Source organism: Streptomyces sp. NPDC003943 (assembly GCF_053605265.1).
The window spans coordinates 1-43,215 of record NZ_JBSGIW010000072.1 but is presented as its reverse complement, the minus strand read 5'-3'; the positions used below and the strand labels follow the sequence as shown (position 1 = coordinate 43,215).

Here is a 43,215-nt window from a genome sequence, read left to right as displayed (position 1 = left end):
GCTGGCCTGGGAGGCGCCGCCCGCCGCACTCGCCGGGCGGCTGTGCCTCGCGCCCGGCGAGCCCACTCTCGTGCACCGCCACGCGGTGCTGACCCCGACGGGCACCTCGCTTCAGCGCTCGGTCTCGTGGTTCTCGCGGGCGGCGCTCATCGAGATCCCGCAGCTCGGCCGCTACCGGCGGAGCTCCGAGCGACACCGGCAGCCCGATCTGCGGCTGCTCTACCACTGGATGCACCAGGCGGGGCTGCGCACCACCCACCGTGAGTCGGTCGGCGTGCCGGCCCTGTCCGCGGCCCCGGACAGGGTGGCCGGGGGCGCGGCGGGCGGTGCTGCCCGGCTGAGCGTGCACCGGGTGGTGAGCGACCAGCACGGGCACGCCCTGGAGATCACCGACATCGACGTCGCGGCCCGTACCGGAGCCTGGACCTACGAGTTCGCGGGCTGACCCGGCACCCGCGCCGGCGCGGGCCTCCGCCAGGGCCCGCGGACCGGACACCCGGCCGGACACCCGGTCGGACGCCCGGCCGGACGCCCGGCCGACGGCCCGGACGCGCGGCCGGCCCCGCGTCCGTAACGCCGTCAGACGATTCCCTCGGCGATCTCCGCCTCCTCGCGCGCCGTGCCGTACGACTGCGGGGTGCCGTACGAGCGGCGCGCGACGTACCACCAGACGCTGGCCAGGACGAGGACCACGACGAGGGCGATCACCGCGTAGTTCATGGTGTCCACGGTGACCGGCGAGCGCTGGGGCAGGCAGAACAGCACGGTGACGAGGGCGACCCAGATCACCGCGATCCAGCCGATCGGGCGGCTCCAGCGGCCCAGGTTCCACGGACCGGGGACGAAGTCCTTGCCGGCGCGCAGGCGCAGCAGGATCGGGATGGCGTAGGCCGGCGTGATGCCGATGACGTTGATCGCGGTGACGGCACCGTACGCCGTGGCCGAGTAGAGCGAGGGCACGGCGAGCAGGCCCGCGACGACCACGGAGAGCCAGACGGCCGGCACCGGGGTGTGCGTGCTGCTGCTGACGCGACGCCAGATCGCCGAGCCCGGCAGGGCGTTGTCGCGGCTGAACGCGAAGACCATGCGGCTGGCGGCGGCGACCTCGGCGTTGCCGCAGAAGAGCTGGGCGACGATCACCACGAGCAGCAGGGCCTTGGCACCGCCCTCGCCGAGCGCGTCGAGGAAGATCTGGGCGGGCGGCACGCCGGTCGGGGTGTTCTGGGTGGCCGCGTAGTCCTTGATGGCGAAGGTGAGTCCGGCGAGCAGCGCGAAGCCGGCGATCCAGGAGGCCCAGATGGAGCGGACGATGCCCTTGGCGGCGGCCACGGAGGCGTTGGCGGTCTCCTCCGAGAGGTGGGCGGAGGCGTCGTAGCCGGAGAACGTGTACTGGGCGAGGAGCAGGCCGATCGCGGCCACGTAGAGCGGGTTGGCCCAGCCGGTGTCGTCGACGAACTTCGTGAAGACGAAGGTCGCGGACTGGTGGTGGTCGGGGACGAACGCGAGCGCGCCGACGATGAGGGCGACGCCGCCGAGGTGCCACCACACGCTGATCGAGTTGAGGACGCTGACCAGCCGGACGCCGTAGAGGTTGAGCACGGCGTGCACGAGGAGGATCACCAGGAAGGTGACGAAGGTGGACTCGGGGGTGGGGACGACGCCCCACTGGAGGTTGAGGAAGGCGCCGGTGAAGAGCGCGGCGCCGTAGTCGATGCCCGCGATGGCGCCGAGCAGACCGAGCAGGTTCAGCCACCCGGTGTACCAGCCCCAGCGGCGGCCGCCGAGCCGGTCGGCCATGTAGTAGAGCGCGCCGGACGTCGGGTAGGCGCTGGTGACCTCGGCCAGCGCGAGGCCGACGCAGAGCACGAACAGGCCGACGCCGGCCCAGCCCCACAGCATCACGGAGGGTCCACCGGTGCCCAGGCCGAAACCGTAGAGGGTCATGCAGCCGGAGAGCACGGAGATGACCGAGAAGCTGATGGCGAAGTTGCCGAAGCCGCCCATCCGGCGGGCCAGGACGGGCTGGTAGCCGAGCTCTCTGAGCCGGGCCTCCTCGTCCCGGTGGGCCGGTGGCGGCTTGCGTATCGCGTCGGTGGGAGCGGGGCGGGACATGCGTTCCTCCGGGGGAAGAGGGGGTTGGGGACGGGGGAGATGCGGTGGGGGGAGTGTCAGGGGCCGGTGCGGCCTTCGGAGGCACCCAGGCAGCGGGCCCGGGCGCGCAGGAAGACCTCTTCGCCGGGCCCGCGCTCGTCGGGCCGGTCGGTGCGGTACGACCAGGGCTGCGGGGTCCAGTACGGGCCGAGCGACTCGAACACGCGGGCCGCGTCGGGGAACCGCAGCGCTCCGTAGAGGGCGTGCGCCAGGTGGTTGAGGTCGAGGAGGCTGGCCTCCTCGGTGGCGCAGAAGAGGAACCAGGTGTCCATGGCCCGGCGGGTGTCGCGGACCGCGTCCTCGGTCACCCAGTGCAGGTCCAGGGCGCGTTCGTGGCCGCGTTCGCGGCGGTAGCGCTCGACCCGGACGTAGAGCGGCAGGGCGTGCAGGGCCGAGCCGACGGGGGCCATCGAGGCGGCCCACTGGGCGTAGTTGACGGCCTCGGAGAGCGGCCCGGAGCGGCGCGCGTACACGAACTGCAGCATCCGGTGGTGCGCCTCGCGGTTGTACGGGTCGCGCTTCTCGGCCTCGGCGAGCAGTCCCCAGGGGCCGGGCGGCAGCATCGGGGCGGGCGGGGAGAGGCGGTGCTCCTCCATGCGCTGCTGCGCGTCGAGTACGGAGAGGGCGAGGCGGCACACCCAGGGCACCGGGTCGGCGGGGGCGCGTTCGGCGGCGGCCAGGCAGGCGGTCCACGCCTCCTGCCACAGCTCGCGGGTGCGGGGGTGGGCGGTGCGGTGGGCGCGTACGGCCCGCTCGACGACGACGCGGGAGTGCATCACGGTCGCGGCGGCGGAGTCGGGCTGCTCGGCGCGCCAGGTCTCGACGACGTCGGTGCCGGCCGCGACGGCGGCGAGCACCTGGGTGCGACGGGTCCAGCCGGACCAGCCGGAGGTCTCGTCGAGTAATCGGGCCATGGCCACCCAGCGGCCCGTCCGCAGGTCCTGGACGGCGCCGCGCAGGGCGTGGTCGTGGCCCGCCGGGTGATAGACGGGCCGGAAGCCTTGCGCCGCCATCAGGCGGCGCGGCGGAAGGTGGGCGACATGGTTCCTCGTGGGGTCGGGGTCGGTGAAGGGGGTGGTCAGTCCCCTGGGAAGGAGGGCGTGTCCGTCCCGGCCGTTGAACGGCGATCACTATAAGGGTTGCCGGACGTGACCGATCCACTTTTCTCCGTGACCGTAACTAATCAGCCAGCGACCGGATTTGACTCGATGTCAGTGAAGCCGGTGAACCTGACGCCCTCGCGCCCGAAGTCTTGACGGAGCGTCCCGGCTGCATCAGGCTGACCGGTTCCACGATCAAGGAACCCGGGCGGTGCCCGGTGGAACAACGACGACAGATCGACGACAGGGAGTCGCACACATGACGGGCCCGGTACTCGCCGTCGACCAGGGCACGTCGGGCACCAAAGCGCTCGTCGTCTGTCCCGAACGCGGTGTCCTCGGCACCGGTTTCGCCCCGGTGCACCCGCGGGCCCTGCCCGGCGGGCTCGTCGAGGTCGACCCCCGTGAGCTGTACGACTCCGTGGTCGCGGCCGGGCGGGCGGCGCTCGCCGCGGCCGGGGAGCCCGCCGTCGCCGTGGGCCTGGCCAACCAGGGCGAGACGGTGCTCGCCTGGGACCAGGCGACCGGCGAACCGCTCGGCGACGCGCTGGTCTGGCAGGACCGCCGGGCGGCTTCCGTGTGCGAGGAACTCGCCGCTCACGCAGCGGAGTTGACACGGATCACCGGTCTGCCGCTCGATCCGTACTTCGCCGCTCCGAAGATGGCCTGGATCCGTCGCAGCCTCACGGGCGCGGGCGTGGTCACGACGAGCGACGCCTGGCTGGTGCACCGGCTCACGGGCGCCTTCGTCACCGACGCCGCCACGGCCGGCCGCACCGGACTGCTCGACCTGGACGCCGTCGCCTGGTCCGACACCGCGCTCGACGTCTACGGACTCGGCGCGGAGCGGCTGCCGCGCGTCGTCGACTGCGACACGCCCGTCGGCACCACCACCGCCTTCGGCCCGCCGCTCCCCCTCACCGGGCTCCTCGTCGACCAGCAGGCCGCCCTGCTCGCCCAGGACGTGACCGCGCCCGGCACCGCCAAGTGCACCTACGGCACCGGGGCGTTCCTGCTCGCCCAGACCGGGCCCGCACCGCGCCGCGGCGACTCCGGCCTGGTCGCCTGCGTCGCCTGGCGGCTCGCCGGGCGCACCAGCTACTGCCTGGACGGGCAGGTCTACACGGCCGCCTCCGCCGTCCGCTGGCTCACCGAGCTCGGGGTGATCACCGGCGCCCGGGACCTCGACCCGGTCGGCGGCGCCGTCCCCGACTCCGGCGGCGTCACCTTCGTCCCCGCCCTCGCCGGTCTCGCCGCCCCGTGGTGGCGCGGCGACGTCCGCGGCTCGCTCACCGGCCTCGGCCTCGACACCCGGCCCGGCCATCTGGTCCGTGCCCTCTGCGAGGGCATCGCCGCCCAGGTCGCGGAGCTGGCCACGGCCGCGGGCGGCGACCTCGGCACCCCGCTCAACACCCTGCGCGTCGACGGCGGCCTCACCCGCTCGGCCCTGCTCATGCAGACCCAGGCCGACCTCCTCCAGCGGCCCGTCGAGGTCTCCGCACTCCCCGACGCGACCGCGCTCGGCGTCGCGGCCGTCGCCCGCCTCGGCCACTCGCCCGGCCTCCCCGTCCACGAGGCCGTCCCGGAGTGGAAGCCGTCGGCGGTCTACGAGCCGCGGATCACCGCCGACGAGGCGGCGGACCGCCGGGGCAGGTTCCGCACGGCCGTGGCGGCGCTGCTCGCCGACGCCGGCCACCGCGAAGGACCAGCGGCATGACCGTCACCCGGCGCGGCATGCTGCCCGACGGGTCGGCGCCCGCAGCCGCGTACGACGTCACCGTCGTCGGCGCGGGCGTGGTGGGCTGCGCCATCGCCCGCGAGCTGGCCCGCCACTCGCTGCGGGTCGCGCTCGTGGAGGCGAGCGGGGACATCGGCGAGGGCAGTTCGAAGGCCAACACGGCCATCCTGCACACCGGTTTCGACGCGGTGCCCGGCTCCCTGGAGGCCCGCCTCGTCCGCGAGGGCGCCGGGCTGCTCGCCGCGTACGCCGAGGAGACCGGCATCCCCGTCGAACCCGTCGGCGCGCTGCTCGTCGCCTGGGACGAGGAACAGCTCGCCGCGCTGCCCCGCCTCGCCGACAAGGCCGTGCGCAACGGCCACCACGGCACCCGGCCGCTGACCGCCGCCGAACTGTACGCCCGCGAGCCCCACTTGGGGCCGGGAGCGCTCGGCGCGCTCGACGTGCCGGGCGAGGCGGTCGTCTGCCCGTGGACGACCCCGCTCGCGTACGCCACCCAGGCCGTGCGCTCCGGCGTCGACCTGCACCTGGAGTGCCCGGTGGAGAAGGTCCACCCGGGCGACGCCAGGACGCCGCACCGGCTGGTCACCCGGCGCGGGGTGCTGCGCACCCGCTTCCTGGTCAACGCCTGCGGGCTGCACGCGGACGCCTTCGACGCGCTGATGGGACGGTACGACTTCACGGTCACCCCGCGGCGCGGACAGCTCGTGGTCTTCGACAAGTTCGCGCGCGGCCTGGTCCGGCACATCCTGCTGCCGGTGCCGGGCGCGCTCGGCAAGGGCGTGCTCATCGCGCCGACCGTGTACGGCAACGTGCTGCTCGGGCCGACCGCCGAGGACCTGGACGACAGGACGGCGACCGGTTCGACCGCCGAAGGGCTCGCCTCGCTGCGCGCGCAGGGCGGCCGGATCCTGCCCGCGCTGCTCGACGAGGAGGTCACCGCCGTCTACGCGGGCCTGCGCGCCGCCACCGGCGCCGAGGACTACCGGATCGCCGCCCACCCCGAGCTGCGGTACGTGACCGTAGGCGGCATCCGCTCCACCGGCCTGACGGCCTCGATGGCCCTCGGCCGGCACACCGTGGAGCTGCTCGCCGGCGCGGGCCTGGAGCTCGGCGCCGAGCGGCCGCTCGCGCCCGTCCGGATGCCGAACCTCGGCGAGGCGTTCCCCAGGCCGTACCGGGACGCCGGGCTGATCGCCCGGGACCCCGCCTACGGCACCATCGTCTGCCACTGCGAGCGGGTGACCCGCGGCGAGATCCGCGACGCGCTCGCCTCCACCGTGCCGCCCGCGTCCCTGGACGGACTGCGGCGCCGCACCCGGGCCCGGGCGGGCCGCTGCCAGGGCTTCTCCTGCGGGGCGGCGGTACGCGCGCTGTTCGAGGAGGGCGTGCGGTGAACCGTACGGTGGACGTGGTGATCGTGGGCGCGGGCCCGGCGGGGCTCGCCGCGGCGGCCCGGCTCGCGGCGGCGGGCGCGGGCCGGGTGGAGGTCCTGGAGCGGGAGGCGGCACCCGGCGGGGTGCCCCGGCACTGCGCGCGCCCCGGCTTCGGCGCGTGGCCGGGGCCGGTCTACGCCCGCCGGGCGGTGCGTGCGGCGGTACGGGCCGGAGCTGTCGTACGGACCGGGGTGAGCGCGACCGGCTGGGCGGGCCCGCTCACGCTGGAGGTCACGGCGCCCACCGGACCGGAGCGGATCTCGGCCCGGGCGGTGCTCCTCGCCACGGGCGCGCGGGAGCGGCCGCGCAGCGCGCGCCTGGTGCCGGGATCCCGGCCCGCCGGGGTGCTGAGCACGGGCGAACTCCAGCAGTCCGTCGAGCTGTTCGGGCTGCGCGGCGAGCGCATCGGGCAGCGCGCGGTCGTCGTCGGCTCCGACCCGGTCGCCCGGCACGCGGTCCGTACCCTGCGCCGGGCCGGGGTGACGGTGGCGGCCGTCGTCGCGGACCGGCCCGGGGGCCCGCGGGTGCCGGGGACGCCCGTCCTGCAGGGGACGACGGTGGCCGAACTCGTGGGCCGCGGGCGGCTCGCGGGCGTCCGGGTGTGCGGCGCCGACGGCCGTACGGGGCTGCTGCGCTGCGACACGGTGGTGTTCACGGGCGACTGGCTGCCGGACCACGAACTGGCCCGGTCGGGCGGGGTCCCGCTGGACCGGGCCACCCGGGGCCCGTCCGTCGACTCCGCCTTCCGCACGCCGGTGCCGGGCGTCTTCGCGGCCGGCAATCTGCTCCGCGGCGTCGAACCGGCCACGGCGGCAGCGGCGGAGGGCCGCGCCGCGGCGGCGTCGGTCCTGGCGTATCTGGCGGGCGCGCCGTGGCCCCCGCCGGGTGTGCCGCTGGTGGCCGCGGGCGAGCTGCGCTGGCTGTCGCCGGGCCGGCTCACGGCACCGGCGTCGGCCGTTCCGGCGTTGCTGCTCCGCCCCGCGACCCGGCTGGTCCGGCCGGTACTGACCATCACCCAGGACGAGCGGGTGGTGGAGGAACGACGGCTGCCGGCCCTGCTGGTTCCGCACCGCTCGCTGCGGCACGCGGCCGGCTGGGCGGCGGACGTGGACCCGCGGGGCGGTCCGGTGACCGTGACCCTCCAGGGCCCTCGGAGGCGCGACCCCGGCCCTGATCCGCGGGTCAGGCCCTAGCCGGCTGCGACCGGTCCGATGGTCAGCGAGTGCACGGTCGGGCCCGCGCAGTGCTCCGTCTTCCACGGGACGAAGAGCGCGGCCTTCTGGTCCGGCGGGTAGATCCGCAGGCCCTCGGCGGGAGAGAGCTTGCACTGCGCCGGGTCGTAACCGCTGATGCCGTTCGCGTCGCGCAGCTTGGCGTTCGCCCGTCCGCCGGGCTTGAGGGTGACGGTGGTGACCGTCCCCGGCTCGCGCACGGCGGCGTTGCCGGACTGCACGCCGTTCTCCGCCACGTAGGACACGCCCGGGTAGCCGGTCATCGTGCACGTGACGGTGGATTTGTTGGTGAAGACCAGGGTCGCGTAGATCGAACCGGCGGCGGGTTCGGGGCTCGTGAGGGCGGCCGAGAGCTGGCTGCTCCTGCACTCATGGGGAGCGCTGCTCGGGTGGCTCGTGCGGGTGCTCCCGGACGAGGAGGGCGGGGCCTTCGGGGTCGACGGGGAGTGCGTGCTGCCGGACGGCGCGTTCGGCGCCGACGGAGTCGACGGGTTCGCGGGGGCCGACGTGGGCGACGGGGCCGACGGATTCGGGGCGGGGGCGCTCGGGGTGGAGGAGGACGAACAAGCCGTCAGCGCCAGCGCTGCGGCGGCGAGGGCGACGACCGGAAGCGCGGCCCTACCCGCCTTGGGACGTGGCGGCTTCGGGACGGCCGCGTCCCGTCCGCTCCGGGCCGGCCACGACGGCATCCCGCGTCGTCCGCGCCCACGCGGTTCCGCTTCGCCCGTCCCGGCGCTGCCGGGGTGGCTCGAACGTGCCTCGGTCATGCCCTCACGGTACGCCCGCGCGGGCACTCGGCACCAGAGCCCTGGGCTCGTCCGGGCCGGCGGTCCCGAAGCTCGCAGGACCGCCCCGACCAGGCGTCGTTGCCGTGCTAGACCGTCTCCTCCAGGAGACCGCCGAGGCGGTCGAGGACGTGCGGCCAGCCGTGGCCCATGCCCTCGAACGCCTGGCGGCCGAGCGGCGAGTCGAGGTCGAAGCCGGCGTGGGTGAGGAAGAGGCGGGTGCCCGTGCCCTCCGGTTCGAGGCGCCAGGTGATCGTGGTGTCGAGGGAGCCCTCGGCGAAGCGGTAGGCGAGCAGGCGCTCGGGGACGGCCTCGGTCACCTCGCAGGGCTGGCTGCCGAAGTTGCCCATGTCGAGGGTGAAGCGGTGGCCGACGACCGCCTTGACGTCCCCGGCTGCCCACCAGCGGGCGTGCAGCTCGGGGTCGGTGAGCGCGGCCCAGACGGCGGCCGGCGGGTGGGGCAGGAATCGGGCGAGGCGGATGGTGTCGCTCTCCGGCGTGTCGCTCACGTGTCGTTCTCCTCGTTCTTGTCGTGCTCGTCGTTCTCGTCGTGCTCCCTGTGCTGGTCCCGCTGCTCGTCGAGCAGGTCGGCCAGGGCGTCGAGGCGCTGCTTCCAGTAGTGCTCGAAGGGATGCAGCCACTCGCTCACCTCGGCGAGCGGGGCCGGCTTCAGGTGGTAGTAGCGGTGCCGGCCGCGCGGCTCCTCCTTCACCAGCCCGGCGGACTTGAGGACGGCCAGGTGCTCGGAGACCGCGGGCCGGCCGAGCGCGAACAGGCCGGCCAGCTCGCCGGTGGAGCGCGGTCCGTCCCGCAGCGTTTCGAGCAGTTTGCGGCGCACCGGATTGGCCAGCACGCCGAACACATCGGTGGGCATGCCGCCACCATACGTCGGAATTCTCCGACGCGTCAAAGATTTCCGACGGATCGGTCCGAGCGGTGAGCGGCGGGACGCGGCGGACCCCGGTCCGCCACACTGGGCCGTATGCCAAAGAAGCGCAGCGCCGGTCTCCTCCTCTTCCGCCGCACGGCGGACGGTGGCACGGAGGTCCTGATCGCCCACATGGGCGGCCCGTTCTGGGCCTCGCGGTCCGAGGCCGCCTGGTCGGTCCCCAAGGGCGAGTACGAGCCCGACGAGCCGCCCGAGGCCGCGGCGCGCCGGGAGTTCGAGGAGGAACTGGGGCTTCCGGCACCGGACGGGGAGTGGATCGCGCTCGGCGAGGCGCGGCAGCGCAACGGGAAGACCGTGACCGTCTGGGCCGTGCAGGCGGATCTCGACCCGGCGGCGGTCGTGCCGGGGACATTCACGATGGAGTGGCCGCGCGGTTCGGGCGTGCAGCGCGAGTTCCCGGAGATCGACCGGGTCGGCTGGTACGGACTCCCGGCGGCCGAACCCCTTCTGGTGGCGGGTCAGCGGGTCTTCCTGGCACGGCTCGCGGCGCACCTGGACGCCGCCGGGGCCTGATTGTCAGACCCGTACGAGAGGGTGGGACGCGTCAGTCTCGAACCAACCGACAGGGAGCCCGACATGACGACCCTCACCGGCCGCGAGCGCGCCGCCGCCCAGGCTTATCTGCGGCTGCTCGAATCCACTCAGGCCGTGCTCTCCGACCCGCGCCTCGAGCCGTACGCGGCGGCGATGCTCACCCATCCGATGGCGGAGGCCGACGCGGCGCTGCGAGAAGCGGGGCTTTCCGGGAACGAGGCACGACTGCTCGGCCTGGTGGCCGCTCTGCGGGCCTCCCCCGCGCCAGAACGGGGGAGGGCCGGGTGAGGAGGATCGTCGTCGGCTCGGGTCGCAGTGCTCTGAGCGTCAGTTCCTCGGTTCAACCGCTCGTTCTGCGTGAGCGGTTGTACGCCGGGGCGGGCCGCCGGCTGGCGGCCGCCGCTCAGCCGACGCTCTCCCCCACCGGCTCGGTGGGCTCGTCCTCCCCTGCCCGCCGCGGGTGGCGGCCGTGGAGTTCGGCCAGGCCGCGGCGGGTGGTGGCGAGGACGACGCGGTCGCCGGCGCCGAGGACCGTGCCGGCCGGGAGCTCCCAGGCCGGGACGTAGCCGGAGCGGTCGTGCGGGACGCCGGCGTCGCCGCGGGCGATGACGCGCCAGGCGCCCGGGCGGAACGCCTCGGTGACCGTGCGGCCGTTCAGGAGGGGGTGGTCGGCGACGTCGAGGGCGGCGAAGAGGAGCACCCGGCGCTCGACGGGGAGCGCGCCGAGGATCTGGCGGCCGATCATCGACCCGGCGAACGCGGGCGCCGCCAGGTGCGAGACGCTGCGGCTGCGGGTGACGGCGTGCGGGTAGGCGGTGCGCAGGGTGCGGTAGACGGCGGTGGCGAAGTCGTCGTCGTACAGCCGCAGCGCCACCCGCAGCTCGGGGCTGAGCGAGCGGGCGTGCAGCGCGGCCTCCAGGTTGGTGATGTCGACGCTGGTGAGGGCGAGCAGGGCACGGGCGCGGTGGATGCGGGCGGCCTCCAGGACGCCCTCCTCCGTGACGTCGCCGATGACGGTCGGCACCCGCAGCCGCCGGGCGAGCGCGAGGCCGCGGGCCTCGGGGTCGGCCTCGACGCACACCACGGGGATGTTCATGCGGCGCAGCCGGGCGAGGACGCGGGTGCCGACCTTCCCCAGGCCGAGGAGCACGACGTGCCCGGAGAGGCCGCGCGGCGGGCGGCGCAGCGTGGTCGCGCTGCGGAAGGTGCCGAAGGCCTCCAGGAGCGCGGCGATCACCACGGGCAGCAGGAGGAGTCCGACGAATCCGGCGAGGATCTGCAGCACCTGACGGCTGGTCGGCTCGCCGACGGCCGGGTCGCCGATGGCGAAGATGTCGAGCAGGATCAGATAGGCCGCGTGCAGCGGATGGTCGCCGGTGGTGAGCCAGGACGCCAGGGCGAGGCCGACCACGGCGGCCGCGACCCCGGCGAGCGACCAGCGCAGCCGCCGCGAGAACAGCGAGCCGACGGGCAGCGCGGAGGCACCGAGCCAGCCGGGGGTCTGCGCCGGTCCCTCGTACCGGACCGTCTCGAGCGCGACGATCCCCCGCCCGGTCGCGGCGGCCACCTCGGCGTCGCCGGGCAGCAGCCGCGGCCGCTGGTCGCCGCTGCGCTCGGAGCCCTCGCAGCCGGCCGGGTCGCCGGCGGTCGCGGAGAGCAGGGCGAGCGGGCACAGGCCAGGGTCGGCCACCTCGCCCGGCGCGGACGGAGTGCGGTCCACGGCGTGCAGCAGCAGACCGCCCGCCTGGATGACCTTCTTGCTGCCGGCGACGGCGGTGGCCGCGAGAGCGGGCGCGGCGGTGTCGGCGTCCGAGAGCACGGTCACGGCGGCGTCCAGCTTTCCGGGGTCGAGGCCCGGTTCGACGACGGCCGCGGCCTGGTCGAGGAGGGTGGCCAGGTGCTGGCCGAGCCTGCGGTTGTAGAGCCGGATGACCAGCCGGAGGCGCGGGTTGAGCCGGCGGGCGGCGAGCGCGGTACGGATGTTGCGCTCGTCGTCCTCGTGGACGAGGGCGAGCGCGGCGGCCCGCTCGACGCCCGCGTCGAGCAGCGTGGCGTCGTCGACCTCCGCGGTCTCGACGACCCGGACCGCCGGTCGGTCCTCGGCGCTCCCGGCCCCGGCCCCGGCCGCGGTCCCGGTGGTGCGGGTGACGGCGGCCGTCACCCGCCCGAAGAGCGCCATGGCCCGGCCGGTGCGCGGTGCGGGGCGCCCGGCGCGGTCGGTGCGCCCGGACCGCTCGCCGGGCGGCGGGACGAGCAGGGTGACCCGCTCCCCGTACATCTCGTGGAGTTCGGCCGAGAGCCGGTGGGCGAGGACGTCGTCGCCGCAGACGATCATGTGCTCGGACGGCGGCGGTGCGCCCGTCGGGGCAACGGGCCTGCTCTGGTACGGGAGTGAGGACACGTCACCAGGATGCCTTGCCGCACGGACAGCCGGGGCGGGCCGGGTGCCTCCCCGGGTGGCGAGGGCCGGCCGGGCGACGCGGAGGGCGGACTCACCGGGCTCGCCGCGCACCGACCTCATGGCAACCCGAAGCCGGCGCGGCGGCGCCCTGTGGCCACTGGGCACTGCCCCACCCTGCGCCCGGCGCCGACGTCATGGCGACCGGCGTCGCCGCCCCGCCGGCGTGACCGCCTACGCCGGTCGGCGCAGTCCGATCTGCGCGGCGCGGGCGGCGTTCCTACGGTGGCTGAATGATCGTCATGCCAGCTCTCCGCCATGCCGCCGCCGGTGCCGCGGCGTTGCTGCTCGCCCTGCCGGTCCCGGCGGCGTCGGCCGCCGCCGTCGCGGAGCCCACCCCGCCCGCGCGCCCGTTCGTCGATCCCGCCCGGCTGGACCGCTCCGGCACACAGGTGCAGCCGCTGCGCGGCGCCCCGGAGCTGCCGTCCGTGTCCGCCTTGTCCTGGCTGGTGGCCGACGCGGGGACGGGCGAGGTGCTCGCGGCGCGCAACGCGCACCGGCCGCTGCCGCCGGCCAGCACCCTGAAGACGCTGTTCGCGCTCACGGCGCTGCCCCATCACGCGCCGGACGAGCGCCACACCGTCCGCGACGAGGAGCTGGAGGGCATCGGCGAGGGCAGCAGCATGGTGGGCGTGAAGGAGGGCTTCACCTACAAGGTGTCGGACCTGTGGAACGGGGTCTTCCTCAGCTCGGGCAACGACGCCGTGCACGTGCTCGCCGCCATGAACGGCGGCTGGAAGTCGATGTCGAAGCAGATGCAGGAGAAGGCCCGCTCGCTCGGCGCCCGGGACACCCGGGTGGTCTCGCCGGACGGCTACGACGCGCCGGGCCAGGTGTCCTCCGCGTACGACCTGGCGGTGTTCGGGCGCGCGGGGCTCCAGGACCCGCAGTTCACCCGCTACTGCTCGACCGCGTACGCCGACTTCCCGGCCGGCGGGTGGTCGTACGGCATCGCCAACACCAACCGGCTGCTCACGGGCGCGGACGGGGTGGCGCGCTACCCCGGGCTCATCGGCGTGAAGAACGGCTACACGAGCAACGCGGGGAACACCCTGGTCGCCGCTGCCAAGCGCGGCGGGCGGACTCTGGTGGTGTCGGTGATGAACCCCCAGGGCGGCGGGTTCTCCGTGTACGAGGAGGCGCGGGAGCTGCTCGACTGGGGCTTCGACGCGTGGGGCCGGGTGCAGCCGGTGGGCTCCCTGAAGCCCGCGGAGGACCTGCGCAAGGCACGCGGCACGGCCCCCGCGCCCGAGTCGGTGCGGGCCCAGGCACAGGCCCGGGCGCAGACCCAGGCGCAGGCCCAGGCCCAGGCCCAGGCCCAGGCGAAGGCGGGCCCCGAGACCGGTGCCGGCGTACAGGCCGCGGCGGCGGCCGGCGGCCACGGCGCCGCCAAGAACGCCGCCCCGTCCGGCGGCACCTCCGGACTGCCGCTCGCTCTGGTGGGCTCGGCGCTCGGCGCGGCGCTCTCGCTGTGGCTGTGGCGCCGCTTCGGCGCCCGCGGCAACTGACGCGCAGGGCCAGGGCGCGCACGGTTCGGCGGGCGCCGAAACGCGGGGCGCCTAGCGTCGTCCGGACGCCGCCCGGGAGGTGCCGGGGCGGTCTGCCGGAAGGAACGGGCGATGCGGACGGGCAGGACGACGGACAGGACGAGGGAGGAGACGTACGCGGCGGAGGGGGCGTACGTGGCGGAGGTCGCGCGGCGGTTTCGCGAGGTGAACGGCGAGCATCCGATGACGGCCGAGGACGACGCGTACGTGAGCGCGCAGTTCACGCCCCTGGAGACGCTGTGCGACGCGCTCGGCCGGGACGCGGCCGAGGCCAGGCGGCAGATGCTGGCGGGGCTGCTGCCGCTGCCCGGGTATCTGCGTTCGGACGGCGCGCAGATGGTCCCGCGCGATCTCTTCGCGCTCGCCGACGCGGCGGGCGGGCCGGAGCGGCTGCGCGACTGGTTCACGGCGCACTGGGCGGATCCGGTGGCGGGCGCGGCCGAATGGGAGGCGTATCGGAGCGGGCAGTACGTGTGTCTGCACCGGGTCGCGCCGGACACCATCATGCGCAAGGAGGAGCTGACGGCCGCGATCACGGACGCCGTCCGTTCGCCGCGGCCGGAGTCCCCGCTGTGGTCGGCCGCGCTGCACGCCCTGGTGGACGAGCTGGACGCGCTGGAACCCGCCTTCGCGCCCTACGACCGGCTCCGTTTCGGCGGGCCGACCTCCCGGGACACCTGCGTCGACGCCGTACGGGACCGCTTCCCACGCCCGTGACGGACCGGCAGGGGACGGACCGGCCCGTGGCGAAGTGGCTCTGGCGGAGCGGCCGTTCAGGTGGGGTCCTTCTGCTCGGGGCAGGGGCGTTCGTCACCCGTAAGATGGCGGCGCGACCAGCGGAGCAGCAGCCGCAGCAGGCACGCCAGCGTGAGCACCCAGACAACGGCGAAGCCCCACATGAGCACCGGGGTGCCGGTGGCGACGGCCGCTACGAAGAGGACGACCGACGCCGCGCCGAAAACGGCGGCGGCCGGGCCCACGAGCCGGGCGGTGCGGAACCGGACCCGCAGCCGGCGGGTGCCGACGGCCCGGGCGAAGGAGGCGTCCGTGCCCAGGTCCTGTTCGATCTCGTCGAGGATCCGCCGCTCGCGCGGCGAGAGCCGTGAACCCGGTCCGTCCATCGTCGGCACCTCCCGCCCGTGCCCGTTCGAGCTAGTCGGCGGTTACCCCGCTCACGCTCGTCGAACCGCACACGCCGAGGCCGGGCGCGGTCTCCGCCACGTAGCGCTCGGCGGCGTGGACCGCCTGGCGTGCGCTGCGCTCTCCCATCAGGACGCACAGGGTGTACGCGGTGTCCTCGAACCGCCGCCGGGCGGCCAGGTCGTAGGGCGTGGTCAGGACCAGCCGCTCCTGGGCGCGGAAGGTGCGCAGCAGGCGGTCGATCGTGGTTCTGTCGGGGAGCAGCATTCGGTCCTCCGGTCCTTCTGAGACGGCCGTACGATCACGCGGTCGTGCGGTCACACAGTCACGCGGTCACGCGGTCGTGCGGCCGCGCGCTGATGCGGCCGTACGGCCCACTGGTCCCCCGGCCCGTCCATCGTGGGGTCAGCCGCTCACGCGCGCGACCGATGGCGTCACGATGTGTCACCGGTGACGCACCGGCGGGTTTCCCCCGCATGCGCGGGCGCCCACGATGGCGGAAGGTCGAGACATGAACTCGAGCGAGCGACTGCGCGTGGTGGTCACCGGCGCCACCGGGAACGTCGGGACGAGTCTGCTGCGGGCCCTGGAACGGGAGCCGCGGGTCGCGTCCGTCCTCGGCCTGGCCCGCCGCCGGCCCCAGCTGGAGCTGGAGCGTACCGAGTGGGCGGAGGTGGACCTGTCCCAGGACGGGGACGCGCCCCGGCTCGCCCAGTACGTGGCGGACGCGGACGCCGTGGTCCACCTGGCCTGGCGTTTCCAGCCGACGCACGACCCGGTGGAGACCTGGCGGGCCAACGTGCTCGGCTCGGTACGGGTCTTCGACGCGGTCGCCGCCGCGCGCGTCCCGGTCCTGGTGCACGCCTCCTCGATCGGCGCCTACTCCCCCGGTCCCGAGAGCGGCGCGCCGGTGTCCGAGGAGTGGCCGACGCACGGCTGGCCGGGGGCCGCGTACACCCGGGAGAAGGCGTATCTGGAGCGGGTCCTGGACACCTTCGAACGCGACCATCCGCAGACGCGGGTGGTGCGGATGCGGCCCTGCTTCCTGTTCAAGGAGGAGTCGGCGAGCGAGCAGCGGAGGATCTTCGCCGGGCGGTGGCTGCCGGGGCAGCTGTTCCGGCCGGAGTTCGTTCCGTTCGTGCCGGAACTGTCCGGCCTGAGCTTCCAGGCCCTGCACACCGACGACGCCGCCGACGCCTACCGGCGGGCGCTGCTGCGGGACGTGCGGGGCCCGTTCAATCTCGCGGCCGAGCCGGTCGTGGACGTGGAGGTGCTCGCCGGGATGCTCGGCGCGCGGCCGGTGAAGGTACCGAACGCGGCGGTCCGCGGCGTCCTTTCGGCGGCCTGGCGGATGCGCCTGGCGCCCGCCTCGCCCGATCTCTTCGACGCGGTGCTGCGGCTGCCGCTGCTCGCCACCGACCGGGCGCGGCACGAGCTGGGCTGGGAGCCGTCCAGGACCTCGGTCGAGGCCCTGGAGGCCTTTCTGCGCGGCGCCCGCACGGGCGGCGGCGACGCCACCGAACCACTGGCAGGCCGTGCCTTCGGCTGACCGGCCGCAGCTCCGGCCGACCGGCCGGAGGCGGGGCCCCGCTGATCACGCGCCGGGACCTGCGGCGGAAGCCGGGCCCCGCATCCGGCCCCGTCCCGATCCCGCTCAGCCCCGCGCGGCGTCCCAGTCCACGATGCGCATCGCGGCTCCCGCCGCCTCCTGTCCGCGGCAGTGGGCCCGGTGCCGGGCGAGCAGCCCCTCCACGTCGAGGTGCCGCCCGAACTCCGGCCGGGCGGCGAGCCGCCCCGCGTAGGCCCACAGGGCGGTGTGCCCGGCGACCCGTTCCATGGCGGCGGCGTCGAGGTGCCAGCGGTGCACGGTGTCGAGCTGCACGAGCGTGACCCAGACGGTGACGTCGGCGGCGGTGGGCGTGTCGCCGAGGACGTACGGGTGGCGGGCGAGGCGCCGTTCGAGTGAGCCGAGCGCGGCGAACAGCACGGTGAGCGGATCACGGTGGGCCGCCGTGTCGTCGAGGCCGAGTTCCCCGGCGCGCTGGGCCGCGGCCTGCACGCTGTGCTCGCACAGGTCGGCCACGGCCCGGATCTCGTCCTGCCGCTCCTCGGGCAGCAGTTCGGGGCCTTCGCCGCGGAAGCGCAGGGCGAGGTCGCGCAGGATGTCGGGCACGTGGGTGGACACGATCCTTCCGGTCCAGCCGTCGCTGAGCACGGGCGCGGCCGCGGGGCCGGTGTAGAGGTGCGCGCTGGCCTCGTACAGGGGCCGCAGCACGCCGTACCCGCCGTCGGCCGTGTCGGGGCGCGCGGGCAGCACGGTCAGAGGGAGCACCTCGTCGAGGCCGAGGAGCGCGTGGGTCACGGCGACGCCCAGACAGTCGGGGTCGGCGGCGGCGAGGTGGAGCCGGTAGCGGTGCGGCACGGCGTAGTGGCCGCTGCGCATGTCGCGGCCGATGCGGCCCCGGAAGGCGGGGGCGGCGGTGATGACGGGGACGACGGACATGGTTCTCCCTGGGTGCTCGGTGCTGGGTCGCGGTGCGCACGACGGCGAAGGGCGTCGGCGCGTGCCGGGAGGCAGCAGAGGTACGGGAAGGGGGTGCCGGTGGGCGGGGGAAGGCGAGGGCGCGGGAAGGCGCGGGCGCGGGGGTGACGGCGCGGGGGTGACGGCGCGGGCGCTGTCTAAGCCTGGGCGCAGACCCGCAGCAGGTCGATGTGACGGCGGGAGGTCAGGACCAGGGGGCGCGGCGGCCGGACGACGGATGCCGTGTCCGGTGCGGGCCTGGCGCTCATGATTCCCTACCTGTTCGCTCGGATTCCCGTCTTCGAGTGTGGGAGCGGTCGCTGCACTCGTCAAGGGTGCGGAACGGATCGGCTAGGCATAATGCGCGTATGCGCATTTCAGCCAGGGCCGACTACGCGGTGCGCGCCGCGCTCCAGCTCGCCGCGGCCCGGGACGCGGGGCCGGTGAAGGCGGAGGCCATCGCCGAGAACCAGGGGATCTCGCACAAGTTCCTCGAGGGCATCCTCGGCGACATGCGCAAGGGCGGTCTGGTGCAGAGCCAGCGCGGCGGCAACGGCGGCTACTGGCTGGCCAAGCCGGCCGCGGAGATCTCGGTCGCGGATGTGATCCGGTGCGTGGAGGGGCCGCTGGTGTCGGTGCGCGGGGTGCGGCCGCCGGAGCTTTCGTACACCGGTCCGGCCGAGTCGTTGCTGACCTTGTGGGTCGCGCTGCGGGCGAACGTCCGCCAGGTCCTCGAAGGGGTCTCGCTGGCCGAGATCGCCGCGGCGAAGCTGCCGCCGGAGGTCGTCGCGCTCGCGGAGGCCCCGGACGCCTGGACCAACCCCTGACGCACCACCGGCCCACCCCTTCACCCCTGCCCCACGCTTGAACCGGCCCTGACCCGCCCGCAATCGACGCCTGACCGCCAAGTCCCGGGGAATTCCCAGGTCGCGAGCGACCTGTCCATCTACCGAGACCCTGGTGTCCGTGATGCGGACGGGTCTTGGGGGTCACGACGCCCCTCTGTCACTATCCCTACTAATCCAGTGGGAATACAAGGGGATCCGGTGAGGTGACGTGAGAACGCCGAAGAAGTCCACGCGACGAACCGCCTCCGCGCCGCTCGACCGCCCCGGCGACGACGCCATCTGGCCCCGTGTCACCCGCGAGCTGGCCGACGACCTCGCCGTCGACGCGCTCGTCCGCGACCGGGCCGGCAAGGCGCCGTTCGACGAGGTGGCCCGGCTCCAGGAGGCGGGTCTGCCGGCCCTGCTCACCGCGCCGGGGCCCAGCGGGCGCGGCGCGGAGTGGCACACCGCGTGCGGAGTGGTCAGGGAGATCTCGGCAGCGGACGGCTCGATAGGCGAACTCCTCGCCCACCATTGCGTCCTGTCCTGGACCTCTCGCCTCCTCGGCTCCGGTGCCGGGGCCGGCTCCGGCGGCGGGTCCGGGTACGCGTCCGGGTCCGGGTCCGGCTCTCCGGACCTCCTGGCCAGCACCGTCGACGAGGGCTGGCTGCTCGCCGGGGCCGTCGAACCCGCTCCCGACGGGCTCGACCTGACCCCGGTCGGCGGCGGCGCCTACGTCCTCGACGGACGGCGCTCGTTCGCCTCCGGAGTGACGGTCGCCGACCGGCTCGTCGTCGGGGCGCGGTGTACGGAGACGGGTGACCTGCTGCTCGTCCTGGTGGACCCGGCGCACCCTTCCGTGTTCACGGAGCCGTACGCCGAACGGGTGGGCCAGCGCCTCGCCGGAGCCGGCACCGTCACCTTCGACCGGGTGCCGGTCGAGGCCGCCGACGTGCTCGGCGCGCTCCCCCACGACGAGCACGCCGTCGCGCCGTACTCCACGCTCGCCCCGCTCGCCCTGCGACTGCTCCTGGTGCACGTCGGGCTCGGGGTCGCCGAGGGGGCGCTCGCCGAGGCGCGGGACATCAGCCGCGCCAGCCAGGCCGGACCGGTGACCGCCTCCGCCGGGCAACCGGGCGGGTCCGTCGAGCCGGGGCCCGCGGACGATCCGTACCTCCTGCTCGCGTACGGGGAGTTGGCCACGGCCGCGCACACCGCCGCCGCGGTGGTGGAACGGGCCACCGACGCCTTCGCGCACGGGCTGCTCGCCGAGCGGGAGCTCGGCGTCGAGGAGCGGGCCGACATCGCCGTCCTCGTCGCGGCGGCCGAGACGGTCGCCAACCGGGCGGCCATGGACATCACCACCCGCATCCTGGAACTCGTCGACCAGGCGCCGCGGAACGCGACCGGCGCCGAACCGCACGGCAGCGGTCCCGGCTTCGACCGCTTCTGGCGCAACGTCCGCGCGCTCACCGCCCCGGTCTCCCCGGACCACCGGCTGCGCGACATCGGCGACCACTACCTGCACGGCACCCACGCCCGGCTCACTCTCCTGGCGTAGCCGGCGGCCAGGCGGTTGCGGGACGGAGGCCGGATGTCTCGGCACGTCGGGACCTCCGGCCCTCCCCCGCGGCGGCCGATGGGCCCAAGCTGGAGACGGACGGGACCGCAGCCCGGCGGGCCCGACGCCGAACCGACGGAGGCAGCCTGATGAGTCGTGAGATCGTCGCGGGAGTGGACGGTTCCGCCGAGAGTCTCGCCGCGGCGGACTGGGCCGCGCGTGAGGCGGCGCACCGGGGTCTGCCGCTGCGTCTGGTGCACGCCTGGCGCTGGGAACCACTGGCCCTGCCGCTCGACCAGGACCCGACCGCGCAGCAGCAGGTGGCGCGTGAGGTGCTGCGCGGAGCCGAGGCGGCCGTCGCGGAGCGCCACCCGGGGCTTCCGCTGTCCGCCCAGGTCATCGGCGACACACCGGTGGCCGCGCTGCTCGGCACGGTCGACGAGGCCGAGCTGCTCGTGATCGGCTCCCGCGGCCACGGCGCGCTCACCGGCTTCCTGCTCGGCTCGTACGGACAGCAGATCATCGCCGCCTCCCCGGTGCCGGTGGTCGCCGTCCGCTCCCGCGACGGCGAGACGGCCACCGACGGGAAAACGCCCGGGGAGATCGTGGTCGGCCAGGACGGCAGCCCCGAGGACAGCGCGCCCGTGCTCGGGTTCGCCTTCGAGACGGCGGCTGCGCACGGGGCCTCGGTACGGGCGGTGCGGGCATGGAGTCTGCCGCCGCTGATCGCGTACAGCCCGAGTTCGCTCGCGCTCGCCGACGAGGCCGGCGGGCTCGTACCGTACGAGGAGAAGGCGCTGCGCGAGGCCCTGACGCCGTGGCGGGAGCGCTTCCCGGACGTACCGGTGACCGAGCACGTGGAGCTGGGCAGCGCCGGGCAGGTGCTGCTCTCGCAGTCCGGTTCCGCCCGGCTGCTCGTGGTGGGGCGGCGGGCGCGGCGCGGGGCGCTCGGGCAGCGGATCGGCTCGGTGGCGCACGCGGCGCTGCACCTGGCGCCGTGCCCGGTCGCCGTCGTGCCGCACGAGGAGTCCTGACGCCCGGGTTCGGCGCGCGGGATTGACGCTTGCGGTTGACGAACGGTGTCGGGTCCGGCGGAGCAGGAAAGTGATATCGCCGTCTGATCGGTCCGATCCCTCGACAGCGGGATCCGACACCGGGAACGGAGCTCCATGCGGCACGACGCGTACGACCCCGACGACACCTCGCTCCCCCGGAAGCGGGCCGGGCTGACCGGGCGCGGCCGGCACCGTCGGCGGAGGGGACTGCGCCGCCCGTCGTTCCGTACGACGGTGGCGACGGCAGGGTCGCTGGCGGCGGCGGTGACCGTGGCGACCGGGGTGTACGTGATGACGCTCGGGTCCCCGGCGGACGCGGGCGCGGCCCCGGCACCGCCGCTCTCCTCGGCTCCGCAGGTGTCGGTCGTCCGGCCGGTCGTCGCCTGGGTCTCCGCGCCGGAAGCGGCCGCCGCCGGGAGCGCCGCGCAGTACGTCTCCCAGGTGGTCACCCTGGCCAACCGCGAGCGGCAGAAGGCGGGTTGCGAGCCGTTGCGCGACGACCCGAAGCTGCGGGAGGCGGCGCAGGAGCACGCGGACGACATGGCGGAGCGCGGCTACTACGCCCATGAAAGCCCGGACGGGCGGAACGCGGGCCAGCGGATCACCGCCGCCCACTACGACTGGGATTCCTGGGGCGAGAACATCCACCGCGGTCCGCACACACCGGCGCAGGCGGTGGACGACTGGATGAAGAGCGAGGGGCACCGCAAGAACATCCTCAACTGCGCGTTCAAGGACGTCGGCGTGGGCGTCAACCTGGCCGCCAACGGCCCGTGGTGGGTCCAGGACTTCGCCACCGGCCGGTGACGGGCGGCCGGTGGTCGGTGGCTGGTGATCGGCGGCGGCCGGTGGCGGGGTTCTGGCCGGTCAGCGCAGCGGCGAGGCGAGCTCCTGCACCCAGACCGTGCCGTCGGGGCCGGGCACCGCGGCGATGCCGGTGTCCCGGAACCGGCAGTCGAGCAGGTTGGCGCGGTGGGGCGGGTCGGCCATCCAGTCCGCCACGACGGTCGTGGGGGCGGCCTGGCCGCGGGCCAGGTTCTCGGCCCAGGCGCTCCACGTGTAGCCGCCGGCCGTCATCCGGCCGCCCGGATCCGAACCGTCGGGTCCTTCGTGCCCGTAGAAGCCGCGCCTGACCATCTCCCTGCCGTACGCGGCGGCGACGGCCGTCAGTGCGGGGTCGACGCGCAGCGGGCCGCAACCTGCCGCCGCCCGGTGCCGGTTGACCAGCCGGTTCACCCGCTCCTCGGGGCTCGGTTCGGGCGCCCGGGTCCGGCTGGGGCTCGGCGTGCGCGGCGCGGTGGTGGACGGCCGGGGTGCCGGGACGGTCACGGTACGGCTCGGCGCGGGCGCGGTCGGCGTGGTGACGGCCGGCTCCGGTGCGGCCGCGGCCCGCTGTGCGCCGCGCTCGCCCGGCCCGAGCCCCGGCACGACGAGCACCGCGGCGCCCAGCAGTGCGAGCACTCCGGCCCCGACGAGCAGCCCGCGCCGCGGACCGCCCCCGGCCCTCGCGGGCGTCGGCGTCGCCTCGTACGCCACCGTCTCCACCGGCTCCAGCGTCTGCGCCGTGTTCGCCATGGGGTGGCCCCGCCCGGCCCAGGCCACCAGCGGCGGTACCAGGGCGAGGCCGACGAGCAGGCCCTCGGCGGGGGCGAGGCCGCTGCGGGCGGGCGCGCAGCGGCGGCAGCCGTCGAGGTGGCGGGCGAGGCGTTTGCGCCAGAGCGGGGAGGGGCGGCCGTCCCAGGCCGCGGTGGTCTCGGCGAGTGCGGGGCAGGGCGGCACGGCGGCGAGGGCGCGCACCACGGCGCGGCCGGTCTCCAGGCGCTCCTTCATCCGCTGGACGCGGACGGCGGCGTGCCGGGGCGGGACGTCGAGGGCGGCGGCCAGTTCGGCGCGGCCGATGTCGCCGGCCGCCTCCAGCCACCACAGGGAGAGCAGCTCGCGGTCGTCCTCGTCGAGCCAGCGGGTGGCCTCGGCGACCTCACGGCGCTGGCCGGTGAGGCCGAGGCGCAGGATGGCGAGGCCGGTGAAGTCGCCGGCCGGGTCGGCGAGGGCCTCGGCGTGCTCGAGACCGGGCAGCGGTGCCTGCTGGCGTTCCCGCCAGCGGTGCCGTATCCGGTTCATGGCGATGGCCACCAGCCAGGACCGGAAGCGGGCCGGGTCGCGCAGGCCGGACAGGCCGTCGAGGGCGCGGACCATCGTCTCCTGGACGACGTCGTCGACGTCGGCGTGGCCGTCCAGGGCGCGGCCGACGATGTTGTAGACGAGCGGCAGGAACGCCCGTACGAGCTCGTCACCGGCCCGTGCGTCACCCGCCCGCGCCGCCTCGACGAGCACGGCGGTGCGGTCCTCGACGCTGTTCATGTCCCGACTCTCCCCTGGTCTCCCACTGCGCCGGCCGCCGGTGCGGCCCGCCGGTCAGGAGACCACCGGGAGCGGTCACGACAACACTTTTACCGTCCCGCCTCCCGGCCGGGGTCCGCTACCCCGACAGGTGCGGCATGGTGGGAACGGTCGCCTTGGCCCCTGCCCGTACGGCCGCGACCACCAGGTCGTGCAGGTCCCGGCTCGCCTCCTCGGATCCGCAGGGGACCGGACTTCCCGACATGGTGAACCAGTCGGATGCGCCGCTGTACTGCACGGCCACGCGTGCCTCGCCGTCGATGTAGGTGGTGTGCACGGTCAGATCGCCCGTGAGCACACCGACCTCGTCGGTCAGCACCCCGCCACGCCCGGTGTATACACCGGCGGTCGTCCATGATGCCCAGCTCATCCATCCAGACTCACACCGGTACGCCGGATGCGCCACCGACGCGACCACCCCGGCCGGAAGCTGTCCGGCCGGGGTGGTCAGGCGTCACGGCGGTGTCACAGGACCGTCACCGCGGCTCCGCTCACGCTTCAGGCGAGGGTCGCGAGCGCCTCGTTGAAGGTGGCGGACGGGCGCATCACGGCCGCGGCCTTGGCCGGGTCGGGCTGGTAGTAGCCGCCGATGTCGGCCGGGGAGCCCTGGACGGCGTTCAGCTCGTCGACGATCTTCTGCTCGTTGGCACCGAGCGCCTCGGCGAGCGGGGCGAACGCCTTGGCGAGCTCCGCGTCCTCGGTCTGCTGGGCGAGCTCCTGGGCCCAGTAGAGGGCCAGGTAGAAGTGGCTGCCGCGGTTGTCGATGCCGCCGAGGCGACGGGTCGGCGACTTGTCCTCGTTGAGGAAGGTGCCGGTGGCGCGGTCCAGCGTGTCGGCGAGGACCTGGGCGCGGGCGTTGCCCGTGGTGGTGGCCAGGTGCTCGAAGGAGGCGGCCAGCGCGAAGAACTCGCCGAGCGAGTCCCAGCGCAGGTAGTTCTCCTTGACGAGCTGCTGGACGTGCTTCGGGGCGGAGCCGCCGGCGCCCGTCTCGAAGAGGCCGCCGCCCGCCATCAGCGGGACGACCGAGAGCATCTTGGCGCTGGTGCCCAGCTCCAGGATCGGGAAGAGGTCGGTCAGGTAGTCGCGCAGGACGTTGCCGGTGACCGAGATGGTGTCCTCGCCGCGGCGGATGCGCTCCAGAGAGAACTTGGTGGCCTCGACCGGGGACAGGATCCGGATGTCCAGGCCCTCGGTGTCGTGCTCCGCGAGGTACGTGTTGACCTTGGCGATCAGCTGGGCGTCGTGGGCGCGGTTCTCGTCCAGCCAGAAGACGGCCGGGGCACCGGTGGCGCGGGCGCGGGTGACGGCGAGCTTGACCCAGTCCTGGATCGGCAGGTCCTTGGTCTGGCAGGAGCGGAAGATGTCGCCCTCGGCGACCTCCTGCTCCAGGACCGTGTTGCCGGCGGCGTCGACGAGGCGGACGGTGCCGGCCGCGGCGATCTCGAAGGTCTTGTCGTGGGAGCCGTACTCCTCGGCCTTCTGCGCCATGAGGCCGACGTTCGGGACGGAGCCCATGGTGGCCGGGTCGAAGGCGCCGTGGGCGCGGCAGTCCTCGATGACGGCCTGGTAGACGCCGGAGTAGGAGTGGTCCGGGAGGACGGCGAGGGTGTCGGCCTCCTGGCCGTCCGGGCCCCACATGTGGCCGGAGGTGCGGATCATGGCCGGCATCGAGGCGTCGACGATGACGTCGGACGGCACGTGCAGGTTGGTGATGCCCTTGTCGGAGTCGACCATGGCGAGGGCCGGGCCCGCGGCGATCTCGGCGTCGAAGGACGCCTTGATCTCGTCGCCGAGGCCGTGCGGGATGGTCTCCAGGCCCTTGAAGATGGTGCCGAGGCCGTCGTTCGGGGAGAGGCCGGCGCCGGCCAGGACCTCGCCGTACTTCGCGAAGGTCTGCGGGAAGAAGGCGCGCACGACGTGACCGAAGATGATCGGGTCGGAGACCTTCATCATCGTGGCCTTGAGGTGCACGGAGAACAGCACGCCCTCGGCCTTGGCGCGGGCGACCTGCTCGGCGAGGAAGGTGTTGAGGGCGGCGGCGCGCATCACGGAGGCGTCGACGACCTCGCCGGCGATGACCTTGAGCGGGCCGCGCAGCTCGGTGACGGTGCCGTCGGCGGCGACGTGCTCGAAGCGGAGGGTGGTGTCCTCGGCGATGACCGTCGACTTCTCGGTGGAGGCGAAGTCGTTCTCACCCATGGTGGCGACGTTGGTCTTGGACTCGGGGGTCCAGGCGCCCATGCGGTGCGGGTGGGTCTTGGCGTAGTTCTTGACGGCGCCGGGCGCGCGGCGGTCGGAGTTGCCCTCGCGCAGGACCGGGTTGACGGCCGAGCCCTTGATCTTGTCGTAGCGGGCGCGGACGTCCTTGTCCTCGTCGGTCTTCGGGTCGTCCGGGTAGTCCGGCAGCGCGTAGCCCTGGGCCTGGAGCTCGGCGATCGCGGCCTTCAGCTGCGGGATCGAGGCCGAGATGTTCGGCAGCTTGATGATGTTGGCCTCGGGCTGCTTCGCCAGCTCGCCCAGCTCGGCGAGGGCGTCGGCGATGCGCTGGCCCTCCTCGAGACGCTCGGGGAAGGAGGCGATGATGCGCCCGGCCAGGGAGATGTCACGCGTCTCGACGTTGACGCCGGCGGTCGAGGCGTACGCCTTGACCACGGGCAGGAACGAGTAGGTCGCCAGGGCGGGCGCCTCGTCAGTGTGCGTGTAGATGATGGTCGAGTCAGTCACCGGGTGTGCTCCGCTCCACGTCTGCGTCTGCGTCTGCAAGATTGCTCGACATCAAGATATCTCGTGATCGGGCTCCTCGGGAAAGGGGTCCTCCTGATCTTCGGGAACGAGCCCCGCGAGGCGGTACGGGGCCGGGCCCGGGTCCAGGTCCACGTGCCGCAGCAGTCCGAGCAGAGCGAGGGCGACGGCGGCGCCGGTGCCGGCCGCGAGGGCCTGACCGCAGCGGTGGGCGATCCGGGGCAGCTCGGCGGGGAGCGGTCCGGTGCCGGGCAGGCAGTCGCCGAGCAGGTACGCGCCGGCGGCGAGCCCGCCGAGCGCGAGCAGCGCCAGCGGCACGGTGACCAGGAACCGCTTCGGCGGCAGGCCGCGCCGGCGCGCGGGGCGCACCTTGCCCCGGCGGGCGAGCAGCGCGGTGAGCGCGGCGAAGGCGGCGAGCACGAGCAGGTCGGCGGCGATGACGTCACCGGGGCGGTGGTGCCCGGCTGCGATCGTGTACGCGCCGAGGGCGGCGGCCCACAGGGCGGCGAGGCCGACGGCGGCGGCGCGCAGCCGGTGCGGGACGACGAGCAGGAGACCGAGGGCGGCGCCGGTGGCGAGCACGGAGGCGTTGCTGGGGAAGCCGCTCTCCAGGGTGGCGCCGGAGGCGGCGACGAGCCGGGGGCCCGGCGCGTACCGCTGGAGCACTTCCGCGACGAGCAGCGCGGCGGTCAGGGTGCCGAGGGCGGCGCCGGTGAGCGCGTACCGCTTGCGCAGCACGCCGACACCGGCGACCAGCAGCACGGCGAGGACCAGGGTGGCCGTCGAGATCCAATGGAGCGAGGGATGCTCGCGCAGGACGCGCGCGACGACGGGATCGGCGAGCCGGCCGGCGACCGCGGCCTCGCCCCAGCGCCGGCCGGTCGCGGTGAGCACGAGCCCGGCGTAGGCGACGGTCAGCAGGAGCGTCGCGGTGAGACAGAGGCGCCGCATGCGTATCCGGATGCGGGCACTGAACGATCCGGCGGCCTCACCGGCGACGGCGGCGTACCACCAGGTGTCACCAGCGGCGATGCTTCGCGCGGCGCCGCCGGTACGGGGCCTGTCGAAGGGTGCCATGCCTCGATTCGACCCCGGCAGGTGACGACGCGCCTGCTGGACGCACCCGAACGGCGCAGGTCAGGGCCGGGGGCGGGTTGGAGGGCCGGGGGTGGGACGAGACGGAGGCGGCTGGGCGGGGAGGGGCTCGGGCCAGGACCGGGTGCTCCACACGCGGGCGGAGTGGCCACGGGGCCCGGGACCGGCAACAGGCCGGGGAAGCCCCAAGGGACCAGGCCGGAACGGACCGGGGGCCGGGGCTCGGGGTCCGGGGGCAGGCCCCGGGGGCGAAACCGGCCGGGCAGGGTCCCGGGGGCGAAACCGGCCGGGCAGGGTCCCGGGGTGGGCCCGCAGTGGCTCAGCGCCGGAATCGTGCCAGCTGGGAGACGAACAGCAGAACGATTCCAACCAGCAGGAGGCCGGTCCCGAGCAGGGAGACGGCCACCCGGACACCGGCGCCGGCGGCCAGCGCGCTGCCCGCGTGGGCCAGCAGGGCGGCGCCCATGAGGAGTTGGCCGGATCCGTGCAGTGCCGGACGGACGACCTGGCCGCGCAGCCAGGGCAGGATCCAGCCGGCGCGCAGGGCGGCGGTGCCGCAGACCACCAGGGCGATCCCGATGACCGCGCTGGGTATGGCGATGTACGACGACATGGTCGCCCCCCTCGTCCGGGCACCACGCCCGGTCGGCGTGATCATGCCACAGGGGCGTGGCGCCCAGGAGCGAGGGCGGGGAGATCAGACGGTGAGCTCGCCCATGGGGCCCCAACCCTGCTGCGGGGTCTCGACGTTGATGATCTCGGGGGTGGCGGCGATGAGGCCGGACATGGCCTCCAGGCCGGCCTTGAAGTGGTCGGAGGCGACGTGCGCCGCGCCGGCCTCGGCGTCGGCGAAGCCCTCCAGGAGGACGTACTGGTTCGGGTCGTCGACGCTGCGGGACCAGTCGAAGAAGAGGTTGCCGGGCTCCGCGCGGGTGGCGCGGGTGAAGTCGGCGACGCGCTCCAGCCAGGTGTCGGCGTGTTCGGGGCGGGCGGTGAAACGTACGGCGATGAAGATCATGCGTCCATCGTGGGGCGCGGCCGCGGGTCCCTGCCAGCCGAGCGGTTCAGGATTCCGGCAGGGCCGGAATCCTCGTCCCGGCGAACAGGGGCGCGAAGAGGGGTACGGCGCCGGTGAGGGCCGCCCGGACCTCACCGTGCCGGCGCCGGAAGTCGGCGGTGGGGAGGGAGACGGAGAGCGCGAGCACGATCCCGTCGCCGCCTCGGCCGCCGTTGCCCCCGTAGCCGCCGTTGCCGCAGCCTCCGCTGCCGCCGTCGCGCGCCGGGAGCACGGTCGCGAGGCAGGTGTACGCGGGGTCCGCCTCCCCCACGGAGACCGCGAAGCCCCGCTCGCGCACCCGGGCCAGCTCCGCCTCGAAGCGGTCGGCGCTGGTGATCGTACGGTCGGTGAAGCGGGCCATGCCGTGCTCGTCGAGGTAGCGGCGGCGCTGCGCCCGGGACAGCCCGGCGAGCAGCGCCTTGCCGTGGGCGGTGGCGTGCGCACGCGGTTCGGGGCCTGGGACGAAGGGGTGGGAGGCGTCGGTGACGGGCGCGGTGGTGTCGAGGACGGTGATGTGGCCGCCCCGGTAGGCGGTGAAGTACGCCTCCGCGCCGGCGGTGCGGCGCAGGTGCGCGAGGAGTCCGGCGACGGGGCCCATGGGTTCCTCGGCGATGCCGTGATGACGCTGATAGGCGCGGTACAGGGCCGGGACGCGCGGCCCGGGTGCGTACCCCTCGGGGGTGCGGACCAGATGGCCGCGGGCGACCAGCGGTCCGGCGAGGTGGTAGACGGTCGACAGGGCGCAGCCGAGGGTGCGGGCCAGGGCTTTCGCTCCGACGGGCCGGCCGGCGTCGGCGACGGCGTCGAGCAGGGCGAGCGCGCGGTCGACGGACTGGGGGCCGGTGGAAGGGGTGGACACCGATCCACCTTAGGTCGCGAGGGATGAGAGGAGTCTCACCACGGTAAGAAAAGGGATCTTATAGACCCTTTGCCCCATTCGGCGTACGGTCGTGGAATGCCCCGAAAGGGGCTCCTCTGAACTTTTCCCCTTGTTTCCCACCGCACCGGGAGGGTGTGTGCGCCGCTCCACCACCGACCACGCCGCCGCGGGCCCGAACGGGCGCCGCGGCCACATACGGAAGGCGGCGCTCGCGACCGGCGCGGTCGCGGCCGTCGCCGGCGGACTGTACGTCGCGGGCCTCGTCGCCACCGGGGACGACATCTCCGACGGCACCCGGGTGAGCGGGATCGACATCGGCGGCCTGAGCCGCGCCGAGGCCGCGGCCCGGCTGACGGCCGCCGCCCCGGCCGCCTGGAAGGACCCGCTCCGGGTCACCGTCGGTGACTCCGCGACGACGGTGGACCCGGCGACGGCAGGCCTCACGGTCGACGTGAAGGCCACCGCGGACCGCGCGGCCGACCCGTCCCGCGACCCGTTCACGGTGATCGGCCGGCTCTTCTCGTCCAGCAGCCGGAACATCGAACCGGTCGTCGCCTTCGACGGTACGAAGGCACGCGCCGCCGTCGCGGACGTGGCGGAGCGGAACGACCGCACGGCCCGCGAAGGCGCCGTCTCCTTCGAGGACGGCAAGCCGGTCGTGACGCAGCCGCGCACCGGACAGAAGCTGGACACCGCGAAGGCGGTGGACGCGCTCCGTGCCGCGTACCCGGGCACGGGCGGCTCGGGCACGGACGGCTCGGGCCTTGGCGGCTCAGGCATCGGCGGCTCGGGCACCGGCAGCACCGGCAGCTCGGCGGCCGGCAGCTCGGCGGCCGTCGCGCTGCCGGTCTCGGTGACCCAGCCGAAGGTGTCCGCGGCCGAAGTGTCGCGCTTCGTCAAGGACTTCGCGAACCCGGCGATGTCCGGCCCGGTCACCCTCACCTCGGACGGTCGGCGGCTGTCCATACCGGCGGCCACGCTCGGCGACCACCTGAAGGTGACGGCCGAGGGCGGGCGGCTCACCCCCTCGCTCGACGCCCGCTCGCTGATCCGCGACCCGGACGTGGCCGGACCCCTGCACTCCTTCACCGGCGGCCCCGTCGAGGCCCGGCTCGGCGTGCAGAACGGCAAGGTCGTCGTCGAGCGCGACGGCCGCGCCGGCCGCCAGGTCTCGGCGAAGGCCCTGGGCGAGGCCGTGGAGCCGCTGCTCACCAAGGAGGGCACCGCGGCCCGTACCGCGCCGGTCGCCACCACCGCGACCGAGCCCAGGGTCACCGCGAAGAGCCTCGCCGACCTCGGCATCAAGGAACAGATGTCGACGTTCACGGTGCACTTCCCGACTGCGCCCTACCGAACGGTCAACATCGGCCGCGCGGCCCAGCTGATCAACGGCTCCCTCGTCCAGCCGGGCGAGGTGTGGAGCTTCAACCGCACGGTCGGCGAGCGCACCGAGGCCAACGGCTTCGTCGACGGCACCATGATCATGGACGGCCAGTACCAGAAGGCGCCGGGCGGCGGCGTCTCGTCGGTGGCCACGACCGTCTACAACGCGCTGTTCTTCGCCGGTGTCGAGCCGATCGAGCACGGCGCCCACTCCTTCTACATCGAGCGCTACCCGGCCGGCCGGGAGGCGACGGTGGCCTGGGGCACGCTGGACCTGAAGTTCCGCAACGACTCGGGGCACCCGATCTACATCAGGGCGAGCGCGACGGACTCGTCGGTGACGGTGAGCTTCCTCGGCACCAAGAAGTACGACTCGGTGGAGGCGGTGGCCGGCCCGCGCACGAACATCACGCCGCCCGGCGAACGCAAGGGCAAGCTGGGCGACAAGTGCGAGGTGCAGGACCCGCTGGAGGGCTTCGACATCAAGGTGGACCGGGTCTTCAAGAACGGCGGCACCGAGGTGAAGCGGGAGACGTTCAGCACGCACTACACGCCGCGGGACAAGGTGATCTGCGAGTGACGCGATGACGAAGGGCCCCTCCGGGAGGAGGGGCCCTTTCCGCTTCCTACGGCTCCTACCGCTCGTACCGCTTCCTCGCAGCTCAGACCTGGGCGCGGACCGGAGAGCCGGAGGGGGCGTCCTCGGCGACCTCCGCGAGATCCCGGTGCCGGGTCTCGCGGGCGCAGGCGAGAGCGATGACGGTGAGCACCGCGGCGGCGATCACGTACAGGGCGATGGGCGTGGAGCTGTCGTAGTCCGCGAGCAGCGCGGTGGCGATCAGCGGCGCGGGCGCGCCGGCGGCGACCGAGGAGAACTGGGCGCCGATGGAGGCGCCGGAGTAGCGCATCCGCGTCGCGAACATCTCGGAGAAGAACGCGGCCTGCGGGGCGTACATGGCACCGTGCAGGATCAGCCCGACGGTGACGGCGAGCAGCAGGCTGCCGAAGGTCCCGCGGTCGATGAGCGCGAAGAACGGGAACATCCAGACGCCGACCCCGACGGCACCGATGAGATACACCGGCCGACGCCCGAGCCGGTCGGAGAGCGCGCCCCAGAGCGGGATGACGGCGAAGTGGACGGCCGAGCCGATGAGGACGGCGTTGAGGGCGGTCTGCTTGGTGAGGCCGGCGTGCGTGGTCGCGTAGACGAGGATGAACGCGGTGATGACGTAGTACGAGATGTTCTCGGCCATGCGCGCGCCCATCGCGATCAGCACGTCTCGCCAGTGGTGCCGCAGCACGGCGACGAGCGGCAGCTTCTCGGCCTGGCCGGCGTCCTGCGCGGCGGCCTTGCGCTCCTCGGCGGCGGCGAGCGCGGCCTTGAAGACGGGCGACTCGTCGACGGACAGCCGGATCCACAGCCCCACCATCACGAGCACACCGGACAGCAGGAACGGCACCCGCCATCCCCAGGCCCCGAACGCCGCCTCGGACAGCAGCGCCGTCAGCGCCGACAGCACTCCGGTCGCCAGCAACTGCCCGGCAGGCGCCCCGGTCTGCGGCCACGACGCCCAGAACCCGCGCCGCTTGGCGTCCCCGTGCTCCGACACGAGCAGCACGGCGCCGCCCCACTCCCCACCGAGCGCGAACCCCTGCACCAGCCGCAACACCGTCAGCAGCACCGGCGCCGCCGACCCCACGCTGGCATGCGTCGGCAACAGCCCGATCGCGAACGTCGCCCCACCCATCATCAACAGGCTCAGCACCAACAGCTTCTTCCGCCCCAGCCGATCCCCGTAGTGCCCGAACACGAGCGCCCCGAGCGGCCGAGCGGCGAACCCGACGGCGTACGTGAGGAAGGACAGCAGCGTCCCGACGAGCGGGTCCGACTCCGGGAAGAACAACTTGTTGAACACCAGCGCGGCGGCCGACCCGTAGAGGAAGAAGTCGTACCACTCGATGGTGGTGCCGATGAGGCTGGCGGCGACGATGCGCTTGAGGGATCCGGGGGGCGTGGGAGGCGTGGGGGCGTGTGTTGCGGCGGCCATGTGCACCACTTCCGAGCGGGTGACGGGGACTGTTTCGTGTCGCCACACCGTAGGAAGGCGCAGGTCAGCCGCGTATGTGGTGGGACACCATAGTTCGCGGGGCGGGAGTGCGGGCGGCCACCATGCCGGTCCCGACAGGGACCTCCAGAGGCGCCTTGCAGCGCCCACAGGAGGATGTCACGTTTGCGTACTGCGCCCTACTTTGGAGGTAGGGTTCTGGCTCCCGTGCGGGTTTGGTGCTGACCCGGAACCCCATGTCACCACCCCTTCCGACCTCTCCCGTGCTGGTTCGGTGCTGACTACGGAGCGTTGAACCCGGGCATTCACGCACGGATCGGATGGCCATTGACGATCAGACGCGTGAGGCCGGCAGCCCGCAGGCATGGCGCGAGGCCGGTCTGGGCGCAAGCGCGGATATCGCCGAGCTGCAGGCCACCATCACCCGCCTCGAACAACGCGAGATCGCATTGACCCGCCAGCTCGGCGACCGGCAGGCCGAACTCGACGCCGCCCGTGCCGCGAACCGAGAGCTCACTCGGGCGCTCAACCATCGAGGATGACCAGCACAGGCGGCGGCCGAGCTGCAGCTCGGGGCCGGGCTGAGTCAGTCCTGCGGAATGCCGAGTTCGCGGGCGAGCTCCCGGACAAGGTGGTAGCCGCCTGCCAGGTCGATGTCCGTGAGTTTCCGCAGCCGTTTGATGGCGGCGGTGCTCTGGCCCTGCTGCAGCATGGTCGTCATTTCGGCGACGACGTCCGCGGCGGCGGACCGCAGGTTCACCAGGCCCTCCGCGTACGTCGAAGGCAGACGGCGACCCTGGGCCAAGAGCTCCGCGGCCCTGACGGCCGGTACGAGGCCGAGACCAGAGTGCCTGCGCAGGCGCCTGAGCGCCTTGTTCCTGTGCCCGGCCTTGAGCAGTTCCACGGCTTCCCGCTGCACGCCGTCGTCCACCGGCGTGATCAGTGCTGCCATGTCGGCTTCATCAGCTGTCATCGTGCCGGCCTCCGCCCCTTCAGGAGCACTGCTTCTGGATCTGGTCGATACCGAGGACGGCGCCGGCGAGACCGCCGAGCGTGGCACCCAGCTCGCTGAGCTTCTCCTCGCCCTTGGCGACGCGGATCAGGAGGTACGCGGCGTTCTTCACGCCGCCCGCCTTCGCGATGAAGGCCTTGAGCTTGAGTATCTTCGCCGCCGGTATGGCGCCGCTGGCGAGCGCACCCACGATGGCGGTCCCGCATTTGACGCCCTGCCACAGGCCACGGGTTTCCGGCTGGAGAAGCAACCGCTCGCCGAGGTATGCCCGCACGGCGGCGTCTCCCTCGGCGATGACGGCATCGGGCATCGCTTCCACGACCTGCAGGGCCTTCGCGAGCAATGCGGCGCTGGTGTCCTCCGAGCTTGTGGTCGTGCTCTGTCCGGGTCCCCGGTCGCCTGTTGCGGCGAGGGCGACCGGGGCGGCCCCCAGGACGAGGGCCGCGGCGGTGAGTCCGGCGATGGAACGGCTGATGATGCGCTGACGGCGGTTCACAGATTCCCTTCCGTAAGAGGATTCGCGGCTGCACCGGAAGACGGAGAAGGGGCGCGGCTCGCCCACCCGCGGATGCCGGAGCAACCTCGCGGAACGAACCTGGCATATGACGCGAATCGACCGGAAGGAGATAAGTAAGATTGGCAGGATATTTGGGACTTTAGTCCTGCGCTGATGACAGCCTGGACGGCAACCGGCTGTGCCCGAGCCGCCTGGCGCCGCCGCACTCCCTTCGGCCGGTACCCGGTTCAGGCCTGCCGGCGACTTCACCTTGGACGCTGTGCGACAGGCCTCACGGGCGGGCGACGCGTCGACGTAAAGCCGCTGCAACTCGAGTAGCACGCCCCTACGTTGCTCGGGCGGCCGGCCGCCGCAGTCGGGCAGACGAACCGCCGCGGGCCAGGGTGAGACCAACCAATGGGGGCTCGTGCGCCAGCGGCGCTAACGCTCGGACACAACCGATCCCGAACGGGCCGCAATCCACGACCAGGCACACAGGTTCAGGCGGCCCGACGCGCCACTGCTGACGGGCCGACAACGCCCACCAGCCTCCTGACGCTGAGACCTGCTGAACCGCCCGCGATTCCAGGGCAGGTGGCAGGACGCAGTTACGGGACGCAAGCGAGTGGGGCTGCGCCTGCCGGCGCCAGCCCCACTCTCCGACTTGCCTTCGAAGGCCGCTTCTGAAGCGTCAGCCGAAGATGACAGAGCGGACCTTGACCCTCTCGCCCAGAACCCTGCCCGGGCTCATGACGACGGAGACGTCGCCCTTGCAGTCGAAGTCGAGGAACACCGTCGCGGTTGAGTCGGTGAGATTCTTCGGCGCGTACGCGGGGTCACTTGCAGTTGCGCCGAACAGGTTGACGCACACGCCGCTCGTGGGGTCAGTGAGGCCATGGGGCACACCCGGGTACGGGCCTGTCTGGTACTCGAATTCGCCGACGGCCGCATTCGACGAAGCGGGCACGGCGATCACCAGTGCGAGGGAACCGAGGGCAGCAGCGACGGAATGGCGAAGACGCACGAGGCAGTCCCTTCACTCGGGGCGGGGCTGGCCCGCGGCCAGCCTCTCAGCAACAAACATGCCCCACCGGCGCAGGCCTCGTGGTGAATCATTCCGTCCGCAAAGGAGTGATCACACAGCGCACAGAAGGCGCCTCGGCGCATACCACGCCCCTTCACGCGCTCCGCCATCCGAGTGGCGCCACACATCAACCCAGGGTTGTCCGCCCGGGCGGTCGCGTTGGCCGGGGGCCGTCGGGCACCGACACGGTGCCACGGGGCACTGACAACCCGGCCGGCCAGGACGGGGCGTGCTCTTGCGAGTGATCCGAGCCAGCGAGCAGGGCATGCCGCGCTGGTGAACCGCTACGGTCGCGTCCCGCTCGCGACCTGGGGCGGCTCACGTCGTGTTTTCGCAGGTGACGGCGCCTATCGCCGCTGCCACGGTCATCACCGTCGCGATCTTCGACGCCCCTAATACTCCAGCTGTAGTTCTTGATCACTGTTGCGGAGCGACCTGTCGTTGCCGCCGCCCGTCGTCGATCGTGGGTGGCCTCATCCGTGCCTCTGCGCCGGGCGGACTGGAAGGCTGAGCGGACTGGTACGTCCCTCAGGGTTCGGTTGCGGGAGCGCCTTCAGGACCAGGGGCTTGACCCTGAGGTGACGGTCGTCGTTGGCCTCTTGCAAGAGGGCCCCGATCACGAGGACGGCCAAGTCTCCGGCGACGGCAGGGTCTACAGGTCCAGCCTCTCCTATTGATCAGAAACGGCTCGGGTTCTCATCAACATGAGGGGTCTTCACCGGGGTCGCCTGATCCGCCTCGATGGTCCTGGCCGCCTCGGCTGCTTCCCGGAAGGTGACGACCGCCTCGCCGTTCTCCCGCGCCCATGCGGTGAGCATCCTGATGGGCTCCTCCAGGGTTCGCCCGAGATCGGTCAGGCCGTACTCCACGCGCGGCGGCGCCTCGGCGTACGCGTGCCGCTCGACGAGCTCGTTGGCTTGGAGCCGGCGCAACGTCTGGGTCGGTACCTTGCGCGAAATGCCACCGCTCAGCTCGACCAGCTCGCCGTGGCGCAACGGGCCGTCGGTCAGCGCGAAGAGCGTGACCATGGACCACTTGCTGGCGATGATCTCCATGGCCAGGAGAGCGGGACAGCCGGCGAGGAAGGCAATTCCGGGTCGCAGGCTCATGCCCCGAAGGTTACCTGGAGGTACCTGACGGCCGCCTATCGTCGTCGAGGTGCGCACGCCCCCTTGCTCGCATCTCGCACGATTGAGGTTTCAGCCATGTTCGTCTCCCTTTGCCGTCGTCACCGTGTTCATGTCGGCGCTTCTCCTGGTATCGGCCGGGGTGCTCGGTGATGTGCCGCGTCCGCAGAGACTTGGCCAGATGTCCACCCTCGGAGTGCCGCAGAGCATGATGGCTTTCCTGATCGGGGCTCAGATCGCGGGCGCGGCCGGTGTGATCGCCGGACTCTGGTGGGGACCCGTCGGAATCGCCGCCGCGATCGGCCTGACGCTCTATTTCGCCGGGGCGGTCGCGTTCCACCTGCGCGTCGGCGACCGCAAGGGCGCGTCTCCGGCGGTGGTCCTCACTATGGCCTCCGTCGCCCTGATCGTGCTGCGTGCTGCGGCCCTCTGACAGCGGACACCCGGTCTGACGCCGGCCTGGCTGGAGAAGAGGCTCGACGGCCTCGCTGTGGGGATCCGCCGGGAGGCCGAGCGCTGGAACCGCACCCTGCGCGACGGCGCACCACGCACCCGCCCTCGCGACCAGGCCACCGTCTGGGCATACCTCAACGCCGTACGCTCCGCGCTGCTGGACTGGTCCACACGCTACGACCACCTACGCGAGGTCACCCGCGGCGACCTCCTCGCCCACGTCAAGACCCTCCATGGGCACGAGCGCCACCAGACCCTCGTCGCCTTGCGGTCCCTGTTCGACTGGGCGAAGAAGAATGGCATCGTCTTCCGCAACCCCACCGCCCGTATCAAGGTCGGTACGGTCGAGTACTCCGTCCTGCAGCCCCTGCTGCCCCAGCAGGTGACCCGGTCCGTCGAGGCGGTCCGCAGCCCGGCCGCTCGCCTCGCCCTCGTCCTCGCGGCCTCCCAGCCGGTGCGGGTGATCGTCACGGGGTGGTTCCTTCCGTGGGTATGCCGAAGGGAGCCTTCGGGGAGACAGTGATGCCCGGAGGGCTCCCTTCCCTGTGGTCGGCGTACTGGTTGCCTGGTCGGGTCAGCGGTTGGTGAAGTCGCGCAGGCGATCAGCGAGGCGCTGGTCGGGCGGGCCGGCTATGCCGTCGGCGTCGGCGGCCTGCCGAGTGATCACGGCCGGGCCGCTGGGCGACTCCCCGCAGTTCGAGCCGGCCCTGGAAGCGACACGGGTGCCCCGGCTCGGGCTCGGCAGGCCGCGCAAACGCCCTGACCGGGTCCATGCCGACAAGGCATACGACTCCCGCAGCGACCGGCCCTCCCTGCGCAGACGCGGGGTCAAGGCCACGATCCCGGTCCCGGCAGACCGTGTCCGCAACCGGGCTCAAGCGCGGCTCGCACGGCGGGCGGCCACCGAAGTTCGACAAGGACGACGACAAACAGCGGCACGCGGTCGAGTGCGGAATCAACCGCCTCAAACGCCACCGGACCGTCGCCACCCGATACGACAAACTCGCCGTCCGCTGCTTACCAACCGTGCTGGTCGCAGCCATCAACGAATGGCTGTGACCAGCACTTTCACAACAGGCCCCTAAGGGTTGTCCCGTAACCCGAGGAGTTGTGCCACGGCCCTCTGGCCACGAGGGTCTCAGGCTTGGTCGTGGCTCGCTGAGGCATTGCGATCACGCTGCTGGGTGCTGGACGACTTCCGCCACTGGTCCACCACGTCGTCCACTTCATCCAGGGCAGGATCGCGACTTCCGCTGGGCGCGTAGGCCGGTGACCGGTCAGCGCGTAGTGGCAGATGTGCGCAGTACCAGGCCCGCCGGGCACCGGCTATCTCTGTGGTCGTGCCCGTGCGGAGATAGCCGAGCAGTGCTGTCATGACCCTGCGGCGCCCGAATGCGTAGAGCGCCGGCTCGACGAACCAGCGGCAGAAGCTTGGGTCCGGGTCGTAGACAGCAGCAGCCATCAGCGGATCGAAGAACTCCTCGGGCAAGGTGGCGCGTTCCAGCAGTGGCCTTCGTGCGGCTCCGGCCAGGTGCCGCGCACGTCGGTCTTCAGGCACGTCGACCGCAGCCTCAAGGTCCAGCAGGCGAGCCACTTCGGCTGCGCATGCAAGGAATGTACGTGTGGATGCCTCGTGGCGGTCGCCTTCGCTCATGGCAGGATTTTCGACCACGGGCCTGAGCAGAAGTGGTCGCATGAGCGAGATGATCTCGATGTGGGCTGGTGTGATCACGGCGTCGGAGCCGTCCTGGATAGCCCCGTTCTCCGGGCTGAGCCCGCGCACCTTCGGGAAGCTGGTGACGCTGCTACGCCGCGCAGGTGCGGACACGGCCCGCAAGGGGCCGTGGAGCCTTCCGCTGGAAGACCGGACCCTGCTGGTCACCGCCTACTGGCGAACCAACCTGACCATGCGGCAGCTCGCCCCGCTGTTCGAGATCTCGAAGTCGGCGGCGGACCGGATCATCGACGACCTTGGACCGATGCTCGCGCTCCAGCCCCGCAAGCGGTTCGCGAAGGACACCGTGCTCATCATTGACGGCACCCTGGTCCCCACCCGGAATCACACCGTCGCCGAGCGGTCGAAGAATTACCGGTACTCCACCAACCACCAGGTCGTCATCGACGCCGACACCTGCCTGGTCGTCGTGGTCGGCCGGCCGCCGGCCGGGAACCGCAACGACTGCAAGGCATGGGAGGAGTCCGGCGCCAAGGCCGCCGTCAGCGGAACGACCACGATCGCCGACGGCGGCTACCCAGGCACCGGACTGGTCATCCCGCACCGCCGCAAGCGCGGCCAGAGTGAACTCCCGGACTGGAAGGAGGAACACAACAAGTCCCACAAGAAGGTCCGGGCCCGCGTCGAGCACGTCTTCGCCCGCATGATGACCTGGAAGATCCTCCGCGACTGCCGCTTGAAGGGCGACGGCGTCCACCACGCCATGCTCGGCATCGCACAGATGCACAACCTCGCCCTCACCGGATAGATCAGCGGGTCACACTGCGGCCAACCATGTCCGAGACGACTCGTAGATCATTTACGGGACAGCCCCTAGCCCGGCCGAAGGAGTAGCCGGCGCCGAAGCCGAGCCATCCGGAGTTCCTCACGGGGTGTGATGCTACGCTACGCATCGTGACAATGGAGCCCGAGGGCATCCCTCGAAACCGCACGACCGCGCCCAATCACGTCTATTACTTCGACATCGGCACTGGCACCTGGCGGGGAAAGGCCACCTTCCGCGTCACCGATTGGCGTCGTCTGATGAGCAGCCGCATCGGGTTCACGAACAAGCTGCTCGCGACCGCCATGCACGTCATCGAGCTGCTGACCGGCGCACCACAGCAGGACTCGAAGATCACGGCGAAGCCGGACGAGGGCGAGTTCGGTGAGGCTGACAACGTGCTCAGGATCTCCAAGTTCGGCGTGACCCTGTACCTCCTGGAAGAGCAGTACGTACTGGCCAGCAACGGGACCGGAGTCAACATTCGAGCGCGCGAGAGGCTCGGCCCTGTGCCGGGCCTGTTCACGCGGAGCTTCACCTACACCGCGGAAATCAGCGACGAAGGGAGGGCGGCGACCTACCACATGCCGCTCCTCGCAACCCCTTGGATCGGGAAATACCGGGTCGCAGCCGACCGCCAGAGCATCTTCGCGGAATTGCTGTGCGACTGGGGCAGGGCGACCGAGGACACCCGTCGGATCAGCGCGCCGGCTTAGCGGGCGCGGCAGGAAGGTACTCCCGATGACCGCCGAGCCCATGCTCCCCGTCGAAAAGGTCACCAGGATCGCCGAATTGCTGGCCGACCGGGTCAGGCAGTACGACACCGCACGCGATCGCCGGGCCGCGTTCGCCTACACCTACTTCCGCCTCACGAAGACGCTCGCCACGGCCTTGGACACGGGCACCCCTGCGTTCAACGAGCCGCCGTGGGTCGCCGAGCTGTGCGAGACGCTCGCATCGGCCTACTTCAGTGCGATGGACAGCATCGACGCATGGCTGGCGGGACGATCCGGCCGACCCGGTGGATCCGGTGGCTCAGCAGACGAAGTCCGGCCTGGTGATCTGCCGGACTCCATCCCTCAACCATGGCGAGACGTCTACGCCGCTTCGAGCGTCCCGCGCTCCTACATGCTGGAAGACGTGCTGTTTTCCATGATGGCGCACATGTCGTACGACTTGCCGAAGGCCTTGCGGCACCTGGCGACGACGTCCACGGACAAGCGCAACCACGTCGCGGACTTCCAGCGCATGAACGACGTGCTGGCGTCCTGCATCGACAGGGTCCAGGACGACCTGGCGTCCAGGTACATCCATGCCGTCAGCGATTTGGACAGGCTGTTCACCCGGGACGACGAGCTGTTGAGCAATTACGGGATCCGGGTCGCACGGGGCCTGGCCTGGTTCAACTGCGACCGGCTCATGGACCCGGACTCGGCCGAGGACGCGGCGCGGTCGATCAGCAGGAGCACCGCCGCGCTCATCTCAGAGATCCGCTCCCCCGACGACCGGAAACTGCGCGCCGGCTTGTGGATCCTGCGCAGGGTGATTCCGGATCGCCGGCACTGGCCCGCAGCGGGTGCGCCCATCGTGTGACGTCGCCCCAGGTCAGCCCGTGGTTCGGGTGCGGGTCACGGGGAACCACAGCTGAGCGTCGTTCTGCTTCGGGTCGTCCCTCGCCGGGCGGGTGCGCAGGATCTCCGGCCGGGGCGGTACTCGTACGGGTTGGACGGGATCCACTGGGCGGCCACGGCGACATTGCGGCCTCGATACGCCTCGGCGTCGAACACTAGGGGCCGGCCGCTGGAGGAGCTCCCGCCGCCAGGCGACGTGCTGAGGCGCGGGCCCGTGGTGAGCTTCACCTGTGCCTGCCAACAGACCGAGAGGGAAGTCTCAGCCGTTCCTCACTCCCGCTTCTGTGGGGTTCGATCGGCCTCCTCCAGGGCGGTACGCCACGCACCGGAAAGCGCGATCTTCTTGAGCTGGTCGAATCCCAGAGCGGGTTCTGCGCGCGTTCGGGGAAGGCGGTAGGCACTCGCGTTGAGTTCGGTGACGGCGACGCGCAGTCCGTCGGGGCGCCAGATGTCCACCGACCACTGGACCGCGCCTTCGCCTCCCTTCTCCGGGTGGCTCCGGGCGAGTTTCACGCGCACTCCGTCAGGTTCCGTGGTCGCCCCCTGGAAGAGCTTCGTCAGCGCCTCGTCATCCGGCTTCCATTGCTGCACCGTGACCGCGACCAGGCATTTGCCCTGCCCGTCGTCCACCGTCAGATGCCCGTAGCCCGGCGCGCCGCCGCTGTCCGCCGTCTGCAGGTGGCCGGGGAGCGTTCGGCTGATGACGTCGGTGACCTTGCTCGCGGGGAGGGACTGGAAGGACGGCGTCGAGGTGGAACCCCGGGGAGGTGCGGGCAGGGCGGCCAGTACGGGCTGCCACGCCGCCGAGACCGCGATGTCGGTGAGCTGTCGCACGCTCAACGGCGGAGTCGGGCGGCTGGGAGAGGCGTGCCGGTCGTTCAGCGTGTTGGACACCGAGACGGTGACCACGCTGCCGTCCCGGTCGGTGCGCACCGCTGTCCATCGCCGGCCCGCGGACGGCTTGGTCTCGTCGGCCGGGGACTTGTCGAGGATGAGCGTGGTGCCGTCGTGGAGGTGTGTGAGGGTGCAGTGGCTGAAGGGGTGCTCGGAGAGATCCGGGCATTGCGACAGCTGAGGGGGCAGTGGCAGCGGGAAGCGGCCCACCGAAGCCGACACCTGGCCGAGTCCGCTGGCGTCCCTGTAGGTGAGGATCGCGGGAGCGAAGGGTTCGTTCGCCCCGGCATCGGCCTCGGGCACGACCGAGCCCCCTCCCGACGGCAGCAGGGTTCGCAGAACCTGGTTCACCGAGTGCGGGCCGGGTTGGGTTCGGGACGAGGAAGAGGAAGAGGAAGAGGAAGAGGAATGGGAGGACGAGGAGGAGCAGCCGGTCACGAAGACCACGCAGACCAGTGGCGCGGTCAGGGCCGCGTACCGGGCAGTGCGCCGACGCCATGAGTCGACGGCGCCTTCGGCGGACACCCTCATACGGATCAACCTTTCAGCTCGGGTAGGTGAACGGGGCGCGGAGCAGCCCCATGCGGCGCCGCGCCCGTCGCTTCCGCTCCCGTACGCCCGGCCTCTGCGGTGCCTTCACAGCGGCGCGCAGGGCACGTTCCGCACCGGAACCACGTACCGCCCGAAGGAGGGGAACGGCGCGAGAGAACCGCGAAGGTACGACTAGCCCGGGATCACGCTCCACGCCGTCACGGCGGTCGGCATGACCACAACCGCGTGCGCCTCTGCCGTCTCCGCGCGGATGCGGCCGAGGAGCGTGTCCACGTCGCCGATCGTCTCCGCGAGCTCGCCGGCCCGGCAGTTGCCGGGCAGAGGCGCCTGGGACAGGGCACGGTAGGTCTGGACGACGAGAGGAAGCACCGTGTCGTCCTCGGTGCCGCCCATCGGTGTCGTCGCCGAGAGGCCGGGCGCGGCCAGGCCCGCCTGCCGGAACAGCGAGTAGAGGCGCGCGCCCGTTCCCAGGCTGCTGCCGTTCACCGTGAGTGCTGCGGCGATGGTTTCCAGCACTGCGCCGGTCAGCGGGGTGTGGGGTTCCACCCGGAGCGGGAAGTTGTCGAAGTCCTGGAAGGCCACGAGCCCTCCGGGGCGGACCAGACCGGACAGCCGGCGCAGTGCCGTGACCGGGTCGGCCAGGTGCCCCAGAACCAGACGGCCGATCACGGCGTCCACCGGTCCGCCGAGTTCGGTGTCGACGTCCATGTCGACGTCGGGCATGTGGCTCCGCACGGCCGCCGGTACCCGGGTCCAGATCAGCGCGGTCCGGCACCGCACTGTTCCGGCGACGGTCCACAACCTGACCGTG

Annotated in this window: 43 protein-coding genes and 3 pseudogenes; 21 read left to right on the top strand and 25 right to left on the bottom strand. The window is 72.9% G+C overall.

Features of this window, described 5'->3' with window-relative positions; genetic code table 11:
* Positions 1-445 (top strand): annotated as a pseudogene (locus tag ACWEV0_RS26130) (GntR family transcriptional regulator); the annotation flags it as partial.
* A 134-nt stretch (positions 446-579) separates the two neighbouring features.
* Here the strand turns inward: ACWEV0_RS26130 and ACWEV0_RS26125 are convergent.
* Positions 580-2,112 (bottom strand): amino acid permease, encoded by a 1,533-nt coding sequence (locus tag ACWEV0_RS26125; protein WP_453151911.1) that lies wholly within the window; start codon positions 2,110-2,112, stop codon positions 580-582.
* 56 nt (positions 2,113-2,168) lie between these two features.
* A complete protein-coding gene (locus tag ACWEV0_RS26120) occupies positions 2,169-3,164 on the bottom strand; it encodes a hypothetical protein (RefSeq protein WP_453151910.1) in 996 nt (331 codons plus the stop codon).
* A gap of 346 nt (positions 3,165-3,510) precedes the next feature.
* Between ACWEV0_RS26120 and ACWEV0_RS26115 the strand changes: the two genes are divergently transcribed.
* From ACWEV0_RS26115 to ACWEV0_RS26105, 3 genes are read left to right on the top strand one after another with little or no spacing between them, the layout of a single operon-like run.
* Complete coding sequence (locus tag ACWEV0_RS26115) at positions 3,511-4,968, top strand: FGGY family carbohydrate kinase (RefSeq protein ID WP_453151909.1); 1,458 nt, start codon at positions 3,511-3,513, stop codon at positions 4,966-4,968.
* A complete protein-coding gene (locus ACWEV0_RS26110; protein ID WP_453151908.1) occupies positions 4,965-6,386 on the top strand; it encodes an FAD-dependent oxidoreductase in 1,422 nt (473 codons plus the stop codon). The genes ACWEV0_RS26115 and ACWEV0_RS26110 overlap by 4 nt, the downstream gene beginning before the upstream one ends.
* The gene (locus ACWEV0_RS26105; protein ID WP_453151907.1) at positions 6,383-7,618 is read left to right on the top strand and encodes an FAD-dependent oxidoreductase; all 1,236 of its coding nucleotides are present in this window, start codon (positions 6,383-6,385) and stop codon (positions 7,616-7,618) included. The genes ACWEV0_RS26110 and ACWEV0_RS26105 overlap by 4 nt, the downstream gene beginning before the upstream one ends.
* Here ACWEV0_RS26105 and ACWEV0_RS26100 read toward each other — a convergent pair.
* From ACWEV0_RS26100 to ACWEV0_RS26085, 4 genes and pseudogenes are all read right to left on the bottom strand, one after another.
* Positions 7,615-8,013, bottom strand: a pseudogene (locus tag ACWEV0_RS26100) (DUF4232 domain-containing protein); the annotation flags it as partial. The gene ACWEV0_RS26105 and the pseudogene ACWEV0_RS26100 overlap by 4 nt on opposite strands.
* Before the next feature lie 13 nt (positions 8,014-8,026).
* Entirely contained in the window at positions 8,027-8,224 is a 198-nt protein-coding gene (locus ACWEV0_RS26095; RefSeq protein ID WP_453151914.1) for a hypothetical protein, read from the bottom strand.
* A gap of 307 nt (positions 8,225-8,531) precedes the next feature.
* Entirely contained in the window at positions 8,532-8,951 is a 420-nt protein-coding gene (locus tag ACWEV0_RS26090; protein ID WP_453151906.1) for an SRPBCC family protein, read from the bottom strand.
* Positions 8,948-9,316, bottom strand: a complete 369-nt coding sequence (locus ACWEV0_RS26085) for an ArsR/SmtB family transcription factor (protein WP_453151905.1) — start codon at positions 9,314-9,316, stop codon at positions 8,948-8,950. The genes ACWEV0_RS26090 and ACWEV0_RS26085 overlap by 4 nt, the downstream gene beginning before the upstream one ends.
* 108 nt (positions 9,317-9,424) lie before the next feature.
* On the opposite strand from ACWEV0_RS26085, the gene ACWEV0_RS26080 reads away from it, so the two are divergent.
* Both ACWEV0_RS26080 and ACWEV0_RS26075 read left to right on the top strand, forming a co-directional pair.
* The gene (locus ACWEV0_RS26080) at positions 9,425-9,904 is read left to right on the top strand and encodes an NUDIX domain-containing protein (protein ID WP_453151904.1); all 480 of its coding nucleotides are present in this window, start codon (positions 9,425-9,427) and stop codon (positions 9,902-9,904) included.
* A gap of 63 nt (positions 9,905-9,967) precedes the next feature.
* Positions 9,968-10,213 carry a hypothetical protein gene (locus tag ACWEV0_RS26075; protein WP_453151903.1) on the top strand — a complete coding sequence of 82 codons (246 nt, stop codon included), beginning with the start codon at positions 9,968-9,970 and terminating at the stop codon, positions 10,211-10,213.
* Positions 10,214-10,328: 115 nt separating this feature from the next.
* On the opposite strand, the gene ACWEV0_RS26070 is transcribed toward ACWEV0_RS26075, so the two are convergent.
* Entirely contained in the window at positions 10,329-12,260 is a 1,932-nt protein-coding gene (locus tag ACWEV0_RS26070; RefSeq protein WP_453151913.1) for an NAD-binding protein, read from the bottom strand.
* 356 nt (positions 12,261-12,616) lie between these two features.
* On the opposite strand from ACWEV0_RS26070, the gene ACWEV0_RS26065 reads away from it, so the two are divergent.
* Both ACWEV0_RS26065 and ACWEV0_RS26060 read left to right on the top strand, forming a co-directional pair.
* Positions 12,617-13,891, top strand: coding sequence for a D-alanyl-D-alanine carboxypeptidase family protein (locus ACWEV0_RS26065; protein WP_453151902.1), 1,275 nt, complete (start codon positions 12,617-12,619; stop codon positions 13,889-13,891).
* Positions 13,892-14,002: 111 nt separating this feature from the next.
* A complete protein-coding gene (locus tag ACWEV0_RS26060) occupies positions 14,003-14,647 on the top strand; it encodes a DUF6058 family natural product biosynthesis protein (RefSeq protein WP_453151901.1) in 645 nt (214 codons plus the stop codon).
* 56 nt (positions 14,648-14,703) lie between these two features.
* Here ACWEV0_RS26060 and ACWEV0_RS26055 read toward each other — a convergent pair whose 3' ends face one another.
* Together ACWEV0_RS26055 and ACWEV0_RS26050 are read right to left on the bottom strand one after the other, a co-directional pair.
* Positions 14,704-15,051, bottom strand: a complete 348-nt coding sequence (locus tag ACWEV0_RS26055; RefSeq protein WP_453151900.1) for a DUF3040 domain-containing protein — start codon at positions 15,049-15,051, stop codon at positions 14,704-14,706.
* Positions 15,052-15,082: 31 nt separating this feature from the next.
* Entirely contained in the window at positions 15,083-15,337 is a 255-nt protein-coding gene (locus tag ACWEV0_RS26050) for a DUF5133 domain-containing protein (RefSeq protein WP_453151899.1), read from the bottom strand.
* 244 nt (positions 15,338-15,581) lie between these two features.
* On the opposite strand from ACWEV0_RS26050, the gene ACWEV0_RS26045 reads away from it, so the two are divergent.
* The gene (locus tag ACWEV0_RS26045) at positions 15,582-16,619 is read left to right on the top strand and encodes an SDR family oxidoreductase (RefSeq protein ID WP_453151898.1); all 1,038 of its coding nucleotides are present in this window, start codon (positions 15,582-15,584) and stop codon (positions 16,617-16,619) included.
* Positions 16,620-16,724: 105 nt separating this feature from the next.
* On the opposite strand, the gene ACWEV0_RS26040 is transcribed toward ACWEV0_RS26045, so the two are convergent.
* Positions 16,725-17,573: a glutathione S-transferase C-terminal domain-containing protein gene (locus ACWEV0_RS26040; protein WP_453151897.1), complete on the bottom strand. Its 849-nt coding sequence runs from the start codon at positions 17,571-17,573 to the stop codon at positions 16,725-16,727.
* 386 nt (positions 17,574-17,959) lie between these two features.
* Between ACWEV0_RS26040 and ACWEV0_RS26035 the strand changes: the two genes are divergently transcribed.
* The 4 genes from ACWEV0_RS26035 (at position 17,960) to ACWEV0_RS26020 (ending at position 21,841) form a co-directional block, all read left to right on the top strand.
* Positions 17,960-18,418, top strand: coding sequence for an RrF2 family transcriptional regulator (locus ACWEV0_RS26035; RefSeq protein ID WP_453151896.1), 459 nt, complete (start codon positions 17,960-17,962; stop codon positions 18,416-18,418).
* Positions 18,419-18,647: 229 nt separating this feature from the next.
* Positions 18,648-19,979: an acyl-CoA dehydrogenase gene (locus ACWEV0_RS26030; protein WP_453151895.1), complete on the top strand. Its 1,332-nt coding sequence runs from the start codon at positions 18,648-18,650 to the stop codon at positions 19,977-19,979.
* Positions 19,980-20,128: 149 nt separating this feature from the next.
* Positions 20,129-21,013 carry a universal stress protein gene (locus ACWEV0_RS26025; RefSeq protein ID WP_453151893.1) on the top strand — a complete coding sequence of 295 codons (885 nt, stop codon included), beginning with the start codon at positions 20,129-20,131 and terminating at the stop codon, positions 21,011-21,013.
* Between the two features lie 135 nt (positions 21,014-21,148).
* The gene (locus ACWEV0_RS26020) at positions 21,149-21,841 is read left to right on the top strand and encodes a CAP domain-containing protein (protein ID WP_453151892.1); all 693 of its coding nucleotides are present in this window, start codon (positions 21,149-21,151) and stop codon (positions 21,839-21,841) included.
* A 60-nt stretch (positions 21,842-21,901) separates the two neighbouring features.
* Here ACWEV0_RS26020 and ACWEV0_RS26015 read toward each other — a convergent pair whose 3' ends face one another.
* The 7 genes from ACWEV0_RS26015 to ACWEV0_RS25985 form a co-directional block, all read right to left on the bottom strand.
* Complete coding sequence (locus ACWEV0_RS26015) at positions 21,902-23,395, bottom strand: sigma-70 family RNA polymerase sigma factor (protein WP_453151891.1); 1,494 nt, start codon at positions 23,393-23,395, stop codon at positions 21,902-21,904.
* Positions 23,396-23,513: 118 nt separating this feature from the next.
* Positions 23,514-23,804, bottom strand: a complete 291-nt coding sequence (locus ACWEV0_RS26010; protein WP_453151889.1) for a hypothetical protein — start codon at positions 23,802-23,804, stop codon at positions 23,514-23,516.
* Positions 23,805-23,932: 128 nt separating this feature from the next.
* On the bottom strand, positions 23,933-26,158 hold the full coding sequence (locus ACWEV0_RS26005) for an NADP-dependent isocitrate dehydrogenase (protein ID WP_453151888.1): 2,226 nt from the start codon (positions 26,156-26,158) through the stop codon (positions 23,933-23,935).
* Between the two features lie 51 nt (positions 26,159-26,209).
* Entirely contained in the window at positions 26,210-27,253 is a 1,044-nt protein-coding gene (locus ACWEV0_RS26000; protein ID WP_453151887.1) for a phosphatase PAP2 family protein, read from the bottom strand.
* A gap of 337 nt (positions 27,254-27,590) precedes the next feature.
* Positions 27,591-27,884: a hypothetical protein gene (locus ACWEV0_RS25995; protein WP_453151886.1), complete on the bottom strand. Its 294-nt coding sequence runs from the start codon at positions 27,882-27,884 to the stop codon at positions 27,591-27,593.
* Between the two features lie 84 nt (positions 27,885-27,968).
* Positions 27,969-28,289: a putative quinol monooxygenase gene (locus ACWEV0_RS25990; protein ID WP_453151885.1), complete on the bottom strand. Its 321-nt coding sequence runs from the start codon at positions 28,287-28,289 to the stop codon at positions 27,969-27,971.
* Positions 28,290-28,335: 46 nt separating this feature from the next.
* The gene (locus ACWEV0_RS25985) at positions 28,336-29,187 is read right to left on the bottom strand and encodes an IclR family transcriptional regulator (protein WP_453151884.1); all 852 of its coding nucleotides are present in this window, start codon (positions 29,185-29,187) and stop codon (positions 28,336-28,338) included.
* 157 nt (positions 29,188-29,344) lie between these two features.
* On the opposite strand from ACWEV0_RS25985, the gene ACWEV0_RS25980 reads away from it, so the two are divergent.
* The gene (locus ACWEV0_RS25980; RefSeq protein WP_453151883.1) at positions 29,345-31,171 is read left to right on the top strand and encodes a VanW family protein; all 1,827 of its coding nucleotides are present in this window, start codon (positions 29,345-29,347) and stop codon (positions 31,169-31,171) included.
* An 82-nt stretch (positions 31,172-31,253) separates the two neighbouring features.
* Here the strand turns inward: ACWEV0_RS25980 and ACWEV0_RS25975 are convergent, their stop codons facing one another.
* Positions 31,254-32,639 carry an MFS transporter gene (locus ACWEV0_RS25975; RefSeq protein ID WP_453151882.1) on the bottom strand — a complete coding sequence of 462 codons (1,386 nt, stop codon included), beginning with the start codon at positions 32,637-32,639 and terminating at the stop codon, positions 31,254-31,256.
* 338 nt (positions 32,640-32,977) lie between these two features.
* Here ACWEV0_RS25975 and ACWEV0_RS25970 point away from each other — a divergent pair, with 338 nt between their 5' ends.
* Positions 32,978-33,199 carry a hypothetical protein gene (locus tag ACWEV0_RS25970; RefSeq protein WP_453151881.1) on the top strand — a complete coding sequence of 74 codons (222 nt, stop codon included), beginning with the start codon at positions 32,978-32,980 and terminating at the stop codon, positions 33,197-33,199.
* Between the two features lie 44 nt (positions 33,200-33,243).
* Here the strand turns inward: ACWEV0_RS25970 and ACWEV0_RS25965 are convergent, their stop codons facing one another.
* From ACWEV0_RS25965 to ACWEV0_RS25950, 4 genes are all read right to left on the bottom strand, one after another.
* Positions 33,244-33,609 carry a hypothetical protein gene (locus ACWEV0_RS25965; protein ID WP_453151880.1) on the bottom strand — a complete coding sequence of 122 codons (366 nt, stop codon included), beginning with the start codon at positions 33,607-33,609 and terminating at the stop codon, positions 33,244-33,246.
* 40 nt (positions 33,610-33,649) lie between these two features.
* Positions 33,650-34,165: a hypothetical protein gene (locus tag ACWEV0_RS25960; RefSeq protein WP_453151879.1), complete on the bottom strand. Its 516-nt coding sequence runs from the start codon at positions 34,163-34,165 to the stop codon at positions 33,650-33,652.
* 691 nt (positions 34,166-34,856) lie between these two features.
* Positions 34,857-35,141: a hypothetical protein gene (locus ACWEV0_RS25955; RefSeq protein ID WP_453151877.1), complete on the bottom strand. Its 285-nt coding sequence runs from the start codon at positions 35,139-35,141 to the stop codon at positions 34,857-34,859.
* 785 nt (positions 35,142-35,926) lie between these two features.
* Positions 35,927-36,358 (bottom strand): winged helix-turn-helix transcriptional regulator, encoded by a 432-nt coding sequence (locus tag ACWEV0_RS25950; protein ID WP_453151876.1) that lies wholly within the window; start codon positions 36,356-36,358, stop codon positions 35,927-35,929.
* Positions 36,359-36,407: 49 nt separating this feature from the next.
* On the opposite strand from ACWEV0_RS25950, the gene ACWEV0_RS25945 reads away from it, so the two are divergent.
* From ACWEV0_RS25945 to ACWEV0_RS25935, 3 genes are all read left to right on the top strand, one after another.
* Complete coding sequence (locus ACWEV0_RS25945; RefSeq protein WP_453151875.1) at positions 36,408-36,809, top strand: DoxX family protein; 402 nt, start codon at positions 36,408-36,410, stop codon at positions 36,807-36,809.
* Between the two features lie 57 nt (positions 36,810-36,866).
* Complete coding sequence (locus tag ACWEV0_RS25940) at positions 36,867-37,352, top strand: hypothetical protein (protein WP_453151874.1); 486 nt, start codon at positions 36,867-36,869, stop codon at positions 37,350-37,352.
* Between the two features lie 335 nt (positions 37,353-37,687).
* Complete coding sequence (locus tag ACWEV0_RS25935; RefSeq protein ID WP_453151872.1) at positions 37,688-37,888, top strand: hypothetical protein; 201 nt, start codon at positions 37,688-37,690, stop codon at positions 37,886-37,888.
* A 79-nt stretch (positions 37,889-37,967) separates the two neighbouring features.
* Here ACWEV0_RS25935 and ACWEV0_RS25930 read toward each other — a convergent pair whose 3' ends face one another.
* Entirely contained in the window at positions 37,968-38,483 is a 516-nt protein-coding gene (locus ACWEV0_RS25930) for a hypothetical protein (protein WP_453151871.1), read from the bottom strand.
* Between the two features lie 58 nt (positions 38,484-38,541).
* On the opposite strand from ACWEV0_RS25930, the gene ACWEV0_RS25925 reads away from it, so the two are divergent.
* From ACWEV0_RS25925 to ACWEV0_RS25915, 3 genes are all read left to right on the top strand, one after another.
* Positions 38,542-39,312, top strand: a complete 771-nt coding sequence (locus ACWEV0_RS25925) for a transposase (RefSeq protein WP_453151912.1) — start codon at positions 38,542-38,544, stop codon at positions 39,310-39,312.
* A gap of 146 nt (positions 39,313-39,458) precedes the next feature.
* Positions 39,459-40,043 (top strand): hypothetical protein, encoded by a 585-nt coding sequence (locus ACWEV0_RS25920; protein ID WP_453151870.1) that lies wholly within the window; start codon positions 39,459-39,461, stop codon positions 40,041-40,043.
* A gap of 25 nt (positions 40,044-40,068) precedes the next feature.
* Positions 40,069-40,920 (top strand): DUF5995 family protein, encoded by an 852-nt coding sequence (locus ACWEV0_RS25915; protein ID WP_453151869.1) that lies wholly within the window; start codon positions 40,069-40,071, stop codon positions 40,918-40,920.
* A gap of 308 nt (positions 40,921-41,228) precedes the next feature.
* Here the strand turns inward: ACWEV0_RS25915 and ACWEV0_RS25910 are convergent, their stop codons facing one another.
* Positions 41,229-42,299 carry a hypothetical protein gene (locus ACWEV0_RS25910; protein WP_453151868.1) on the bottom strand — a complete coding sequence of 357 codons (1,071 nt, stop codon included), beginning with the start codon at positions 42,297-42,299 and terminating at the stop codon, positions 41,229-41,231.
* Positions 42,300-42,575: 276 nt separating this feature from the next.
* Positions 42,576-43,215: pseudogene (locus ACWEV0_RS25905) on the bottom strand (hypothetical protein); the annotation flags it as partial.

What these genes read in the sequence shown, in the direction of transcription:
- ACWEV0_RS26125 (WP_453151911.1), bottom strand. Translation starts at nt 2,112, where the DNA reads ATGTCCCGCCCCGCTCCCACCGACGCGATACGCAAGCCGCCACCGGCC.
- ACWEV0_RS26120 (WP_453151910.1), bottom strand. Translation starts at nt 3,164, where the DNA reads ATGGCGGCGCAAGGCTTCCGGCCCGTCTATCACCCGGCGGGCCACGAC.
- ACWEV0_RS26115 (WP_453151909.1), top strand. Translation starts at nt 3,511, where the DNA reads ATGACGGGCCCGGTACTCGCCGTCGACCAGGGCACGTCGGGCACCAAA.
- ACWEV0_RS26110 (WP_453151908.1), top strand. Translation starts at nt 4,965, where the DNA reads ATGACCGTCACCCGGCGCGGCATGCTGCCCGACGGGTCGGCGCCCGCA.
- ACWEV0_RS26085 (WP_453151905.1), bottom strand. Translation starts at nt 9,316, where the DNA reads ATGCCCACCGATGTGTTCGGCGTGCTGGCCAATCCGGTGCGCCGCAAA.
- ACWEV0_RS26080 (WP_453151904.1), top strand. Translation starts at nt 9,425, where the DNA reads ATGCCAAAGAAGCGCAGCGCCGGTCTCCTCCTCTTCCGCCGCACGGCG.
- ACWEV0_RS26075 (WP_453151903.1), top strand. Translation starts at nt 9,968, where the DNA reads ATGACGACCCTCACCGGCCGCGAGCGCGCCGCCGCCCAGGCTTATCTG.
- ACWEV0_RS26070 (WP_453151913.1), bottom strand. Translation starts at nt 12,260, where the DNA reads ATGATCGTCTGCGGCGACGACGTCCTCGCCCACCGGCTCTCGGCCGAA.
- ACWEV0_RS26065 (WP_453151902.1), top strand. Translation starts at nt 12,617, where the DNA reads ATGATCGTCATGCCAGCTCTCCGCCATGCCGCCGCCGGTGCCGCGGCG.
- ACWEV0_RS26060 (WP_453151901.1), top strand. Translation starts at nt 14,003, where the DNA reads ATGCGGACGGGCAGGACGACGGACAGGACGAGGGAGGAGACGTACGCG.
- ACWEV0_RS26055 (WP_453151900.1), bottom strand. Translation starts at nt 15,051, where the DNA reads ATGGACGGACCGGGTTCACGGCTCTCGCCGCGCGAGCGGCGGATCCTC.
- ACWEV0_RS26050 (WP_453151899.1), bottom strand. Translation starts at nt 15,337, where the DNA reads ATGCTGCTCCCCGACAGAACCACGATCGACCGCCTGCTGCGCACCTTC.
- ACWEV0_RS26045 (WP_453151898.1), top strand. Translation starts at nt 15,582, where the DNA reads ATGAACTCGAGCGAGCGACTGCGCGTGGTGGTCACCGGCGCCACCGGG.
- ACWEV0_RS26040 (WP_453151897.1), bottom strand. Translation starts at nt 17,573, where the DNA reads ATGTCCGTCGTCCCCGTCATCACCGCCGCCCCCGCCTTCCGGGGCCGC.
- ACWEV0_RS26035 (WP_453151896.1), top strand. Translation starts at nt 17,960, where the DNA reads ATGCGCATTTCAGCCAGGGCCGACTACGCGGTGCGCGCCGCGCTCCAG.
- ACWEV0_RS26025 (WP_453151893.1), top strand. Translation starts at nt 20,129, where the DNA reads ATGAGTCGTGAGATCGTCGCGGGAGTGGACGGTTCCGCCGAGAGTCTC.
- ACWEV0_RS26020 (WP_453151892.1), top strand. Translation starts at nt 21,149, where the DNA reads ATGCGGCACGACGCGTACGACCCCGACGACACCTCGCTCCCCCGGAAG.
- ACWEV0_RS26015 (WP_453151891.1), bottom strand. Translation starts at nt 23,395, where the DNA reads ATGAACAGCGTCGAGGACCGCACCGCCGTGCTCGTCGAGGCGGCGCGG.
- ACWEV0_RS26010 (WP_453151889.1), bottom strand. Translation starts at nt 23,804, where the DNA reads ATGAGCTGGGCATCATGGACGACCGCCGGTGTATACACCGGGCGTGGC.
- ACWEV0_RS26000 (WP_453151887.1), bottom strand. Translation starts at nt 27,253, where the DNA reads ATGGCACCCTTCGACAGGCCCCGTACCGGCGGCGCCGCGCGAAGCATC.
- ACWEV0_RS25995 (WP_453151886.1), bottom strand. Translation starts at nt 27,884, where the DNA reads ATGTCGTCGTACATCGCCATACCCAGCGCGGTCATCGGGATCGCCCTG.
- ACWEV0_RS25990 (WP_453151885.1), bottom strand. Translation starts at nt 28,289, where the DNA reads ATGATCTTCATCGCCGTACGTTTCACCGCCCGCCCCGAACACGCCGAC.
- ACWEV0_RS25975 (WP_453151882.1), bottom strand. Translation starts at nt 32,639, where the DNA reads ATGGCCGCCGCAACACACGCCCCCACGCCTCCCACGCCCCCCGGATCC.
- ACWEV0_RS25970 (WP_453151881.1), top strand. Translation starts at nt 32,978, where the DNA reads ATGGCCATTGACGATCAGACGCGTGAGGCCGGCAGCCCGCAGGCATGG.
- ACWEV0_RS25965 (WP_453151880.1), bottom strand. Translation starts at nt 33,609, where the DNA reads ATGGCAGCACTGATCACGCCGGTGGACGACGGCGTGCAGCGGGAAGCC.
- ACWEV0_RS25950 (WP_453151876.1), bottom strand. Translation starts at nt 36,358, where the DNA reads ATGAGCCTGCGACCCGGAATTGCCTTCCTCGCCGGCTGTCCCGCTCTC.
- ACWEV0_RS25930 (WP_453151871.1), bottom strand. Translation starts at nt 38,483, where the DNA reads ATGAGCGAAGGCGACCGCCACGAGGCATCCACACGTACATTCCTTGCA.
- ACWEV0_RS25925 (WP_453151912.1), top strand. Translation starts at nt 38,542, where the DNA reads ATGTGGGCTGGTGTGATCACGGCGTCGGAGCCGTCCTGGATAGCCCCG.
- ACWEV0_RS25915 (WP_453151869.1), top strand. Translation starts at nt 40,069, where the DNA reads ATGACCGCCGAGCCCATGCTCCCCGTCGAAAAGGTCACCAGGATCGCC.